The organism is Halochromatium sp. NSM3, from assembly GCF_059621085.1.
The window spans coordinates 1-48,839 of the sequence record NZ_JCAQIA010000026.1 but is presented as its reverse complement, the minus strand read 5'-3'; the positions used below and the strand labels follow the sequence as shown (position 1 = coordinate 48,839).

The 48,839-nt window shown below is 63.8% G+C and carries 44 protein-coding genes and 2 rRNA genes; 23 read left to right on the top strand and 23 right to left on the bottom strand.

The window, feature by feature from the left end; translation table 11 throughout:
- Positions 1-156: 156 nt before the first annotated feature.
- From AC54T3_RS11915 to AC54T3_RS11895, 5 genes are all read right to left on the bottom strand, one after another.
- On the bottom strand, positions 157-1,428 hold the full coding sequence (locus AC54T3_RS11915; RefSeq protein ID WP_496624988.1) for a glucose-6-phosphate dehydrogenase: 1,272 nt from the start codon (positions 1,426-1,428) through the stop codon (positions 157-159).
- 102 nt (positions 1,429-1,530) lie between these two features.
- Complete coding sequence (locus AC54T3_RS11910) at positions 1,531-2,985, bottom strand: hypothetical protein (RefSeq protein ID WP_496624986.1); 1,455 nt, start codon at positions 2,983-2,985, stop codon at positions 1,531-1,533.
- Positions 2,986-3,116: 131 nt separating this feature from the next.
- Entirely contained in the window at positions 3,117-3,476 is a 360-nt protein-coding gene (locus AC54T3_RS11905) for a hypothetical protein (protein ID WP_496624985.1), read from the bottom strand.
- A 193-nt stretch (positions 3,477-3,669) separates the two neighbouring features.
- On the bottom strand, positions 3,670-4,005 hold the full coding sequence (locus tag AC54T3_RS11900) for a YceI family protein (protein WP_496624983.1): 336 nt from the start codon (positions 4,003-4,005) through the stop codon (positions 3,670-3,672).
- A 48-nt stretch (positions 4,006-4,053) separates the two neighbouring features.
- Complete coding sequence (locus AC54T3_RS11895; protein WP_496624982.1) at positions 4,054-4,242, bottom strand: cytochrome b; 189 nt, start codon at positions 4,240-4,242, stop codon at positions 4,054-4,056.
- A gap of 374 nt (positions 4,243-4,616) precedes the next feature.
- On the opposite strand from AC54T3_RS11895, the gene AC54T3_RS11890 reads away from it, so the two are divergent.
- On the top strand, positions 4,617-5,561 hold the full coding sequence (locus AC54T3_RS11890) for an MBL fold metallo-hydrolase (protein WP_496624980.1): 945 nt from the start codon (positions 4,617-4,619) through the stop codon (positions 5,559-5,561).
- A 39-nt stretch (positions 5,562-5,600) separates the two neighbouring features.
- Here the strand turns inward: AC54T3_RS11890 and AC54T3_RS11885 are convergent, their stop codons facing one another.
- On the bottom strand, positions 5,601-6,356 hold the full coding sequence (locus AC54T3_RS11885) for a hypothetical protein (protein ID WP_496624979.1): 756 nt from the start codon (positions 6,354-6,356) through the stop codon (positions 5,601-5,603).
- Between the two features lie 317 nt (positions 6,357-6,673).
- Between AC54T3_RS11885 and AC54T3_RS11880 the strand changes: the two genes are divergently transcribed.
- A complete protein-coding gene (locus AC54T3_RS11880) occupies positions 6,674-7,459 on the top strand; it encodes a peroxiredoxin-like family protein (protein WP_496624977.1) in 786 nt (261 codons plus the stop codon).
- A 27-nt stretch (positions 7,460-7,486) separates the two neighbouring features.
- On the opposite strand, the gene AC54T3_RS11875 is transcribed toward AC54T3_RS11880, so the two are convergent.
- The 3 genes from AC54T3_RS11875 to lldD all read right to left on the bottom strand — a co-directional run bounded on the left by AC54T3_RS11875 (position 7,487) and on the right by lldD (position 9,914).
- A complete protein-coding gene (locus tag AC54T3_RS11875) occupies positions 7,487-7,795 on the bottom strand; it encodes a hypothetical protein (protein ID WP_496624975.1) in 309 nt (102 codons plus the stop codon).
- A 303-nt stretch (positions 7,796-8,098) separates the two neighbouring features.
- Positions 8,099-8,236 (bottom strand): type II toxin-antitoxin system RelE/ParE family toxin, encoded by a 138-nt coding sequence (locus AC54T3_RS11870; RefSeq protein WP_496624973.1) that lies wholly within the window; start codon positions 8,234-8,236, stop codon positions 8,099-8,101.
- A 514-nt stretch (positions 8,237-8,750) separates the two neighbouring features.
- A complete protein-coding gene (lldD, locus tag AC54T3_RS11865) occupies positions 8,751-9,914 on the bottom strand; it encodes an FMN-dependent L-lactate dehydrogenase LldD (protein WP_496624971.1) in 1,164 nt (387 codons plus the stop codon).
- A 420-nt stretch (positions 9,915-10,334) separates the two neighbouring features.
- Between lldD and rfbB the strand changes: the two genes are divergently transcribed.
- Genes rfbB through rfbC form a run of 3 tightly spaced genes read left to right on the top strand, consistent with a single transcriptional unit; the run spans position 10,335 to position 12,858 of the window.
- On the top strand, positions 10,335-11,411 hold the full coding sequence (gene rfbB, locus AC54T3_RS11860; RefSeq protein WP_496624969.1) for a dTDP-glucose 4,6-dehydratase: 1,077 nt from the start codon (positions 10,335-10,337) through the stop codon (positions 11,409-11,411).
- Between the two features lie 8 nt (positions 11,412-11,419).
- On the top strand, positions 11,420-12,304 hold the full coding sequence (gene rfbA, locus AC54T3_RS11855) for a glucose-1-phosphate thymidylyltransferase RfbA (protein ID WP_496624989.1): 885 nt from the start codon (positions 11,420-11,422) through the stop codon (positions 12,302-12,304).
- Complete coding sequence (rfbC, locus tag AC54T3_RS11850) at positions 12,301-12,858, top strand: dTDP-4-dehydrorhamnose 3,5-epimerase (protein WP_496624967.1); 558 nt, start codon at positions 12,301-12,303, stop codon at positions 12,856-12,858. Before rfbA ends, rfbC begins: the two co-directional genes overlap by 4 nt.
- Positions 12,859-12,934: 76 nt before the next feature.
- On the opposite strand, the gene AC54T3_RS11845 is transcribed toward rfbC, so the two are convergent.
- A complete protein-coding gene (locus tag AC54T3_RS11845; RefSeq protein ID WP_496624965.1) occupies positions 12,935-13,342 on the bottom strand; it encodes a globin domain-containing protein in 408 nt (135 codons plus the stop codon).
- 112 nt (positions 13,343-13,454) lie between these two features.
- Here AC54T3_RS11845 and AC54T3_RS11840 point away from each other — a divergent pair, with 112 nt between their 5' ends.
- Positions 13,455-15,413 (top strand): SLC13 family permease, encoded by a 1,959-nt coding sequence (locus tag AC54T3_RS11840; RefSeq protein WP_496624963.1) that lies wholly within the window; start codon positions 13,455-13,457, stop codon positions 15,411-15,413.
- 18 nt (positions 15,414-15,431) lie between these two features.
- On the opposite strand, the gene AC54T3_RS11835 is transcribed toward AC54T3_RS11840, so the two are convergent.
- The 6 genes from AC54T3_RS11835 to AC54T3_RS11810 all read right to left on the bottom strand — a co-directional run bounded on the left by AC54T3_RS11835 (position 15,432) and on the right by AC54T3_RS11810 (position 22,586).
- Positions 15,432-16,484 carry a cyclopropane-fatty-acyl-phospholipid synthase family protein gene (locus AC54T3_RS11835; protein WP_496624962.1) on the bottom strand — a complete coding sequence of 351 codons (1,053 nt, stop codon included), beginning with the start codon at positions 16,482-16,484 and terminating at the stop codon, positions 15,432-15,434.
- A 149-nt stretch (positions 16,485-16,633) separates the two neighbouring features.
- The gene (tsaC, locus tag AC54T3_RS11830; protein WP_496624960.1) at positions 16,634-17,221 is read right to left on the bottom strand and encodes an L-threonylcarbamoyladenylate synthase type 1 TsaC; all 588 of its coding nucleotides are present in this window, start codon (positions 17,219-17,221) and stop codon (positions 16,634-16,636) included.
- 19 nt (positions 17,222-17,240) lie between these two features.
- The gene (gene topA, locus AC54T3_RS11825) at positions 17,241-19,592 is read right to left on the bottom strand and encodes a type I DNA topoisomerase (RefSeq protein ID WP_496624958.1); all 2,352 of its coding nucleotides are present in this window, start codon (positions 19,590-19,592) and stop codon (positions 17,241-17,243) included.
- A gap of 158 nt (positions 19,593-19,750) precedes the next feature.
- The gene (locus AC54T3_RS11820; protein WP_496624956.1) at positions 19,751-20,227 is read right to left on the bottom strand and encodes a Smg family protein; all 477 of its coding nucleotides are present in this window, start codon (positions 20,225-20,227) and stop codon (positions 19,751-19,753) included.
- Between the two features lie 79 nt (positions 20,228-20,306).
- Entirely contained in the window at positions 20,307-21,503 is a 1,197-nt protein-coding gene (dprA, locus tag AC54T3_RS11815) for a DNA-processing protein DprA (protein ID WP_496624954.1), read from the bottom strand.
- A 27-nt stretch (positions 21,504-21,530) separates the two neighbouring features.
- Positions 21,531-22,586 (bottom strand): LysM peptidoglycan-binding domain-containing protein, encoded by a 1,056-nt coding sequence (locus tag AC54T3_RS11810; protein WP_496624952.1) that lies wholly within the window; start codon positions 22,584-22,586, stop codon positions 21,531-21,533.
- A gap of 382 nt (positions 22,587-22,968) precedes the next feature.
- Here AC54T3_RS11810 and def point away from each other — a divergent pair, with 382 nt between their 5' ends.
- The 10 genes from def to AC54T3_RS11760 all read left to right on the top strand — a co-directional run bounded on the left by def (position 22,969) and on the right by AC54T3_RS11760 (position 34,886).
- Positions 22,969-23,505 (top strand): peptide deformylase, encoded by a 537-nt coding sequence (gene def, locus AC54T3_RS11805; RefSeq protein ID WP_496624950.1) that lies wholly within the window; start codon positions 22,969-22,971, stop codon positions 23,503-23,505.
- 34 nt (positions 23,506-23,539) lie between these two features.
- Positions 23,540-24,511, top strand: a complete 972-nt coding sequence (fmt, locus tag AC54T3_RS11800) for a methionyl-tRNA formyltransferase (RefSeq protein ID WP_496624949.1) — start codon at positions 23,540-23,542, stop codon at positions 24,509-24,511.
- The gene (rsmB, locus tag AC54T3_RS11795) at positions 24,504-25,835 is read left to right on the top strand and encodes a 16S rRNA (cytosine(967)-C(5))-methyltransferase RsmB (protein ID WP_496624947.1); all 1,332 of its coding nucleotides are present in this window, start codon (positions 24,504-24,506) and stop codon (positions 25,833-25,835) included. Before fmt ends, rsmB begins: the two co-directional genes overlap by 8 nt.
- Positions 25,832-26,428 (top strand): DUF4390 domain-containing protein, encoded by a 597-nt coding sequence (locus AC54T3_RS11790; RefSeq protein ID WP_496624945.1) that lies wholly within the window; start codon positions 25,832-25,834, stop codon positions 26,426-26,428. The genes rsmB and AC54T3_RS11790 overlap by 4 nt, the downstream gene beginning before the upstream one ends.
- Positions 26,429-26,430: 2 nt before the next feature.
- Entirely contained in the window at positions 26,431-28,635 is a 2,205-nt protein-coding gene (locus AC54T3_RS11785) for a sensor histidine kinase (protein WP_496624944.1), read from the top strand.
- Positions 28,632-29,999 (top strand): sigma-54-dependent transcriptional regulator, encoded by a 1,368-nt coding sequence (locus AC54T3_RS11780; protein ID WP_496624942.1) that lies wholly within the window; start codon positions 28,632-28,634, stop codon positions 29,997-29,999. The genes AC54T3_RS11785 and AC54T3_RS11780 overlap by 4 nt, the downstream gene beginning before the upstream one ends.
- A gap of 10 nt (positions 30,000-30,009) precedes the next feature.
- Positions 30,010-31,386: a Trk system potassium transporter TrkA gene (trkA, locus tag AC54T3_RS11775; protein ID WP_323683852.1), complete on the top strand. Its 1,377-nt coding sequence runs from the start codon at positions 30,010-30,012 to the stop codon at positions 31,384-31,386.
- A 71-nt stretch (positions 31,387-31,457) separates the two neighbouring features.
- Positions 31,458-32,903, top strand: coding sequence for a TrkH family potassium uptake protein (locus AC54T3_RS11770; RefSeq protein WP_323683851.1), 1,446 nt, complete (start codon positions 31,458-31,460; stop codon positions 32,901-32,903).
- A 63-nt stretch (positions 32,904-32,966) separates the two neighbouring features.
- On the top strand, positions 32,967-34,424 hold the full coding sequence (locus tag AC54T3_RS11765) for a TrkH family potassium uptake protein (RefSeq protein ID WP_496624940.1): 1,458 nt from the start codon (positions 32,967-32,969) through the stop codon (positions 34,422-34,424).
- Positions 34,425-34,547: 123 nt separating this feature from the next.
- Positions 34,548-34,886: a tetratricopeptide repeat protein gene (locus tag AC54T3_RS11760; RefSeq protein WP_496624938.1), complete on the top strand. Its 339-nt coding sequence runs from the start codon at positions 34,548-34,550 to the stop codon at positions 34,884-34,886.
- Between the two features lie 48 nt (positions 34,887-34,934).
- On the opposite strand, the gene xseA is transcribed toward AC54T3_RS11760, so the two are convergent.
- Positions 34,935-36,323: an exodeoxyribonuclease VII large subunit gene (gene xseA, locus AC54T3_RS11755; RefSeq protein ID WP_496624936.1), complete on the bottom strand. Its 1,389-nt coding sequence runs from the start codon at positions 36,321-36,323 to the stop codon at positions 34,935-34,937.
- 72 nt (positions 36,324-36,395) lie between these two features.
- Here xseA and guaB point away from each other — a divergent pair, with 72 nt between their 5' ends.
- From guaB to AC54T3_RS11730, 5 genes are all read left to right on the top strand, one after another.
- On the top strand, positions 36,396-37,862 hold the full coding sequence (gene guaB, locus AC54T3_RS11750) for an IMP dehydrogenase (protein WP_496624934.1): 1,467 nt from the start codon (positions 36,396-36,398) through the stop codon (positions 37,860-37,862).
- Positions 37,863-37,867: 5 nt separating this feature from the next.
- Entirely contained in the window at positions 37,868-39,442 is a 1,575-nt protein-coding gene (gene guaA, locus AC54T3_RS11745) for a glutamine-hydrolyzing GMP synthase (RefSeq protein ID WP_496624932.1), read from the top strand.
- A 17-nt stretch (positions 39,443-39,459) separates the two neighbouring features.
- Positions 39,460-39,954, top strand: coding sequence for a tRNA adenosine(34) deaminase TadA (gene tadA / locus AC54T3_RS11740; protein ID WP_496624930.1), 495 nt, complete (start codon positions 39,460-39,462; stop codon positions 39,952-39,954).
- Between the two features lie 128 nt (positions 39,955-40,082).
- A complete protein-coding gene (locus tag AC54T3_RS11735; RefSeq protein ID WP_496624929.1) occupies positions 40,083-40,724 on the top strand; it encodes a BMC domain-containing protein in 642 nt (213 codons plus the stop codon).
- 45 nt (positions 40,725-40,769) lie between these two features.
- Entirely contained in the window at positions 40,770-41,372 is a 603-nt protein-coding gene (locus AC54T3_RS11730; protein ID WP_496624927.1) for a hypothetical protein, read from the top strand.
- A gap of 43 nt (positions 41,373-41,415) precedes the next feature.
- On the opposite strand, the gene AC54T3_RS11725 is transcribed toward AC54T3_RS11730, so the two are convergent.
- The 4 genes from AC54T3_RS11725 to AC54T3_RS11710 all read right to left on the bottom strand — a co-directional run bounded on the left by AC54T3_RS11725 (position 41,416) and on the right by AC54T3_RS11710 (position 44,457).
- Complete coding sequence (locus AC54T3_RS11725) at positions 41,416-42,201, bottom strand: endonuclease/exonuclease/phosphatase family protein (protein WP_496624925.1); 786 nt, start codon at positions 42,199-42,201, stop codon at positions 41,416-41,418.
- Positions 42,202-42,344: 143 nt separating this feature from the next.
- Positions 42,345-42,995, bottom strand: a complete 651-nt coding sequence (locus tag AC54T3_RS11720; protein WP_496624923.1) for a c-type cytochrome — start codon at positions 42,993-42,995, stop codon at positions 42,345-42,347.
- 135 nt (positions 42,996-43,130) lie between these two features.
- Positions 43,131-43,754, bottom strand: coding sequence for an SCO family protein (locus tag AC54T3_RS11715; protein ID WP_496624921.1), 624 nt, complete (start codon positions 43,752-43,754; stop codon positions 43,131-43,133).
- A gap of 163 nt (positions 43,755-43,917) precedes the next feature.
- Positions 43,918-44,457 (bottom strand): gamma carbonic anhydrase family protein, encoded by a 540-nt coding sequence (locus AC54T3_RS11710; protein WP_496624919.1) that lies wholly within the window; start codon positions 44,455-44,457, stop codon positions 43,918-43,920.
- Positions 44,458-44,624: 167 nt separating this feature from the next.
- Between AC54T3_RS11710 and AC54T3_RS11705 the strand changes: the two genes are divergently transcribed.
- Both AC54T3_RS11705 and AC54T3_RS11700 read left to right on the top strand, forming a co-directional pair.
- Positions 44,625-45,197: a CNP1-like family protein gene (locus tag AC54T3_RS11705; RefSeq protein WP_496624918.1), complete on the top strand. Its 573-nt coding sequence runs from the start codon at positions 44,625-44,627 to the stop codon at positions 45,195-45,197.
- A gap of 85 nt (positions 45,198-45,282) precedes the next feature.
- A complete protein-coding gene (locus AC54T3_RS11700; protein ID WP_496624917.1) occupies positions 45,283-47,349 on the top strand; it encodes a M3 family metallopeptidase in 2,067 nt (688 codons plus the stop codon).
- Positions 47,350-47,660: 311 nt separating this feature from the next.
- On the opposite strand, the gene rrf is transcribed toward AC54T3_RS11700, so the two are convergent.
- Both rrf and AC54T3_RS11690 read right to left on the bottom strand, forming a co-directional pair.
- Positions 47,661-47,776: ribosomal RNA gene (gene rrf, locus AC54T3_RS11695) — 5S ribosomal RNA — on the bottom strand.
- 104 nt (positions 47,777-47,880) lie between these two features.
- Positions 47,881-48,839, bottom strand: a 23S ribosomal RNA gene (locus tag AC54T3_RS11690); the annotation flags it as partial.

Here is a 48,839-nt window from a genome sequence, read left to right as displayed (position 1 = left end):
TTGAGCGCCTCGGTCTCGGGATCATGGGCGGCGACAGTCCCGACCGGCTCGCCGCAGTAGGTGACCACGGATTCCTCCAGCAGGCGCCAGGCGCGCTGTCTGGCCTCTTGGTGCATCGGTGCTCCTGTGGCCCGGTTGAGCGGTCTCTCTGGGAAATCAGCGCGCGCAGGCACCGACGTTGTCGGCGATCGCGCGCCAGTGGTGGCCATTGCGGGCCAGCAGCGCATCGGCCTCGGCCGGCCCATCGCTGCCGGCGCGATAGCCTGGCAACGGGGCGGCGGTCTCCGCCGCCCAGGCCTGCTCGATCGGGCTGATCAGGCGCCACTGCGCCTCGACGCCATCACGCCGGGTGAACAAGGTCGGATCACCGCGCAGGGCGTCGAGCAACAACACCGCGTAGGCCGAGGGCGGGTTGTCGCCGAACGCGGCGCGATAGCAGAAGTCCATCGATACCGGCACCGCGCGGCGCTCGCCGCCGGGCTGTTTCACACCAAATGCCAGACTGATGCCCTCGTCGGGCTGGATGCGCATCACGATGACGTTGGCCGTGAGCGCTTCCTCGTGCGGGAACAGCTGCATCGGCGGATGGCGGAAATGCACGGCGATCTCGGTGACCTGATGCGCGAGGCGCTTGCCGGTGCGCAGATAGAAGGGCACGCCGGCCCAACGCCAGTTGTCGATGCGCAGGTCGAGCGCGGCGAAGGTCTCGGTGCGCGAGTCCGCCGGCACCTTCGGCTCCTCAAGCCAGCCGGCGACCGAGGCGCCCTCGCTCTCGCCGGCGCTGTACTGGGCGCGCACCGTGCGCTCGGCGACGGTGATCTCGACGTAGTCGACGTGGTTGCGGTTCCACAGCGGCTCGAACAGCGCGTTGCTGAAGCGGAAGAAGAGGATGTTCTGGACCGTCTCCTTGCCCAGATAGTGATCGATGCGATAGACCTGCGATTCGTCGAAGCCCTCAGCGACGACGGCGTTGAGCGCCTGCGCCGAGTCGAGATCATGACCGAAGGGCTTCTCGATGATCACGCGCGCGAAGCCGTCTTGCTCGCGGTTCAGGTCGGCTGCGGCCAACTGACGGAGGATCGTCGGCGCCACCGAGGGCGGCGTGGCCAGATAGAACAGCCGGTTGGCCGTGGGCTGCTGGCTTAGGATCTCGCTCAGCTGCTGGTAGGTGCCCGCCTCGGTGAAGTCGCCGGGCAGATAGTGCAGGCGCTCGGCAAAGGCGTTCCAGGCCGCCTCGTCGAGGTGAGGGATTTCGGCGGAGGCGGCGGTGGCGTCTTTGGGCATGGCTCGGAATTCACCGTCGTCGATCGGATCGCGGCTGATGCCGATGATCTGCAGGTCCGGTGCCAAGCAGCCCTTGCCGGCGAGATGAAACAGCGCCGGGATCAGCTTGCGTCGGGTCAGGTCGCCACTGGCGCCGAAGATCACCGGGACGCTGGGCTCGGCCTGGGTGGATGTGATCAGTGGATCTGATCCGTTTGCCTCTTGGACCCGAACGGCGCGCCTTTTCTTGCAGTCCTCGCGCCCACCTCAGCGCCTAGCCCCGGCATCAGCGAGCAGCAGGCGCGCGTTGGCAACCGCCGGATCTTCGCTGTCGTCGGGACCGTTCATGTAGAGCACTGACGCGGCCAGGTAGCGCCGACGCCAGTGCTCGGGCATGGCCCCGGCATTGCGGAACGCCGCCTCAGTGAACTTGTAGTCGTGGGCGCCCTGATTGCGCTCGACCGTGTAGTGCCGAGCACGGCGCATGAGCGCCTGCTCGGAGCCGCCGGCCTCGAGATAGCCCAGCGCCTTGGGCACGGCCTCGCGGCGCGATACCGAGAGCGTGGCAAAGACCGCCTTGAGCGCCTCGTCGGAATCGGCGGCGACGCCGGCCGCAGGTGACGCCGGCTCTAAGCGGCTGAGCTGCGGCGCATCGCCATCACCACCGATCAGATCACGGAATAGCGGCAGGAAGCTGACCGCCTGCAGGAGCAGCAGCGTTCGGGTGTCGCTATCACCTGCGTGTCTGGCGCCCAAGAAGAGCGCATCACTGGTGGTATTGGCATGCACCGCGAGGATTCCCGGCTCGCGCAGCATCAGCTCGCCGGCGGCCGCGAACACGACAGTCCAGAGCCTGGTCTCGGGGACGCCCCAGGCAAGTGCCGCCGCGAGCGCGGCGCCGGCGTCATCGACCGAGCCTTCGCGCAGCACTGCGAGCAGGTCTTGCGATAGCGCCGCGTTGTTGGCGTCGGTCGCCTCGGCGTCAGGCGTCGTTGGCCGCTCAAGCTGCTTGATCCGCTCCAGGTTGTTGCGCCAGGGTGCGTCAGCCGCGAGCGCCGTGGTCGCCGGATTGGGCTCGCCCCGGTGATTCTGCAGCGCCAGTACCAGCGAGCGCAGCATTGGCTCGGCCCGCGCGCGCGACACCGCTGGCAGCAGCCGCGCGCAGTTCGCCACCGTGATCGCCTTGTGACCAATCGAGCGAAAATCGCGCGCCCCGTAGCGCCAAAGCCCCTGCAGGATCTGCTCCGGCACATGTTGCTGCAGCAAGACCACCAGGGCGTCGTCAGCGGCCTCGGCGTCCCATTGGTCGAGCGCCTGGTACAACGCCCGTTCCGGATGCTGTCGCACCGAGCGGCCGATCCGGCTCGCCGTGAGCGCTGTAGAGGCGTCGGACAACACCCAGCCGCCTCGGGACTGTTCCTGGGCTTGCGCGCCCTTGAAGGCGTCAGCCGCCCAGAGGATCGGTAGCCAGGCATCCTCGGAGGGGCCGTGCCTGGTCGTTCTGTCGACCGCATGCAGGACCATGAAGGCGTGATACTTGAAGCCAACGTGCGGATAGGGTCGGACCTGGCGCGCTGCGGCTTCGGCAAGGGCGCCCAGCAGCTCGGGATAGGTCAGGCCGGCCGCGATCCGTGTCACTAGCGCTTCGAGTAAGGTCTCGCGCTCAGTCTCGATCAGCAGGTCGAGCAGCTCTGGCGGGTTTCCCTCGGGACGCGCGGCCATGATCGCGCGGGGTGAGCAAGGAACCGCCGCGGCGGCCGCGAGCAAAAAGCGGCGGCGCGTAATGGCCAGCCCTCGCGCGCTGGCATCCGCATCATTCGGTGCCGCCCGGCGTGTGACAGGACGACCAGACTTCACCACAGCGGCTCTCCGCGTGCCTGCCAGGCCACAACCTGCTCGCGGAAGGCCGGCGGACCATGGACGAAGACCTGCTGCTGAGCTGCGTAGCCACCGTCCTCGCTCAAGGGTTGCTCGGTGTAGAGCAACGGGCGTTGTTGGCGCTCGGCAAAGGCCTTGAGCCAAGCCAGGGCGCGCGGCGGAATGCTGCGGCCAACCGGGACCGCGATGTCGACCGGCCGCTCGAGCCAGCGGCGTTTGGCGAACAGCACGATGACCCCGGCCTGGTCAGGCCGCATCCACTCCGGCAAGGGGCTGTCGTCGATGACCCAACCGCAGTTGAAGCTCCCGCAGCGCCGTTTGTGCTGTTTGCTCACCCAATCGCCCTCTTGCGGTCATCGGCATCGCGAGCCCTTCGCCACCTGCACCGGCGACCATTCGACGGCTTTCGCATAGCTTGCGTGACCGGGCTCGTTGTTTTCTATTCAATGATGACATTTTGATGACAGCCTGTTTTGCAAGGGCTTGCTCTCATCCAATGCGGCTCTCGCCTGCATCGTCACGTCGCCGCTAGCCATCCTGGCGCACGCCTTCGATCGACAGAATGATCTCGACCACCTGCGAGGCGGGACCCAGGTCATAGTCGATGCCGAAATCCTTCAACGCAAAGCGGGTCGCGCCCTGAAAACCGCGACGGAAGCCACCCCAGGGGTCGGGTCCAGCACCGATCTGCTCCACCTCGAGGGTGACCGGCTGGGTAACACCATGGAAGCTGAAGTCGCCCGTGACCGTGCCGTGGCGGCGGCGATTGCGGGCAGCAACAGCGCAGCGGTCAGGCTCAGGGCGGTCAGGGTCTTTGGCATGAGCATGGTCATTCTCCGGTTGGTCATGGGTTCGGTGAATCATCGGTTGGCGAGGACAGGCCTGGTCGCACCGGATCGGTTTGTCGGTGCATCAGCGCGCCTTGGAAGCTGATCGTCGTCCCAGCATGCGCAGCAGGGTGCGATCCCGATCGATCAGGTGATGCTTGAGCGCCGCCAGCGCATGGACACCAGCCAGCGAGACCAGCGAGAGGGCCAGGATCAGGTGGATCTCGCCGGCGATGTCGGCCTGATTCGGCAGGTCGGTGATCAGGGCTGGCACGCTGAACAGACCAAAAACGTCGATCGGACGTCCATCAATGCAAGATCACGGCAACGAGGCCGTAGGTGTCGTGACTATTGCCTAGCATGCTCAGGTCACTGTGCTCTCGGGGCAAGCAGGCGGTGTGGATGGCGAAAGAAGGTCGCTGCGGGGGCGGTCCTGGGAAATGATGTGCAGCGAACCCGCGCTGCCTTATCGGCCGCAATAACTCCACTCCAAAGCGACGCCCTCACAATGCAAGAGACCCCCGATATTGCCGTTTTTTTTCGGGGCCGACTCCTCGCTCGTTTCAGCGCCACGCTGCGCTGGAATGGCCACTTTATGCAAACCTGGCCGGGGCGCTTACTCGGCTCGAGCCTCAACAGGTGATACCGATGCAACAACCAAGACGGTGGCGACTCGCCGCACTCCTACTGGTAATGTCCAGCACAGGCGCTGGGAGCAGCGCCGCGTTCAGCGCCTGTGAGGCGACGGTTGCCGTGCAGGTGCTTGGCTCCGGCGGCCCGGAGGCGCAGCAGGAGCGCGCCAGCGCGGGCTATCTACTCTGGCTGGAGGGCAAGGCGCGGGTGCTGGTCGACCTCGGTGGCGGCAGCTTCGCGCGCTACGGCGCCAGCGGTGCGCGCTTTGCCGACCTCGATCTGATCGCGCTCACGCATCTGCACGCTGACCATGCGACCGATCTGCCAGCGTTGCTGAAGAGTGGCTATTTCAGCCCGCGCAGCCGGGCGTTGCCGATTGCCGGACCGACCGGTGGCGGGGACTATCCCGATCTCGAGGGCTATCTGCAGGGGCTGTTCGCTGCGCAGACCGGGGCGTTTGGTTACCTCTCGGGCTATCTCGATGGCGGCGATGGCCTGGTCAGGCTGGAGCGCCGCACGCTGGAGGCCGACAGCCGCGAGCCGATCCTGGTGCTCGAGACCGATGACTATCGGGTCAGTGCCATCGGCGTCACCCATGGCCCGGTCCCGGCGCTGGCCTACCGCATGGATGTGGGCGATCAGCGCATCGTCTTCAGCGGGGATCTCAATGGCGATGATCCCTGGTTCGTCGACTTTGCGCGCGATGCCGATCTGTTGATCATGGACCATGCCGTGCCCGAACAGGCGGGTCCGGTCGCCGCACGGCTGCATACCCTGCCCTCGGAGATCGCCGAGATCGCCAAGGCGGCCGAGGTCAAGCATCTGGTGCTCAGCCATCTGATGCGCCGCTCCGAGCGGGCACTGGATGACAGTCTGGCGCGGATTCGCGCTGTCTATCAGGGCAAGTTGAGCGTCGCCTCGGATTTGGACTGCTTCGGGCTCGAGCCGCCGGGCCGGTAGCACGGTGAGGCAATGACGCGGTGACGTGAATGAGGCGGCTCAGACCTCCAAGCGCTGTCCCTGCTCGGTGACAAAGGCACAGCCGCCCTGCCCGATGCGGATCTCGCCGGCCGTTTCGGTCAATCCCTCGGCATCGACCCAGGCGTCCATCTGCTCGAGCAGGCGCTGCAGGCGCAGTCCAAGCTCGGTGCGGCGGGCGTACGAAAAGCCGGTGACGCGCCAACTGAGGAGCGCATGCGGCCGCCCAGCGCGGCCGAGTCCAGCCATGCGCTGGACCAACTGCTCAACCAGCGCCTCGTCACCGAGCTGCTCGCGTAGAGCGTTGATCACCCTGCGATCATCCCAGTCGGCCGCCGTCGTCGGGAGCTGATGACGGAGTTCTGCGCCGATGAATCGGTACAGCGGTTCGCCAACCACCTGGCCCGTGAGCAGATCCTCGCGGGCCATCTGCCGATAATCCGGGGTTGGGTCGGAGCCGGTGCGTCGCGCCAGCTGCTCAAGGGCCATCGCTTCGGCACGATGACCACTGGGGGCGAAGCCGCAGAGCAGGTGATCCAGTGCATCATGGACCAAGACCGAGGTGGGGATGGCACCGCTGGCGTCGCTGGTCGCGGCGATGATCTCGGGATCATCGCGGTTGGCATCGAGCTTCCAACCGCGCGCGCCGAGGCCATCGAGCCAAGTCGCGCGATAGCTTACCGGGATGCTGACGACACTGCTCCCAATCCGCAGCCAGGCGGACGGTAGCAGGCGCAGGTCGCGTAAGGGATAGTTGCAGGCATTCGCGTTCATCATAGGGATTAGACCTGCCGCGACATCGCATCATTTCAAGCAATCGGTGTCGAATCGACGCCATGGGCTCGAATCGCCACCCGTGAGTCTGCTGCATCGCAAGCAGGAGCATGCGCAGACTCAGCAGCGAGAGGACTGACTGGATTGAAAGCCCGGTTGAAAGATTGACCAACTCGGTTGAAAGAACTCAGCCATCACACCGGTCTTAAGGGGTCAGCTCGTAGCAACCAACCTTGACCTGCGTGTGCAATCATCAACCAGGCTCGATCCGCTTGCGCAACCATCGCCCTCTGGCTGTCACCCCTTCTCGAGAGACCATCATGCAGAAGCAATCCTTCCCCCTGATCGCACTGATCTCCTCCTCACTGCTCTTGGCGTCAGCCGCGCAAGCGGAGACCGCGAGCGACGCGCCGCTGCCGAGCTATCAACAGGCACTGGACGCCTTTCAGGCGGAACGCGCCAAGACGAGCGGACCGAAGCTCGATGCGGCAGATCGGGCCGTCATGCAGCAGGCCGCTGAGGATCTCGCCGCTGCGATGCCAGACCCAGGCTTGGCGGTCGGCACTCAGGCGCCCGACTTCAGCCTGCCGAACGCGGTCGGCGAGCGCGTGCGGCTCGCCGATCTGCTCGCCGAAGGACCGGTGGTGCTGACTTTCTACCGCGGTGCCTGGTGCCCCTACTGCAACCTGCAGCTGCGCGGGCTGCAGCAATCCCTGCCCGAGATCGAGGCCCGAGGTGCGCGGCTCGTCGCGGTCACGCCTCAATTGCCGGATAAATCCCGTGAGCAGGTCGAGGACGACGGCTATGCGTTCGAGGTGTTGAGCGATCTGGATGATCGTGTGATGCAAGCCTATGACCTCTATTTCGAGGTCCCTGCCGATCTGGATGCCGTCTACCGTGAGCGTCTCGGATTGGACCTGGCCGAGTACAACGGCCCCGACCGGCGGGTCTTGCCCGTGCCGGCGACCTTTGTGATCGATGGTGACGGCGTGATTCGCGCTGCGTTTGCCGACATCGATTATCGCAAGCGTATGGAACCGGCCGCGATCATTGCGGCGTTGGATCAGGTCGGCGAGAGTGCTGGGGCCGACAAGGCCCCAGACTGAGCGCTGACGTCAACGGCTCAGACCCTCTCAGAATGACAGATCCGGATTGCCCTGGGCGCCACCGTAGATGGTCGGCGCATCACCGCTGTCGGACGGACCCTGGAGGCGGACATTGAACAGGTCAGCGTTGCCATCGGCGATGCCGTGATAACGATCGATCTGACTGCCGACGCCGGGTTGTGTGGCACTGACGCCAAAGCCGTCTTCGATGCCAGCCGGCTGGCTGGAGAGGTCCGGATGACCGGCGCTCAAGCCCTGATAGACGTCGGCGGCACTGACACTAGCGGCCGCCAGGCTGAACAGGGTCGCGGTCAGGGTGGTGGTAATGGTTTTCATGTAGTGTTCCTCGTTGGACAGTGGGTTTTATGTACTGCTATCGGCGAGCGGGGTGTAAGCATGACAGGCAACCCCGTGACCTCGGGACTTCTGGAAGCTGCCGACGGCGCGTCGGGGATGCCGTCGCGTGAATGGCTCGGTGGCTTATGGGGCCGCCATCAATCTGGGGACATCGCAGGCACCGTGAACTACGCGGACAATCTCGACGCTGTACAGGATTTGACGGTACAGGATGAGATACCACCGAACCGGGAAATAGCGAAGATCGGGCGCAACGTCGGACCTTTCCGGGCCAAGACCAGGCTAATCCCCGAGAAGAACGAACGTCTCTTCGATGTCATCAAGCACGCGGTCCGCAGCGCGCACATCGTCATGGGCGATGTGCAGCCAGATGTCGATCAGGTCTTCTTCGGCCTGTGCCATCCGCTTGATGGTCCGCATGATCCCTCACGCGCCCGTTGTTTCCCTGTCTTGCGCTGCAACCAGTCGCCGCCGGGCCTCGGCCTTGATTGCTGCCATATCGGCGTGGCGCCCCCGGCCTACTCGCGAGCCCCTCTGCCCACAGATGACGAAGCTCCTCGACGTCTTTTTGCTCCAAGGCGTAGCGGCGTTTCCAGTCCCGCAGCGCTTCGCGGACAACAGCCAACATTTCAGGCGTCAGCGCAATACTCACCTTTTCGATGTTCGCCATGTGACCGTTCCTCCTGACTCGAGGGTAGTACGGGATACTACCATGGAGTAAGAAACGTCCTCGGGGGTGCATCCAAGTACCAAAACACTGCACTCCTTCTACGACGTGGAGCCTTAGCATGACGACCGCGCTGGTCGGACGAAAAGCCGGGTTTTGGAGAATGCAACGGGGGTGCAGCAAGAACGGATCGGCAGCCAGTCCGTTCTCTTCCCATGATGAGGATGGCGTTTGCATGTGACCAAAAAGGGTCGGAGTAGAACGCACTCAGGCAGCCGGAGTCGACGCTGCGTCCGTGAAGCTCACTAGCGAATCACGATTGATCTCGGAGATCGTCTTCGCGCCCGTCAGCGTCATGGCGACCTGCATCTCCTTGGCAAACAGATCCAGCAGGTTCTCGACCCCCGCCTGACCGGCGGCACCCAAGGCATAGACGAAGGCGCGACCCAGCAGCACGGTATCGGCGCCCAGCGCGATCATGCGCAGCACGTCCAGACCATTGCGCACACCGGAGTCGGCCAGGACCTTCAGCTCCCCCTGCACCGCATCCACGATGGGCGGCAGCGCGCGCGCCGTGGACGGCACTCCATCCAGCTGACGCCCGCCGTGGTTGGACACGATGATGCCATCGGCGCCGAACTTGACCGAATCCTTGGCGTCTTGCGGATCAAGGATGCCCTTGATCACCATCGGCCCTTGCCAAAAGTCGCGAATCCATTCCAGATCCTTCCACGAGATCGACGGATCGAAGTTCGCCGCTAGCCAACCGATGTAGTCCTCCAGCGTGGTCGTCTTGCCGCGATACCTCGAGAGATTGCCCAGATCATGCGGGCGACCCCAGACGCCGACATCCCAGGACCAGCGCGGATGGGTCATCGCCTGCTGATACCGTCGCATGGCGGCCATCGGTCCACTCATGCCGGAGTGCGCATCGCGGTAGCGAGCGCCTGGCGTTGGCATGTCGACGGTGAACACCAGCACGGAGCAACCCGCAGCCTGGGCACGTTCCAGCGCGTTCTTCATGAAGCCGCGATCGCGCAGCACATAGAGCTGGAACCAGAGCGGACGATCGATGGCGGGGGCGACCTCCTCGATCGGACAGATCGACACGGTGGACAGGGTAAAGGGTAGGCCCTTGTTCGCCGCCGCCTTCGCCGCCTGGACCTCGCCACGACGAGCATACATGCCGGTCAAACCCACCGGCCCCAGCGCCACAGGCATCGACAAGGTCTCGCCGAACAACTCCGTGTCCAGCCTGAGATCCGACATGTTGCGCAGGATGCGCTGCCGCAGCGCGATGCCGGAAAGATCCGTTACATTGTGCCGCAACGTCTCCTCTGCATAAGCGCCGCCATCGATGTAATGGAAGAGGAAAGGGGGCAGACGACGCTTGGCTGCGGCGCGGTAGTCAGTGGGTGCGGAAATGATCATACGGATAGGACATCCAACTCACCCCGAGGGTCTAGGAAGGGCGCCGGGGCTAGAGAGTAACGGGGGGCTCGATCTGAGGTCAACGCACAAGAACGCCGGTGACGGCCGCCGCCTAAGGGCTGGACGTGACCCGAAAAACCCTCTCTGAGCTGTTGTTGCGTTATCCTCATGGCGACCAGCCCTTTTAAGGTGCATAAAAACAACATTTAAGATCAGCCGGTTACGATATCAGAGTGGATCTTACAGCCATCGAATCCAGCGATCTCCTACAAGCACTTCGAAGAAAAATCAGGGGCTTGCAGCTGGACACATTTCGCCACCTTAAAAGGGCTGCTCATGGCGACCTGAAGCCTCGGAGCTAAACCTCAAGACCGAGGTGGTATCATCCGCCACTGGTTCAGGAAAGCCCCCTATCAGACCATGCGCACCCTCCTTGTCACCGGCGGCGCCGGCTTTATCGGCGGCAACTTCGTGCATCTGAAGATGCACCAAGGCGTCGAGCGGGTGATCAACCTCGACAAGCTCACCTATGCCGGTAACCCAGACACCTTGGCCGCGTTTCGCGATGATCCGCAGCATGTCTTCATGGAAGGCGATATCGGTAATCAGGCCTTGGTCGGGCACCTGCTGCGTGAGTACCAGGTCGATGCGGTGGTCAACTTCGCCGCCGAGAGCCACGTCGATCGCTCGATTGACGGCCCCGCCGCCTTCATCGAGACCAATGTGCTCGGCACCTTCAGCCTGCTCGACAGCGCCAAGGCGTATTGGAGCGGGCTTGAGGCCGGGCGGCGCGAGGCCTTCCGCTTCCTGCATGTCTCGACCGACGAGGTCTATGGCTCGCTCGGGTCGAGCGGCAAGTTCACCGAAACGACGGCCTATGCGCCGAACTCCCCCTATTCGGCCTCGAAGGCGGCCTCGGATCATCTGGTGCGCGCCTGGCATCACACCTACGGGCTGCCGGTGCTGACCACGAATTGCTCGAACAATTACGGCCCCTACCAGTTTCCAGAAAAGCTGATCCCGCTGATGATCGCCAAGGCCCTCGCCGGCGAGCCGCTGCCGATCTATGGCGACGGCGGCAACATCCGCGATTGGCTCTATGTCGAGGATCACTGCCGCGCGATCGATCGGGTGCTCGAGGCCGGACGCCCCGGCGAGGTCTACAACATCGGTGGCGACAGCGAGCGCACCAATCTCGAGGTGGTCGACACCCTCTGCCGGCTGCTCGACGAGGCACTGCCCGACTCACCCCATCGCCCTCACAGCCAGCTCAAGCAGTTCGTCACCGACCGTCCCGGCCATGATCGCCGCTACGCGATCGATGCGACCAAGATCCAGACCGAACTCGGCTGGCAACCCGCCGAGACCTTCGAGAGCGGACTCGCGCGCACCTTGGCCTGGTATCTCGACAACCAGGAGTGGACGCGCCGGGTCACCGATGGCAGCTATCGTGGCGAGCGCCTCGGCGGCCAAGCCCTGGGAGGCGTGCTGGCATGAAGGCTGGAATGAACCGCAAGGGCATTATCCTCGCCGGCGGCTCCGGCACCCGGCTGCATCCGCTGACCCTGAGCATCAGCAAGCAGTTGCTTCCGGTCTACGACAAACCGATGATCTACTACCCGCTCGCGGTGCTGATGATGGCCGGCATCCGTGAGGTGCTGGTGATCACCACGCCGCACGATGCGCCGGCCTTTCACAAGCTGCTTGGCGACGGCAGCCAGTGGGGCGTGCAGCTCGAGTACGCGGTGCAGCCGGAGCCGGGCGGACTCGCGCAGGCATACATCATCGGTCGCGACTTCCTTGCTGGCGCCCCGTCCTGCCTGATTCTCGGCGACAACATCTTTTATGGCGGCGGCCTGCGCACGCATCTTCGCGCGGCGGCCGAGCGCGACCAGGGCGCCAGCGTGTTCGGCTATTGGGTGCGCGATCCGGAGCGCTATGGCGTCGCCGAACTCGATGCCGAGGGTCGGGTCATCGGGCTCGAGGAGAAACCGGTCAAGCCGCGCTCCAACTATGCCATCACCGGCCTCTATTTCTATGACGAGCGGGCCAGTGACTTCGCGGCCGAACTCACCCCCTCGGCGCGCGGCGAACTCGAGATCACCGACCTGAACCGTCGCTATCTTGAGCAAGGCGCCTTGCATGTCGAGCGTCTGAGCCGCGGTATCGCCTGGCTGGATACCGGCACCCATGAATCGCTGATCGAGGCCGGCAACTTCATCGAGACGATCGAGAAGCGGCAAGGGCTGAAGGTCTGCGCGCCGGAGGAGATCGCCTACAGCAACGGTTGGATCGATGACCAGGCCCTGCGCGCGGTTGCCGAGCCGCTGCGCAAGAGCGGTTACGGCGACTATCTGCTCGGTCTGATCACGCGAGGCCCTGTCCTATGAAGGTCACCGCGACCGCCATCCCCGAGGTGCTGCTGATCGAGCCACAGGTGTTCGGCGATCACCGCGGCTATTTCGTCGAGACGTGGCAGCAGCAGCGCTATGCCGAGCATGGCATCGGGCCGGCCTTCGTGCAGGATAATCAGGCCTCATCGGGCCACGGCATCCTGCGTGGACTGCATATCCAGAATCCCCATGGTCAGGGCAAGCTCGTGCAGGTGATCAGCGGTGCCGTGTTCGATGTGGCAGTGGATGTGCGGCGCGGATCACCCAGCTTCGGGCGTTGGGTGGGCGCCGAGCTAAACGAAACCAACAAGCATCAGCTCTGGGTGCCGCCCGGTTTCCTGCATGGTTATCTGGTCACCAGCGAACAGGCGATCTTCGGCTACAAATGCACCGAAGCCTATCATCCCGAGGCCCAGTTCGCGGTGCGCTGGGATGATCCAGATATCGGCATCGACTGGCCGGCCGGGATTCAGCCCGTGCTGTCGGAGAAGGATCGGGACGCGCCCCTGCTGCGCGAGATCCCCGCTGAGCGGCTGCCTAGCGCTCGCTGAAGGTTGCCAGCTCACCAACCGCAGCCAAGGGAGAGGCGCTTTATGGCTGCCACGGCGCCGATCAGGCTTAATGCCCTCAATGCCCGGCGCCGGCCTGCATGGTTGCCGAGAGCCGCTCGAAGACCTCGCGCCACGCCGATCGTGCATCGGCATCGAACGCATCGCCGAGCGCTTCGCCCAGGGTCTCAAGCAGGACCTCCTCGAACTTCGCGTAGTCGGCGGCTTGCACGCCGTATTCGGCATGACGCACCCCTAGGGTCTCGACCAGGGGTTGGACCCGTTGCGGATGCTCGAGCGCGCTGATCACGGTATTGATCATGGTGACGAAGAGATCGGCCTGTTGACCCATATCCGCCTTAAACAGGGGACGCAGTTCGGGATAGCGGGCGAGCAAGCGCTGATAGAAATCGCGGCAAACCGTTTTTCGTTGCGGCAGGATCAAATCCCAGGTTTGCCGAACACGCGAGGCCGTATCAGGATGCATGGCTGTTCTACCGACGCTAGTGGACGCGCATCATGCGCGCTCTTGCTCAATACTAGGCCAGAGCGCGCAGGGCTTCAACGCGATCCCAGAGTCGCATTCGGAGAGTTTTCGTATGAGTAGACTGCTGAAGGCGATCACCATCACCGAAATCGCCGGCGCCGTTCTTGCCATCTTCGCGATCTGGCTCGCCGGGCAGGTGCCCTCGATCGAGATGGCCTGGGTGATGGCGGTACTGGTCCTCACCGTCTTCCTGTTCGCATTCGAGGTGGTTCCGGTTGACGTCGCGGCCGTGAGCATCATGGTGCTGCTCGGGCTCACGTCCCTAGCTGCGCCCTGGATGGGCCTGGAAACGGGGCTGGTGCCCTTGGAAAACCTATTCGATGGCTTCGCCTCGAACGCGGTGATCTCGATCATCGCGGTGATGATCATCGGCGCCGCGCTGGATAAGACCGGCCTCATGACGCGGGTCGCGAACTTCATCATGCGCATCGGCGGCAGCACCGAGGCGCGCATCATCCCGCTGATCTCGAGCACCGTTGGCGTGATCTCCTCCTTCATGCAGAACGTCGGCGCGGCGGCGCTATTCCTGCCGGTGGTTAGCCGCATCTCGGCCCGCACCGGCCTGCCGATGTCGCGGCTGCTGATGCCGATGGGCTTCTGCGCCATCCTCGGCGGCACCATCACCATGGTCGGCTCGAGCCCGTTGATCCTGCTCAACGATTTGATCAAGACCACCAACCAAGGCCTGCCGTCTGATCAGCAGATGGAGACTTTTGGCCTGTTCTCGGTGACGCCGATCGGCCTGGCGCTGGTCGCGACCGGCATCCTCTACTTCGTGGTTGCGGGCCGCTTCGTGTTGCCCGCGCGCTCTAAAGATAAGCTGCTGCAGGCCGGCGATCCGATGGCCTACTACGCCGAGACCTATGGCGTCAGCGACTTCAGTGTGCACGAGGTTCGGATTCCCGCTGAAAGTCCGCTCGCCGGCCTCAGCGTGGACGAGATCGAGCGGCGTTGGAACCTGCGCATCATCGCCGTCGAGAAGGGCGATGGGGTGCGCTTCGGCGCCTCGGGGGTCGATCGCAGCCTAGGCATCGAACAGGGTACGCTGCTTGGCATCCTGGGGACCGAGGAGCGCATCAAGACCTTCGTCGCCGAGACCGAGATTGAGACCCGGCCCGAACTCGAGACCTTCGCCGAGGCCCTGTCCGCGAACAGGGCCGGTATCGCCGAGATTGTGATCCCACCGGGCTCTGGGCTGGTCGGCAAGTCCGCGCGCGATATCTTTATGCGCAAGGTCTACGGCCTCTCGTTGCTCGCCATCCGGCGCGGCGATGAGACCCTGACCTATGCCACGGGTGGTGTGCGTAACCTGCCGTTCAAGCCCGGCGATACGCTGGTGGTGCATACCGCCTGGACAGACCTGGTCCGGCTCGAGAGCAATCGCGATTTCGTCATCGTCACCACCGAGTATCCGCACGAAGAGCTGCGCCCGCACAAGCTCCCGGTTGCCCTGCTGTTCTTCGCGCTGACCTTGGGGCTGGTGCTGTTGACCGACCTAATGCTCTCGGTGGCGCTACTGACCGGCGCGATCGGCATGATCTTGAGCGGGGTGCTCTCGATCGACGAGGCCTACGAGGCGGTGAGTTGGAAGACCGTGTTCCTGCTGGCCTCGCTGATTCCGCTCGGCCTCGCGGTCGAGACCTCGGGTACTGCGGCCTGGATCGCGCAGGAGACGCTGGCGGCTCTAGGCGACGTACCGCTCTGGGTGATCCAGGCCGCGCTGGCGGTCCTCGCGACCTTCTTCACGCTGGTGATGTCGAATGTGGGCGCGACCGTGCTGCTGGTGCCGCTGGCGGTGAATATGGCACTCGGCGCGGGCGCCAATCCGGCCGTATTCGCGCTCACGGTCGGCATTGCGACCTCGAACTCGTTCCTGATCCCGACCCATCAGGTCAATGCCCTGATCATGGGCCCGGGCGGTTATCGCGTGCCCGACTACCTGCGCGCCGGCGGCATCATGACGGTGCTGTTCTTGGTGGTCTCGCTGCTGATGCTGAACCTGATGTTTTGACGAGGAGTGAGCAGACCCTCAGGCCGCCTCAGGGCACTCGAAGAGATAGTGCCCGACGTACCACTCCTGGCCCTGATGCAGCCCGAACAGCTCGGCACAGGCCATGAAGAACAATCGCCAGCGCATCCACCAGGTGCCGACCTGATCCTTGCCGTAGGTATTTTCCAGGATCGGCCAGACCTGATCCCGAGTGGCGTCCATCTGCGCCAGCCAGGCGTTTAGGGTCTTTTCGTAATGACACCCGTCCCAGCGCCAGCGATCGACCAGCTTGAGCCGCTGTTGAAAATGCAGCGGCAGATCATCGCTCGGCATGATGCCGCCAGCGAAGAAATAGTGGCTCATCCAGTCGTCCGGCCCAGTATCCTCGTAGGGATAAGGATGATCTCCATGGCAGAACACATGCATGAAGAAGCGCCCGCCAGGCTTGAGCCAATCGTGCAAGCGGCTGAACAGAGTCCGCCAGTTGCGCATGTGCTCGAACATCTCTAGCGAGACGATGCGGTCAAATCTCTGATCGATCGCGAAGGCGTTCATGTCGGCGGTGATGACGGTGAGATTCTCGATCCCGCGCCGCTTGGCCTCGCCCTCGATGTAGGCGCGCTGCGAGCTGGAGTTAGAGACCGCCGTGAAGCGGCTCGATGGGAACTGCTCGGCGGCCCAGAGGCTGAACGAGCCCCAGCCGCAACCGAGTTCGAGCACGTCCATACCGGCATCGATCCCGGCGCGGCGCGCGGTCTCCGCCAGTGACGCCTCCTCGGCCTGGTCTAGGTTGGTGACTCCCGTCGGCCACCAACAGCAACTGTATTTGCGGCGCGGGCCGAGGACGGTCGCGAAGAACTCGGCCGGCACCTCGTAGTGCTGCTCGTTGGCGCGCTCCGGCACCGCAGCCACCGGCGAGTCGTCCAGCATCGCGATGAAGGCCTTCTTGTGCTCCGCCGCAGCCTCGCAGTCGTTCATCGGCAGCTCGGCCAAGGTCTTGCGCAACCGTTGGCGGATACCCGCGCGGATGATCGGATCGGGCACGATGCCGCGCTCCACCAGCGAGATGATCATGGCCTCGGAAATCGGCATTCAATACTCCAGCATTCGTGATTCCAGGATAATCCGTCAGGTATTGGCAGCAACGGCTGGATACAATTTCGATCCGCAAGAGAAGGTATGAGGTTGCTGATCAATGCTGCCAATCGGAGCAGCAGACCTCAGCAGCGCATCGCGTCCATTCAGGGGCGCAATACGCGACCGGTGCGGGCATCGCGGATGAGGGAGGGTCGCGGATTGTCACCGCAGCGCGCGTTGAGGATGAGGTCCGGGCCTTTGGGCAGGCGGTGGCGGACTTCAAGCGCGGTGCGCGCCGGCGGCCGAGCGGCGATGTTGGCGCTGGTCGAGACCAGTGCCCCGCCGCCGTAGCCGGCCCAAGCCGCGCACAGCGCACGGGCGACGGGATGGCCAGGGATGCGCACGGCGATGGTCTCATGCGCGCCGGTGAGCCAGCTTGGCGTATCGGGGCGCGCCGGCAGCAGCCAAGTATTCGGTCCAGGCCAAGATGCCTCGATCTCAGCCATTCGCGCGGGCTCCAGCGGCAGAATGAACGGCCATAAGGCGTCGAGATCGGCGGCGATCAGGATCAGGCCCTTGTGCTCGGGGCGGCGCTTGATCGCGAGGATTCGCCGCACCGCTCGGGCGTCCAACGGATCGCAGCCGAGTCCAAAGATGGCCTCGGTGGGATAGGCGAGGATCTCGCCGGCGGCGATCGCCTGCGCCGCGAGCCGCAGGCCGAACGGTGAGGGACCGATGGTTCTGGTTCTCATGCCGCTTCGCCGCCAGCCATCAGGCGACCGGCTCAGGCGCCGGCTTGCTGCGGGCGCTATTCGCATCGGTATCCGGCCCGTCCGATCCGCCTTCGTCGTCGGCCGGCGCGCTATAACCGCACTCCTTCTGCGGACAGACCTTCTGCGCGCCCTTGGACTTGGTGACCTTGAGGGTCAGCACCGGCCAGCTGCAGTTCGGGCAGGGCTCGGCGAGCGGCTCGTTCCAGACTGCGTAGTCGCACTTAGGGTAGGTCGAGCAGGAATAGAAGATCTTGCCGCGTCGCGATTTCTTCTTTTGCAACGAGCCCTTATTGCACTTTGGACATTCAACGCCGGTGTCCTCGGGTTTCTCGAGCGGCTCGATGTAACGGCACTTTGGATAGCCGGTGCAGCCGATGAACTTGCCATAGCGTCCGCGTTTCACGGCAAGCGGTGAGTCGCACTCCGGGCAGGACTTGCCTTCGACGATCTCGGGCTCATCGCTGGCGCCCTTCTCGGCATTCAGGTCGCGAGTGTAGTCGCACTCTGGATACTTGGAGCAGCCGATGAAGAAACCATTTCGCCCAAGGCGTTTGGCAAGCTGTCCGCCACACTTGGGGCATTCTTCATCGATGGCCTCTTGGGTGACATCGCTGCGCTGCACATGCTCCTGGGTGTAGTCGACCTGCTCCTTGAATGGTTTCCAAAACTGCTCCAGCAGCGGAATCCACTCCTCCTCACCACGCGAGACGGCATCGAGGGTGTCTTCGAGCCGGGCGGTGAAGTCGTAGTCGACATAGGAGGTGAAGTGCTCGGTGAGGAACTTGTTGACGATGCGTCCGACATCGGTCGGGGTGAAGCGCTTCTTCTCAAGTTCGACGTACTCACGCTCCTGCAGGGTCGAGATGATCGAGGCATAGGTCGAAGGCCGACCGATGCCGAGTTCTTCCAGCATCTTCACCAGCGAGGCCTCCGAATAGCGCGGCGGCGGCTCAGTGAAGTGCTGCTCGGGGCGGACCGCAACCAAATCGACCTGACTGCCCTCCTTGAGATCGGGCAGCATCCGCTCTTCATCGTCATCGGCCCCGGCCACATCATCGCGGCCTTCCAGGTAGACGCGCATGAAGCCTGGCTCGGCGATGGTCGAGCCGGTCGCCCGAAAGCGATTGCCTTCCCCGCAGCCGAGATCGATCGAGACCAGGTTCAGCAGCGCGTGCGCCATCTGGCAAGCGAGGGTCCGTTTCCAGACCAGCTCGTAGAGCCGGGCCTGGTCCTTGGTCAGATGGGCCTTGATCTGCTCCGGCTGATAGCCAATCGACGTGGGTCGAATCGCCTCGTGCGCCTCCTGCGCGTTCTTCGACTTGGTCTTGAATAGTCTGGCCTGTGGGGGCAAGTGATCGGCGCCGTAGCGCTCGGCGATGAAGGCCCGTAGCTCGCCGATTGCCTCCTGCGAGAGATTGACCGAGTCGGTTCGCATGTAGGTGATAAGACCCACCGCCCCGCTGCCGATATCGACGCCTTCATAGAGCTGTTGAGCAGTGCGCATGGTGCGTTGCGCGGTGAAGCCAAGCTTGCGCGCCGCCTCCTGCTGCAGGGTCGAGGTAATGAACGGCGGCGCCGGATGCCGCTTGCGTTGCTTGCGCTCGACCTTGTCGACGCTGAGCTTGCCGTTGGCCGCCGCGAGCAGCCCTTGTTCAACCTCGCGCGCCCGGGTCTCATCAGTGATCGTGAACTGCTCGACCTTCTCTCCCCCATACTCGGCGAGCTTGGCGCTGAAGGTCTTGCCCTGATCGGCCGCATCGGCCTCGACGGTCCAATACTCGCGGCTCTGGAAGGCCTCGATCTCCTGCTCGCGCTCGACGATCAGGCGCAGTGCCGGACTCTGCACCCGCCCAGCGGAGAGCCCGCGGCGCACCTTCTTCCATAGCAGCGGCGAGAGGTTGAAACCGACGAGATAATCGAGTGCGCGTCGTGCCTGCTGCGCATTGACGAGATCGTATGAAAGCGTGCGCGGATGGGCCACGGCCTCGTTGACGGCACGCTTGGTGATCTCGTTGAAGACGACCCGATAGACCGGGCGTTCCCCGATTTGACGGCGCTTGAGCAGCAGCTCATAGAGATGCCAGGAAATGGCCTCGCCCTCGCGGTCGGGGTCGGTCGCGAGATAGAGCGCCGTGGCGGTCTTGAGCTTCTTCGAGATGGCCTGGACGTGCTTCTCGTTGCGCTCGATGATTTGGTACTTCATCTCGAAGCCGTGCTCTGGATCGACCGCGCCCTCCTTGGGGACCAGATCGCGCACGTGTCCGTAGGAGGCCACGACTTCAAAGTCCGGCCCCAGATACTTCTTGATGGTCTTCGCCTTGGCCGGCGACTCGACGACGACGAGATTCATAGTCTTGCCAATGCGCTGAAATGGAGCGCTAGGAGATACGATCGGCGGCCCCTACGTCAAGGTCGACGCTCCAGACTTCTCGTGCCGTCGTGACGAGATGGCCACCGCAAAGCGGCCTCGGCCCGCACGCCTGCGGAGGCTTGCTCGCCGTCGGTGCGCTAATGCAGGTAGGCAGGCTCGTCCCCGTAGATGAGTTCTTCCATTTGGGTAAACGCGTCTTCCTGCCCAGGGCGATTCATCAGCACCAGCAGCACGACCCACTTGAGTTCATCCATCGAGACGGCGGCCTGCTCGATGGCGATGGCGCGATCGATCACCAGCTCGCGGCTGAGCGGGTCGAGGATGCCGTTCTGCTCCAAGAACAGCAGCAGCCCACGCGCTTCGAGGTCTAACTTGGTCTCCTCGGCGGTGGTGTAGATGCGCATCGCACCGTGATCACACGGGCGGTAATCGCTGTGCTCCATGCGCCGCGCCAAATCGTCGAGCCAGGTCAGCGCCTGCGCCACCTCGTTGCTGGTGAAGCCGGCGCTGGTCAGTTCATCTTCCAGTTCGCCATGATCTTCCGGTGGCATGGCCTCACCGCTCATGTAGTTCTCGAAGAGATAGATCAGGACATCGACCATGTTGTCGTACATTCAGAGTCCTCTGATGGAGTCACAAGCCTCGGCGTGCTTGGCGGCGGTTTACAACAACCGCCACTCGCCGAGGTGACGGCTAAGTGCCGAGGTGACGGCAGTACCGTCCGCCCGCTAAGCATGATACATGGCCCTGCAACTCAAGGAGCAATAACATCGAAGAGACCGCCTGCGCGGAGAAGCCGGTACGCACCACCAGCTCATCGGGCGCGACCGGGTCTTGGCCCATGCTCTCGAGGAGGCGGCCATAGTCCGGGTCGAGGCCTGCCGTTGTCTCCGAATCAACGCCTTTCGTCGTCGGCATCACGGATGATCGATGCGATGACTGTCCGGCGTTGGCCGGCTGCTTCGAGGGCTTGGACTCGGGGGATTCGGCGAGCTGGGTGGACTGGGCCAGATAGGTTTGTAGCTGGGGCGCCAGTTCCTCGAGCAACTGATCAACGCTGTCGATCAGCTTGGCGCCCTCGCGGATCAGCGCATGACAGCCGCGCGCCAAGGGACTGTGGATCGAGCCGGGAATCGCAAACACCTCGCGTCCCTGCTCCGCCGCATAGCGGGCGGTGATCAGGGAGCCGCTACGCGGTGCCGCCTCGGTCACCAGCGTGCCCAGGCTGAGGCCGCTGATGGTCCGATTGCGGCGCGGAAAATGACTCGCCTGCGGTCCAACGCCGGGCGGGAATTCACTGACCAGCGCGCCCTCGGTGCTGATCCGATGGGCCAGCTCGCGATGGGCGGCTGGGTAGACCCGATCCGGCCCGGTGCCGAGCACGGCGATGGTGCGGCCCGTCTCCAATGCGCCCAGATGCGCCGCCGCATCTACGCCTAGGGCCATGCCGCTGGTGATCACCAATCCAAGTCCGGCCAGATGCGCGGCAAAGGCGCGCGTGGTTTGCACCCCGCCTGCGGTGGGGTTGCGGCTGCCAACGATGGCGAGCTGCGGCTCCCGCAGCAGCGCCAGATCACCGCGCACGAACAGCAGCGGCGGCGCCGACGAGAGCTGGGCCAGGCGCGGCGGATACGCTGGATCGACCAGTGTCAGGATGTGCGCCTCGGCCTGCTCGGCCCAGCGCAGGGACGCCGAGATGGCGGCCGTATCCGGCGCGCGCAGCGCCGCGAGCATCGGCTCGCTCAGCCCGAGCGAGCGCAAGGCCGAGGTCGGCGCGGCGCAGGCCGCCTCGGCGCTGCCGAACGCGGCCAACAGCTTGTCGATACGGCGCGGACCCAGCCCCGGCGTCAACACCAGGGTCAGCCATGCGGTGAGATCAGTCTCATCCATATCGCTCAAACCATATCGCTCATGGGCTCAATGTCCGCGCGGTGCCGCGACCCTCTCGCCGATGTGCAGCGCCTGATTGGCCCGCATCACCAGCGCAACGCTGGCGCGCTCGAAGACCCGGAACACCATGACGATCCCGGTTTGGGATTCGGGCACGATGTAGGCGCCACCATCGCGCGCCTCGCCACCGTCATAGACAGCGAACACCTGCCCGACCTCCACCCCGTCGCGCGTGCCGCGATCGAGCACCACGCTATCGTACTGGCCGATCCGCGAGACGTCATCGAGCACCGAGATGATATGCCCCTTCAGCCCAGCCGGTGCCGGCTGCGGCAAGAAGCGGCGAAGCGCGATTTCGTCGCGCGCCGGACGCACGCGATCGCCCATCCGCACCGGCATGATGGCGTTGGTCACCAACAAGACTGCCGGGTCGCCTGTCCGCTCCAATCGCGCCTCGGCCACGAAGCGCGCCGGGTAACCGAGCACGTCTTGAGTGACCGGATCGCGCAAGGCCTCAACTGGGCGCAGGATCTCGTATCTGGCCTCCCGCATCTCCAGGATCTGGCGCACGAAGATGCGATCACCGGTCGCGGCCAGGAGGCGCTCGTGCAGGAAACCGACGACAGAGGGCGCCTCCTCGAGCGCGCGCGAATCGGCGACCCAGGACCGCGATAGGAACGGCCCGATGGCATCGATCGGGATGATTGGCACCGCCGCGTCCAGCTTGGTGACCTGCACGCGTGGCGACAGCTTCACCACGCGCATTCCACCCGAGGCCCCAGCCGTTGCTTGGCGCACACGCGGCCTGCCAGGGCGGCTGGTATCGAGCAAGAGTCGATCCCCCGGATAGATGAGATTCGGGTCCGCAACCTCGGGATTTTCCTCCCAGACCTCGGGCCAGCGCCAGGGATCACGCAGGAAACGCCCAGCGATCCCCCACAGACTATCGCCAGGGCGAACGTGGTAGACCTCGGGGGCATTCGGCTGCAGCGCCACCGGTGCCGCCACCGGTGCCGCCGCCGTTGCCGCCGCTGGTGCCGCGAGCAACAGCGACCAGGCCGCCACGACCAGCGGCGCGACCACCACAGGTCCAACGTGGGAACCAGCACGCGAAAGGAACCGGAGTGCGCACAGCACCTTCGACATCATCGTTTCTATTTATGCTCCCGTCCGCTTGCCTTGAGCGCGCTGAGACGCCCGGCCTCGAGCCTGCGAGATTCGGCGCTGCCGATCGAGCGCAGTGGCATAACGTTCGTTGCCCCCGGTGATCTTGGCTCGCACCGGTGGCGCACTGACATGCTCTGACAGCACTCTTGCACAATAGGGTATCATCGCAATGTAATCCCGACGTTTTTTGTTCGGCCCCCGTGCGTGCCTCAAGCGGCGTGCCCCAAGCTCAAGCGCCCCATGCTCGCCCCATCCCCTTGGCCCGGCCCGGGAGCCGACCGACGCCCCTGATAGTATTATGGCCTTACTTGATATCCTCACCTTCCCCGACGCGCGCCTGCGACGCACTGCGGAGCCAGTCGCGCAAGTCGACGACAGCACGCGCCAACTGGTCAGCGACATGCTCGAGACCATGTATGCCGCGCCCGGCATCGGTCTCGCCGCGATCCAGGTCAATGTCCCCAAACGGGTGATCGTGATCGACATTTCCGAGGAACACTCGGACCCGCTCTGTCTCATCAACCCCGAGATCCTCGAGCGCGAGGGCGAAGAGGAAATGGACGAGGGCTGTCTCTCGGTGCCCGGTTTCTTCGAGACCGTGAAACGTGCCGAGCGTGTGCGCCTCCGTGCGTTGAATCCAGAGGGCGAGCCATTCGAACTCGAGGCCGATGGTCTGCTCGCGGTCTGTATCCAACACGAGATCGACCATCTCGATGGCCGGTTGTTTGTCGATCACATCTCCTCACTGAAGCGCCAGCGCATCCGCAAGAAGCTGGAAAAGGATCAACGCGCATCCCAGCCAGCCACCACCGTCCCCGAACGGAAAGCCATCTGATGACCGCAGGCCGGCAGCCGCACCGGAGCCACTGATGGAAACCCCTCTGGAACCCCCTCGCATCCTTTTCGCTGGCACACCGACCTTCGCGGTGCCAGCCTTAAGCGCCTTGATCGCCGCCGACTGGACGGTGGTCGCGGTCTATACCCAGCCCGATCGCCCGGCGGGCCGCGGCCGCAAGACCGCCAGCGGTCCCGTGAAGCAGGTCGCGCTCGATGCTGGGATTCCGGTGTTGCAACCGCCGACCCTAAAGAACGCTGCGGCCCTCGAGGAGATGCAAGCCTTGTCGCCAGACCTGATGGTGGTCGCCGCCTATGGGCTCATCCTGCCGGCGACGATCCTCGCCTGCCCGCGACTTGGCTGTATCAACATCCATGCCTCGCTGTTACCGCGCTGGCGGGGCGCGGCGCCGATTCAGCGCGCGATCGCTGCGGGTGACGAGTACACCGGCATCAGCCTGATGCACATGGAGCAAGGGCTCGACACAGGCCCGGTCTATGCGACGCAGCGCACCCGGATCGGCCCGCGCGAGACCGGCGGTAGCCTGCATGATCGGCTCGCCGCCATCGGCGCCAAGTTGTTGCTCGATAGCCTGCCGGCGATTTGCGACCAATCCGTGACGCCGCAGCCGCAGGACCATGATGCGGCCACCTATGCGAGCAAGCTGGACAAGCGCGAGGCGATGATCGACTGGCGACATTCCGCGCTGGAGATCGATCGCCAGATCCGCGCCTTCGAGCCCTGGCCCGTCGCGCAGACCCACTGCAAAGGCGAGACCCTGCGCATCTGGGAAGCGAGTCCACTCGAGGCCGACGCGCGGGCCGTCTCCGACGAGACAGACGAGACACTCCCCGGCACCGTGCTCGGTAGCAGCAGTGACGGCATCGAGGTCGCCACCGGCGATGGCGTGCTGCGCATCGAGTGCCTCCAGGCTCCGGGCAAACGCCCGGTCAGCGCCGCCGACTATGCGCGCGCGCATGCTGTCGATGGCATCCTACTTGGCTAGAGCACACACGCAGCCCGAGCCCAGCGGGGCTGCGGTTCGCGCGCAGGCAGCCAGGGTGCTGCATGCGGTTTGCGCCGAGGGCCGCTCTCTGACCGACGCCCTCGCGACGAGCGCAACGCCAGCGGACGCGCGCGACGAGGCCCTGTTGAGCGAGCTGACCTTCGGCGCCTTGCGGCTGTTACCGCGCCTAGAGGCCCTCACCAACCAACTGCTGCAACGCCCGCTGAAGCCGAACGATCGCATCATCGGCTCCCTGCTGATGATCGGACTCTATCAGCTGATCGCCTTGCGCATCCCGGATCATGCTGCGGTCTCGGCCACCGTTGCCGCGACGCGGCTGTTGCAGCGCCCCCGCGCGGTGGGTCTGGTCAACGCGAGCCTGCGCCGCTTTCAACGCGAGGGCCCTGCCTTGCTCGCCCTGGCCGAGCGCGATGAAGCTGCGCGCTGGCTGATGCCGACCTGGCTGTTGCGCCGACTGCGCGCGGCCTGGCCCGAGGACTGGGAAGCGATCGTCACCGCGAGCCAGGCGCGCGCGCCGATGTTCCTGCGCGTCAACACCTTGCGCGCGAACCCAGCGGAGTACGCGGCACGGCTGAGCGCGGCCGATATCGACGCCCAAGCGCTCGCGGACCAGCCACAAGCCTTGCGCTTAGCACGGCCACTCGCCGCCCAAGCACTCCCCGGCTTCAGCGAGGGCCTGGTCTCGGTGCAGGATGCCGGGGCGCAATGGGCGGCACCGCTGCTCTCACCACAGCCTGGCGAGCGCGTCCTCGATGCCTGCGCGGCACCCGGCGGCAAGAGCGCCCATCTGCTCGAGCAGGCGCAAGGCCGGCTCGCGCTGACCGCGATCGACGCCAGCGCCGAGCGGCTAGACGCCGTGCGCACCCATTTGGCGCGTCTAGGTCTGCGGGCCCGGATCATGGTGGGCGATGCCACGCAACCGCACCCAGCGTGGGTCGACGCCCCTTACCAACGCATCCTACTCGATGCACCTTGCTCGGCCACGGGCGTGATCCGCCGGCATCCCGACATCAAGCGGCTGCGACGCGATGCCGACATCGGTCCCTTGGTCGACACCCAGGCTCGCATGCTGGATGCGCTCTGGCCCCTGCTGCAGCCAGGCGGATGCCTGCTCTACCTGACCTGCTCGCTCCTGCCCGACGAGAACGAAGCCCAGATCGCCGGTTTCCTCGCCCGCCAGCGCGATGCCGTCGAGTCACCGCTGCCCACGAGCCTGGGCATCGCGCGTGCCCATGGACGACAACTGCTGCCAACTGACGCGGGCGCGGACGGCTTCTATTTCGCCCGCTTGCTGAAGCAATGACCCGAGCCCGACCCTGGCGCTGGCTGCCGACGCTCCTCGCCTGCGTCACCCTGACCTTGTTACTGGTCTTGAGCCTATTTCCGAGCCCGGTGGTACGCGCGGCGGACGGCTTCCATGTCATCGACGCCAAGACCCGCCGGGTCGACGGCAAGCATATCCTCTCGGCCGAGATCGACTATCGCTTCAGCGAGCGCGCGCTGGAGGCGCTGGAGAACGGCGTGCCCTTGACCATCCAGGTGCATCTGCAAGTGCGCGAGCAAGGCGCCTGGATCTGGGACGAAAGCCTGGTCGATCGGCGCCTCAGGTACCGTATCCGCTATAAGCCACTGTCCGAACGGTACCTGGTCTCACGGCTCCCTAGTGAGGACGGACGCATCTTCGTCACGCGCCAGGCCGCCATCGCCGCCTTGGGCGAGCTGAACGACCTCCGTCTGATCAGCGAGCACCATCTCGACCCGCACCAGGCCTATGAGGTGCATCTGCGCGCCTCGCTCGATATCGAGGAACTCCCCCTGCCGCTGCGCCCCATGGCCTATCTGCGCTCGGGCTGGAAGCAGAGCACCGGCTGGACCCGGTGGCCGTTGACGCCTTGAGCATGCTGAAACGACAGCTGCTGCAGCCCAGCACGATCGCCGTCGGCATGCTCTTGGCGATCCTCATGGTCGCCCTGCATCTGATGACCAGCGCGGTGCAGAACTCCGAGGTGCTGAGCCGCCTATTCGTGCCCCTGCTGGCGCTGGTGCTGATCGGCCTGCTGGCTCTGGCGCTGTTGGTGGGCGCCAATTCCGTGCGCCTGGTGCGGGCCCTGCGCCATCAGGCTGCCGGCTCGCGCCTCGCCGCGCGGCTGCTGGCGATGTTCGCGCTGATCTCGCTGTTGCCGGTGGGCGTGGTCTACTACTATTCGTTGAGCTTTATGATGCGCGGCATCGATAGCTGGTTCGATGTCGAGATCGATAGCGCAATGGAAGATGCGTTGACGCTCAACCAAGCCTCGCTCGACCTCAACCAACGCGTCTTGATGAAGTACAGCGCCCAGCTACTGAGCGGCATCCAGGACCGCTCCGCCACCGCGCTGACCCTGACCCTGGGCACCTTGCGCCGTCAGGCCGGCGCGCTCGAGCTGACCCTCTTCGATCGCGGCGGCCAGGTCCTGGCCACCGCCAGCGATGACCCCTTGCAGCTGGTCCCCGATCAGCCCGAGCGCGAACTCATGCAGCAGGTGCGCCGTGGCGTCGACCACGTCGGCCTGGAGCCGGGGCCCGGCGGCGAGCTGGTGGTGCGGGTGCTGGTGCGCGATCTGGGCGCGCGCCCCCTGCTGCTCCAGGCCATCTTCCCAACCTCAGCGCGCATCACCGAGCTGGCCACGCGCCTGGAAAACGCCTACAACCGCTACACCGAACTCTCGTTTTTGCGCCAATCGCTCAAGTTCAGCTTCTCGATCACGCTGTCGCTGGTCCTGGTCTTCGGTTTCATGGCCGCCTTGCTGATCGCCTTCCGCACGGCCAAGGCCTTGACCGACCCGATCGCCGATATCGCCCATGGCACGCGCGCCATCGCCGCTGGCGACTACGAGCAGCAGTTGCCGCTACCACGTCATGACGACGAACTCACCTTCCTGGTCGCCTCCTTCAATGCCATGACCCGGCGCATCGCGCAGGCGCGCGACGAGGCTGAGCAGAGCCAGCAGGCGGTGGAAACGCAGCGGGCCTATCTGCAGACGCTGCTCAGCCGCCTCTCATCCGGTGTCATCGCCTTTGACGAGGACAATGCGCTGCGGACCAGCAACGCTGCGGCGCGTCTGATTCTCGGCATCGAACTCGACGACGCCGCGCCGATGCCCCTCGCCGCCTTGGCGACCCTCTATCCCCGACTCGCGCATTGGTGCGAACTCGTCGGTCGCCGCATCGGCAGTGGTCGCGATTGGCGCGAGGAGATCACCCTGTTCGGCGCCGACGGCCGCCAGGTGCTCATGTGTCGCGGCAGCCCGCTGCCGGTCATGGTCTCCGGCGGTGCCGAGGAGGCACAGCCGAACGCGGATCATGTCCTCGTGTTCGATGACATCACCACCCTGATCCACGCGCAACGCGACGCCGCTTGGGGCGAGGTGGCGCGGCGGCTCGCCCACGAGATCAAGAATCCGCTCACACCGATCCAGCTCTCGGCCGAGCGCCTCCGCCACAAGCTGTTGCGCAAGTTGCCGGAAGCGGATGCCAAGATCGTCGATCGTTCGACCCACACCATCGTCCAGCAGGTCGAGGCGATGAAGGCGATGGTCAACGACTTCTCCAGTTATGCGCGCATCCCCGAGATGCAGCAGGAGCCCTTCGTGCTCGACGGGCTCGTCAACGAGGTCTTGGAGCTGTATCGCGCCGGACCGGTCAAGATCAATAAGGATCTCAACGCCGGTGGGGCGATGATCCGCGGTGACTCCAAACGGCTGCGTCAGGTGCTCCACAACCTGGTCAAGAATGCCTCCGAAGCGCTCGAGGAGCACGCAGACCCGCGTATCCACATCGCGACCCGCCGGGTTGATGACAATGACACCGAGAGCGTCGAGCTGCGGGTCGAGGACAACGGCAACGGCATCGATCCGCAGCTGATCGGACGGCTGTTCGAGCCTTATGTCACCTCCAAGGTCAAGGGCACCGGACTCGGCCTGGCGATCGTGAAGAAGATAATCGAAGAGCATGGCGGTATCATTCGGGCGGATAATGCCGAGTCGGGCGCCCGTTTCACCGCACGGTTACCCGTCAGTACCGCGCCCGAAACGCCCAGCAGGCCGCAAGCAGGAGAATCATGAGCGCAACCCACATCCTGGTCGTCGACGACGAGCCGGACATCCGCGAGACGGTTCGCGACATCCTCGAGGACGAAGGCTACGAGATCACCAGCGCCGAGCATGGGGAGGCCGCGCGGCACGCCCTGCGTGACCGGCGCCCCGATCTGATGCTGCTCGACATCTGGATGCCGGATCTCGATGGCATCACGCTGCTGAAGGAATGGTCGGAGAATCAGGGGCTCCCTTGTCCGGTGATCATGATGTCCGGCCATGGCAACGTCGAAACTGCGGTCGAGGCCACCCGGCTCGGCGCCTACGACTTCCTCGAAAAGCCGCTCTCGATGGCGAAGCTACTGCTGACCGTCGAACGCGCGCTCGAGGCCGACAAGCTGGTGCGCGAGAACGTCGGCCTGCGCCGCCGGCCAGCGCTGGTGCTCGAGCCCGCTGGCCGCTCGGCGGCCATGCAGCGCCTGCGCGAGCAGGTCAAGCGCATCGCCCAGCACGATACCTGGGTGCTGATCACCGGCGAAGCCGGCACCGGGCGCGAGACCTTCGCGCACTATTTGCACACCCAGAGCGCGCGCAAGGAACGCCCGTTCGTCGATCTCGGGGTCTCGGCGATGGCGCGCGGCAATGCCGCAAGAGAGTTGTTCGGCAGCGAGGAGCACAATCAGGTGCACTACGGCAGCCTGGAGCAAGCCGCCGGCGGCACCTTGTTGCTCGACGAGGTCGCCGACATGGACCTCGAGGCCCAGGGCCAGCTCCTCGGCGCCTTGGATACCGGCTCCTTCCTGCGCGTTGGCGGCAGCGAACCGGTGGCGATCGATGTCCGCATCATCGCCGCCACCCAGCGCGATCTCAAGGAAGAGGTGCGCGCCGGCCACTTTCGCGAGGATCTGTTCTATCACCTGAACGTGGTGCCGCTGCACATCCCGCCGCTGCGCGAGCATGCCGAGGACATCCCGGACCTGCTCAACTACTACGTCGACTACTTCGCAACCCATGAAAAGCTGCCGTATCGGCGCTTCAGCGTCGGCGCGCAGAACTTCCTACGCAACTATGGCTGGCCGGGCAATGTGCGCGAGCTGAAGAACCTGGTGCAACGGGTGCTGATCCTGGGCGCCGGTGACGAGATCACCCAGAACGAGGTCGAGACCGCGCTCGGTTCCAATCCGCCGGTCCCGAGTCAGCCGCTCGAGGGGCTGGTGTCGTTCGACCAGCCGCTGCGCCAGGCGCGTGAGCAGTTCGAGAAGGCCTATCTCGAGTATCAACTCGGCAAGCATGCCGGCAACGTCAGCAAGATGGCCAAGGAGGCGGGCATGGAGCGCACCCATCTCTATCGCAAGCTGCGCTCGCTCGGTATCGAGATCAAGGAGCGGCGGTGACCCGCGCCCAATGAAGATCATCATCCTCGGCGCCGGCCAGGTCGGCACCTCGGTGGCCGCCAACCTGGTCAACGAAGCCAACGACATTACCGTGGTCGACACCGACGCGCGGCGCCTGCGCGAGCTGGCCGACCGCTTCGACCTACGCACCCTGCAAGGCCACGGCGCCCAGCCCGATGTGCTCATGCGCGCCGGTGGCGAGGACGCTGAGATGATCATCGCGGTGACCAACAGCGACGAGACCAACATGGTCGCCTGCCAGGTCGCCTACACGCTGTTTCACACGCCGACCAAGATCGCCCGGGTGCGCGCGCAGGGCTTCCTCGATCACCGCGAGGCACTGTTCGGCGGCGATGCCTTCCATGTCGACGTCACCATCAGCCCCGAGCAGTTGGTGACCGACTACATCCTGCGCCTCATCGAGACGCCAGGCGCGCTGCAGGTCACCGATTTCGCCAACGGGCGGGTGCGCTTGGTCGCGGTGCGCGCCTATTACGGCGGCCCGCTGGTCGGCCACGAGCTGCGTGCCCTCTACGAGCACATGCCGCATATCGACGCGCGCGTCGCAGCCATCTACCGCCAGGATCGCGCCCTCCAGCCCGAGGGCGACACCGTCATCGAGGCCGATGACGAGGTCTTCTTCATCGCCGCGCCCAAGCACATCCGCTCGGTCATGGGCGAGCTGCGGCGACTCGATCAGCCTTATAAGCGGCTGATCTTCGCCGGCGGCGGCAACATCGGCACCCGCCTCGCCGGAGTCACCGAACGCGATTATCGGGTCAAGGTCATCGAGAGCAATCTCGAGCGCTGCAAGCAGATCGCCGAGTCGCTCGAGCGCACCATCGTGCTGCACGGCGACGCCGCCGACGAGGAGCTGCTGCTGGAGGAGAACATCGAGGACACCGATGTCTTCTGCGCGGTGACCGATGACGATGAAGTCAATATCCTCTCGGCCATGCTCGCGAAACGCCTCGGCGCGCGCAAGGTCATGGCGCTGATCAACCGCACGGCCTACGTGGACCTGGTGCAAAGCGGCCCGATCGATGTCGCGATCTCACCGCAGCAGGCCACCATCGGCACCCTGCTCAAGCATGTGCGCCGCGGCGATGTGGTGATGGTGCACTCGCTGCGCCGCGGCGCCTCCGAGGCCATCGAGGCCATCGCCCATGGGGACCAGAACTCCTCGAAGGTGGTCGGGCGCACGATTGGGGCAATCCACCTGCCCAAGGGCGCCAGCATCGGCGCCATCGTGCGCGGTGATCGGGTGTTGATCGCCCACCACGACACCGTCATCGAACCCGACGACCACGTGGTCCTGTTCCTGCAGGACCGCTTGCGGGTGCCCGAGGTGGAAAAACTGTTCCAGGTCGGCGTGACCTTTTTCTAGCGGCGCGCCCAGAGCGCCCCATGCTCGAACCGCGTTGCCGTTGATTCACGGTTCTAGGAGGCGATCCCCACATGCACTGGCGAGCCATTGTTCGCTTGTTCGGTATCCTGTTGCTGCTCTACAGCGTCAGCTTCCTACCGTCCATCCTGGTCTCTCTCTGGTACGCCGACGAAGAATGGCAAGCCTTTGCGCTGTCTTTGTTATTCACCGCCAGCGCGGGCCTGATCCTCTGGCTGCCGAACCTGCGTGAGCGCGACCAGCTCTCGGTGCGCGACGGCTTCCTGATCGTCACCCTGTTTTGGGCGGTGCTTGGGATGATCGGTGCGCTCCCGTTCATCCTCGGCCTGGAGTGGGGCGTCACCGATGCGGTGTTCGAATCCATCTCCGGGTTCACCACCACGGGAGCGACGGTGATCGAGCATATTGACAGCTTGCCGCCGTCGATCCTCTACCATCGCCAGCAGATCCAATGGCTCGGTGGCATGGGCGTGATCGTGCTTGCGGTGGCGATCCTGCCGCTGCTCGGCGTCGGCGGCATGCAGCTCTATCGGGCCGAGACCTCCGGCGTCGCCAAGCACGAGAAGCCAACCCCGCGCATCGCCGAGACCGCGCGCGTGCTCTGGACCCTCTACTTCGCGCTCACTGCCGCCTGTGCACTGAGCTACTGGCTGGCCGGCATGAGCCCCTTCGATGCCATTGGCCATGCCTTCACCACGGTGGCGACGGGCGGTTTCTCGACCCATGATGCGAGCATCGGCTATTTTGACAGTGTTGCGATCGAGCTGATCGCGATCGGCTTCATGGTCGCCGGCGGGGTCAACTTCGCCGTCCACTTCCTGGCTTGGCACAAACGCAACCTCAGTGCCTATCTGAGAGATACTGAGGTCTTGGCCTACCTGCTGATCTTCCTCGGTGGTGTGCTGCTAATCAGTGCCAGCCTATTCCTGACCACGGCCTACGACACGATCTGGGAGGCGCTGCGTTACGGCTCCTTTCAGGTCGCCTCCATCCTCACCAGCACTGGCTTTGGGACCGCTACCTTCGGTCTTTGGCCGCTGCATATCCCGCTGCTTTTGGTGGTGCTGTCCTTCACCGGCGGCTGTGGCGGCTCCACCGCAGGGGGCATCAAGGTGTTGCGCGTGCTGATCCTGGCCAAGCTGGGCATTCGCCAGCTCAAACAGCTGGCCCATCCGCATGCGCTGATTAACGTCAAGGTCGGCAATCGGCCGATCATGGAGGACGTGCTGTTCTCGATTTGGGGCTTCTATGTGCTCTACGTGCTGGTCTGTCTCGCCTTGACCATCGCGATGATGGCTGCCGGGCTGGACCTGGAATCGGCATTCGGCGCCGTCGTCGCGACCGTCAACCTGCTCGGCCCAGGTCTCGGTGAGGTTGCAACGAGCTTCGCGACTGTCGATGCAACCGTCAAATGGCTCGGCGTCTTCGGTATGCTGGCCGGGCGGCTCGAGATCTTCACGCTGCTAATCCTCTTTCTTCCCGCATACTGGCGCCATTGAGGCTCATCCTCTCGGCGCCGATGCGCCCGATGCGTCACCGATGCCCGCGAGACCAGATCCTTCATGCTGAAACGCTTGCTCACTGTACAGAAGGTTCTGGGCCTACTGCTGATCCTGTTCAGCGTCTCGATGCTGCCGCCGGCGATCGTCGCGCTCATCTACCGGGATGGCGCGCTGCTGCCCTTTCTCTATGCGTTTGCGCTGATCTTGGGCATCGGCATCAGCAACTGGCTGATCGCGATTCGCGCCAGTCATGAGCTGCGGGTGCGTGATGGGTTTTTGGTCGTCGTGCTGTTCTGGGTGGTGCTCGGACTCTCGGGCGCGATCCCGTTCTGGCTGTCGGCGGAGCCCAAGCTCTCTCTCACCGATTCGGTGTTCGAGTCGATCTCGGGGCTAACGACCACCGGAGCAACGGTGATCCTGGGCATTGATGACCTGCCGCACTCGATGCTTTGGTATCGCCAACAACTGCAATGGCTCGGCGGCATGGGGATCATCGTGCTGGCTGTGGCGGTGCTGCCGATGTTGGGCATCGGCGGCATGCAGCTCTACCGCGCGGAGATGCCGGGACCGATGAAGGAGACCAAGCTCACGCCCCGCATCACCGAGACCGCGAAGGCGCTCTGGTACATCTATCTTGGGCTGACGATCGCTTGCGCGCTCGCCTATTGGCTGGCCGGCATGGACGGTTTCGACGCCATCGGCCATGCCTTCTCGACCGTCGCCATCGGCGGTTTCTCGACCCATGACGACAGCATGGGCTACTTCGACAGCACCTTGATCGAGATGATTGCGGTGCTCTTCATGCTGCTCGCCGGCATGAATTTCGCGTTGCACTTCATCGCCTTTCGACGCCGCTCGTTGCTCGCCTACAGTCATGACAGCGAACTGCGGTTCTATCTGTTCTTGATGGTCACGGTGACCACCATCGTCACCCTCGCGCTGTTCTATACCGACACCTACATCGACTGGGAAGAGTCTTTTACCCAGGCATTGTTTCAGACCGTCTCGATCGGCACGACCACCGGATTCACCACCGATGCCTTTTACTATTGGCCGCCATTCATCCAGATCCTACTGATCTTTCTCGCCTTCGTCGGTGGCTGCGCCGGCTCGACCGGGGGCGGCATCAAGGTCATTCGGTTACTCCTACTGATCAAGCAGGGGCTGCGCGAGATCGGCCGCCTGATCCATCCGAACGCGCAGTTGCCGGTGCGGGTTGGCGGCAAGGTCATCAACCATCGCGTGGTGGATGCGGTCTGGGGCTTTTTCTCGCTCTATGTGGCGACCTTTACGCTGATGTATCTGGCGCTCGCCGCAACCGGACTGGATCTGCTGACCGCCTTCTCGGCCGTGGCCGCTTGTATGAGTAACCTGGGTCCTGGACTCGGCACCGTTGGCGCCCATTATTCCGACATGCATGACACGGGCATCTGGATACTCTGCGTGGCGATGCTGCTCGGTCGGCTCGAGATCTTTACGCTGCTGGTGCTTTTCAGTCCGGCCTTTTGGCGTCGCTGATCCTTGTCGATCCGCAACCCGTTGACGGACAGCCACCTGGGTTGATGACGGCCCGGACGCTTGCCTCCACGCTTGGTCGAGACCATCGTCTTACCTCTCAAACCACCGACAACGGACCAACCGATGGGCATCATCGATAATCTCGAGGCGATGCGAGCCAAGGGCCAAGACTCGGCGCTGTTGCGTTACAGCCTTGGCAACGAATATCTGAAGCAAGAGCAGACCGACCAGGCCATCGAGCATCTGGCAGAGGCGACACGACAAGACCCGGACTATTCAGCGGCCTGGAAGCTGTACGGCAAGGCGCTCACCCAGGCCAGGCGCCATGCCGAGGCGGTCGAGGCATTGAACTGCGGCATCGAGGTCGCCGAGGCGAAAGGCGATGCTCAGGCGGCGAAGGAGATGCGGGTCTTTCTCAAGCGCGCCCAGAAAACCCTCGATGCACATGATGCGCATGGCTGATTGTGGGCGAGCTGCCAGCGCTAGAAGATGGCACAGGATGCGCCCGCGCTAGCTTTCGGAACCAGAAGCAGGAGCCGAAGCTGGTTCAGTGACCCTGGCTTCGAAGCCGCCTTCCGCGACTCGAACCCGAATGCGGGCGCCCGGCGGCACCTGTTGGGGGCGATGCACTAAACCACCCTCGGCATCGGTGACGATCGCGTAGCCACGCGCCAAGGTTGCCAGTGGGCTGCGCGCCTGCAGCCCGCCAGCCAAGGCCGCGAGTCGCTCGCGGCGCTTTTCCACGGCACGCATGCCAGCCTGCGCGAGCCGCTCGGAGACGCGAGCGACTCGCGCGACCTCCAAGGGCAGGCGCTGGCCCGGCGAGACCCGCCGCAGTCGCTGCCGCAACCGCTCCAGTTGCGCTCCCGCCTCGGCGATACGCGAACCCAGGGCCTGCTCGAGCCGCCGCTGGAGGTCGTCGACACGCTGCAACTGCTGCTCCAGGCGCGCGCGCGGATGCAGCAGCTGCTGTTGGCGTGTGAGTGCCGTCAAGCGTTGTCTTGCGTTCACCAGCACCCGTCGCGACGCCGTCCTGAGGCGCGCTTCGAGCCCGCGCAGGTGGCGTCGTGCCTGCTCGGCATCGGGGGCCACCAGCTCGGCCGCTGCCGAAGGCGTCGCACCGCGCTGATCGGCCACGAGATCGGCGATACTGAGATCGATCTCATGGCCGATGCCGGTCACGATCGGCAGCGCGGAGGCGCGGATCGCTCGCGCCAGCGCTTCATCGTTGAAGGCCATCAGATCCTCGAGCGAGCCACCGCCGCGCGCCAGGATCAGCAGATCGCAATCGCCGCGCCGGTTGGCCAGCTCGATCGCCGCGATCAATGCCTCCACGGCCGCCGCGCCCTGTACCGCGCTTGGATAGATCAGCACCGGCAGGAGCGGGAAACGGCGCCCGAGCACCGTGAGCAGGTCATGCAGCGCCGCGCCACTAGCCGAGGTGATCAGGCCCAACTGTTTCGGATAGGCAGGCAGCGGACGCTTGTGCGCCTCGGCGAACAGCCCTTCGGCGGCGAGGCGCTGTTTGAGCTGCTCGAGCGCGAGCCGCAGCGCGCCATCGCCAGCGGGCTCCATCTGTTCGACGATGAGCTGAAAATCTCCACGCGGTTCATAGAGCCCCACCCGCGCCCGCACCAGCAGCTGTTGACCATTGGCGGGCTGGAAGCCAAGCAGCCGGCGCTTGCTGCGGAACAGGGCGCCACGCACCTGCGAGGCGCCGTCCTTGAGGCTGAAGTAGAGGTGCCCAGAGGCGGGCTGGGACAGGTTGGACAGTTCACCCCGCACCCAGAGCAGCGGGAAGCTGCCGTCGAGCACGGCGCGCACCTCGGCGTTGAGGCGCGAGACGCTGTAGATGTCGCGCGAAAAATCGGTGATCGGAGGAGATTTGCGTGCTGTCATTGCCTAGACTGGATTGAATTCCTATGATAGGGGGTTAACTTCCGTTCACGCCACTCTGTACGAGGTTCCGCCATGCGCTTGCTCGAGGAAGCCCTTACCTTCGACGACGTGCTGCTCGTCCCAGCGCATTCCTCGGTGACCCCGAATGCGGTGGATCTCAGCACTCAACTGACGCGCGAGATCGCGCTCAAGATCCCCTTGGTCTCGGCGGCCATGGACACGGTGACCGAATCGCGCCTGGCCATCGCGATGGCCCTGGAGGGCGGTATCGGCATCGTACACAAGAATATGTCGGCCGAGCGGCAGGCGCGCGAGGTCTTGGCGGTAAAGAAATACGAAAGCGGCATCATCCGCGATCCCATCACGGTCGGCCCCGACATCAGCATCGGCGAGGTGCTGGCGCTGACGCGGGCGCACAATATCTCCGGCGTGCCAGTGACCGAGGGCAGACGGCTGGCCGGGATCGTCACCGGCCGCGATCTGCGCTTCGAGCGGCGCATGGATGCCCCGGTCTCGGCCATCATGACCCCGCGCGAGCGTCTGGTCACGGTCAAGGAAGGCGCGAGCCGCGACGAAGTGGTGGCGTTGCTGCATCAGCATCGCATCGAGAAGCTGCTGGTGGTCAACGACGATTTCGAGCTGCGTGGGCTGATCACCGTCAAGGACATCCAGAAGGCGACCGATTTCCCGAAGGCCTCGCGCGATGCGCATGAGCGCCTGCGCGTCGGCGCTGCGGTGGCTGTTGGTCAGGGCACCGACGAGCGGGTCGCCGCGTTGGTCGAGGCCGGCGTCGATGTGCTGGTGGTGGACACCGCACATGGCCACTCGCAGGGCGTGCTCGATCGTGTCGCCTGGATCAAGCGTCACTTTCCGGAGGTGCAGGTGATCGGTGGCAACATCGCCACCGCCGAGGCGGCGACGGCGTTGGTCGAGGCCGGGGCTGACGCGGTCAAGGTCGGGATCGGCCCTGGCTCAATCTGCACCACGCGCATCGTCGCTGGCGTCGGCGTGCCGCAGATCACCGCAGTGAGCAACGTGAACCGTGCCCTCGAAGGGACCGGGGTGCCGCTGATCGCCGATGGCGGGCTGCGCTTCTCGGGCGATGTCGCCAAGGTCATTGCCGCAGGCGCTTACAGCGTGATGGTCGGCGGACTTTTCGCCGGCACCGATGAGGCGCCCGGCGAGGTCGAGATCTATCAAGGTCGTTCGTACAAGTCGTATCGCGGTATGGGCTCGCTCGGTGCCATGGGCCAGAAGGACGGCTCCAGCGACCGTTACTTCCAGGAGCAGACCGATAAGGAGAAGCTGGTGCCCGAAGGCATCGAAGGGCGGGTGCCCTACAAGGGCAGCGTGCTCAACGTCACCACGCAACTGGTCGGCGGGCTCGCCTCGAGCATGGGCTATACCGGTTGCCGAACGATCGAGGAAATGCGCACCAAACCGATGTTCGTGCGCGTGAGCGCGGCCGGGATGCGTGAATCCCACGTGCACGATGTGCAGATCACCAAGGAAGCGCCGAATTACCGCATCGACAACTAAGCGCCATGCCCAATATCCATGCCGATCGCATCCTGATCCTTGATTTCGGTTCGCAGTACACGCAGCTGATCGCGCGTCGGGTGCGCGAGGCCGGGGTCTACTCTGAGGTTCATTCCTGGGATATGCCGTCCGAGGCGGTGCGCGCGTTCGCGCCCTCGGGGGTGATTCTCTCCGGCGGTCCACAATCGGCGCATGCGTTGGAGACACCGCGCGTGGCGCCGCTGATCTTCGAGCTTGGCGTGCCAGTGCTTGGTATCTGTTATGGGATGCAGACCATGGCCGCCCAGCTCGGTGGCCGGGTTGCTGCGGCAGAACACCGCGAGTACGGCTATGCCCAGGTACGCGCACGCGGCCATTCGCAGCTACTGCGCGATATCGAAGACCACACCAGCCCAGAGGGCTACGGCCTGCTGGATGTCTGGATGAGCCATGGTGATCGCGTCGAGGCCCTCCCCGACGGCTTCTCGGCGATTGCCGAGACCGACAATGCTCCGCTCGCCGGGATTGCCGATGAGACACGCCGGTTCTATGGTGTGCAGTTCCACCCCGAGGTGACCCATACCCACCAGGGTCAGCGCATCATCGAGCGCTTCTGCCATGCCATCTGCGGTTGTCGCCGACTCTGGACCCCATCCAACATCATCGACGACGCGATCACCGCCATCGAGGCTCAAACCGGGGACGACGAGGTGCTGCTCGGCCTCTCGGGAGGGGTGGATTCCTCGGTGGTCGCCGCGCTGCTGCATCGCGCCATCGGCGATCGGTTGACCTGCGTCTTCGTCGATAATGGGCTGCTGCGCCATGGCGAGAGCGATCAGGTGATGGCGACCTTTGCCCGCCACATGGGCGTGCGCGTGCTGCGCGTCGACGCCGAGGCCCAGTTCCTGGATCGGCTCACTGGCGTCAGCGATCCGGAGGAAAAACGCAAGCGCATCGGCAATACCTTCATCGAGGTCTTCGAGGCCGAGGCGGCCAAGCTGCCGGGCGTCCAATGGCTGGCGCAGGGCACCATCTATCCGGATGTGATCGAATCCGCAGGTGCCAAGACCGGCAAGGCCAAGGTGATCAAGTCGCATCACAACGTCGGCGGGCTGCCGGAACGGATGCGCCTGGGCCTAGTCGAGCCACTGCGCGAGCTGTTCAAGGACGAGGTCCGGCGAATCGGCATCGAGCTTGGACTGCCGGCCGAGATGGTCTATCGGCATCCCTTCCCCGGCCCCGGCCTCGGCGTACGCATCCTCGGCGAGGTCAAGAAAGGCTATGCTGATACGCTGCGGTTGGCCGATCATCTCTTCATCGAGGAACTGCGCGGCGCCGAACTCTACGATCAGGTCTCGCAGGCGTTCGCGGTCTTTCTGCCGGTGCGCTCGGTCGGCGTAGTCGGGGACAACCGCTGCTACGAGCATGTGATTGCCTTGCGCGCGGTCGAGACCATCGATTTCATGACCGCGCGCTGGGCCCATCTCCCCTACCCGTTCCTGGATCGAGTGAGCACCCGCATCGTCAATGAGGTGCCGGGGGTCTCGCGCGTGGTCTACGACATCACCGGTAAGCCGCCGGGCACCATCGAGTGGGAGTAGACCAAGCATCCTCCTTAATGGAGGCAAGCACCCCTGCCCCAAACCTGGATGCTGATGAGCAGCGGCTGGATCAACGCTGGATGCGGCGCGCGCTTGAGCTTGCCGCCCGGGCCGCTGAAGACGGCGAGGTTCCGGTCGGAGCGCTGGTCCTGCGTGACGGCGAGATCATCGGCGAGGGCTGGAACCAACCGATCGCAAGCCATGACCCAACCGCCCATGCCGAGATCCAGGCCCTGCGTGCGGCAGCCCAGCATGTCGCCAACTATCGGCTACCGGGCGCCGACCTCTATGTCACCCTGGAGCCCTGCCCGATGTGCGCGGCGGCGATCGTCCATGCGCGTATTCGGCGCGTCATCTATGGCGCCAGCGATCCCAAGGGCGGCGCTTGCGGCTCGGTGTTCGATCTACTGCCATCGGATAGCCGCTTCAATCATCGCACCACGTGCCAGGGTGCGGTGCTCGCCGATGACTGCGCCACGCTGCTGCGCGCGTTCTTTCGCGCCCGCCGCTGAGCCTGCGTGTCGAGCCTGTGGCGATGCGCTGCGATGCCCGGCCAGGGTCCGTGGTTGGGATTTGCGGTATTATTCAGGGTTGATTCCGATGCGCTGGAACGACTGACCCCATCTCGGGAAGGGACCGCATGATCAAGCTTCGCACCTACGTCTATATCGATTCGCTCCAGCCTCAGCTTGCCGAGTACATGGGGACCGTCGCCCAAGGCTTCCTCCCCGTGCCCGGCGATGCCTGCATGTGGATCGAGGTCTCGCCGGGCATGGCCGTGCACCGGCTGACAGACGTTGCGTTGAAGGCGACCCGCGTCCACCTCGGGCAGCAGGTCGTTGAGCGCGCGTTCGGCTCCATGGTCATCCATCAGCGCGATCAAAGCGATGTGCTGGAGGCCGGGCATGCGGTCCTGCGCACCTTGCGCGCGCGCGAGGACGACCGCCAGAAATGCCGCATCGCCTGGAATGAGGTGATTCGTGCCATGACCCCGGATCACACGGTCTTGATCAATCGCCAGAATCGGCGTGGCTCGATGATTCTGCCCGGGCAGAGCATGTTCATCTTGGAGACCGAGCCGGCCGGTTACATCGTCTATGCCGCCAATGAGGCCGAGAAGGCGGCGAATATCACCCTGATCGATGTGCGTGCGGTCGGTGCCTTCGGTCGCTTGACACTCTCCGGCAAGGAATCGGATATCGACACCGCTGGCCATGCGGCAGTGGCTGCCGTGCGCGCGCTCTCCGGGATTGAGCGCGCGGCGACCTCAGCGCATTCTTAAGGCAGAAGCGCACATGCACGCATCGCTCAGGAGCCATCGCGCTCGATGAGCAGTCAACCCACGTTGTTGATGAATCCACGGCTCCATAACGGCCGCCTGCTGCTGACACCAGAGAACCCGATGGCCACAGCAGGCCTGTCACGCCTATCGGCGGTCCTGCATGAGGGCGGGCTCATCGAGGCCGCGAAGCCGATGCGCTTTGGGCCCGGTGAGCGCCTTTTCGAATACATCGGCTTCACAGGTTGCGCCGTGCAACTCGACCAGGCGCCAGGAAGCCCGCACGCGTTCGCGATTGGTCTTGAAGGGCCTTTCGAGGTTCCACGGCTTCGCAGCGGCCGCAATAGCCGTCCACCTCGCTGTCCAGAATGTCGGAACGCCGTCTCGAGCTGGCGCCAGCAGCTTGATACGGGAGCGGGTACGAGTACCGGCGCGAACATCGATGACGCATGCTGCACATTGAGCTGCATGAGCTGCGGAGCCCGCTCACCTGGTTGGCATTGGAACTGGGGACGCCACGCCGGTTTTGGACGCCTGTTCATCAGTGTCGAGCCCGTCTTCCCCGGCGAGGGGCGGCCTTTACCCGTACTCTTCAATTTGCTAGAGCGCGTGGAGATTGGCCCCTGGCGTTACTTTTATATCCAGGACTGAAGTCGCGCATGGCCCCACCCGAGGGCCTCTCATCCGATCGTGATCAGGCAGGGACGACAAATCGTGTATCGGCGCTCATCAGACACACCCCTGTGGGAAGCGCCACCTCCATGCTGATCGGGAGATGATCGGAAAGCGCGTAATCGAGCACCTGTGCGCCCCGGATGCGCAGCTCCGGGGAGACCAGGATATGATCAAGGTTGCGCTCGGGACGCCAGCTCGGAAAGGTCTTCAACTCGCAGTCGAGGCCACGCAGCCCGGCCGTGGCAATCGCAGCCCGGAGCATCCGCGAGCCGCAGCCACAATTGAAGTCGCCCATGAAGACGATCATCCGGTAGTGACGCGCAACCTCGACCAGATAATCGAGCTGCCGGCGCTGTGCGCGCCATCCCAAGGCAAGGTGCAGCACACAGACGGCGAAGGGCTCGCCGGCACTGGTCGGAAACTCGACGACCATGGCGCCACGGCCAGGCAGCCCGGGTAGCTTGTGCTCGATGACCGATCCGGGCTTGAACCGGCTCAGGAGTCCATTACTGTGGCGAGCCAGCAGGCCAAGCTCGCGGTTGACCTGTGAGAGCCAGTAGGGGTATCCAGCTTGCTGGGCGAGGTATTGGCTTTGATCGATATAGGCGCTGCGCAAGCTACCGGCATCGACCTCTTGCAGACCAACAATATCGAAGCCCCGCAGCAGCGCACCAATACTTGCCAGGTTACGCTGGCGCCCGCCGTGGGGAATCAGATGCTTCCAACTGTTGGCCACATAGTCGCGGTAGCGGTGCGACTCGATGCCGGCTTGGATATTAAAGCTTAGCAGCCGCAGCCTATTCACGGCAGCTCCTCGATGCCTCACCTACCTCGCGATGTCGAGGCGCCCTGCCTGCGCAAGGGAGGCGGGCCAGCCTTGCACAACGGCTGGCTTTGCAGCGGAAAAAGCGACCGAGCCGCTGCCTCGCCTGCCGCATTTGGGCCAGGCTAGAGGTTAAGACCCTCGATATAGGCGGCAACGGCCTCGATCTCATCGTCCTTGAGGTTGGCCGCGACGCCACGCATCATCCCGTTGGGATCGTTTGCCCGCTCGGTGCTGCGAAAATGCCCGAGGGTTTGGGTCGTATATTCCGAGAACTGCCCGGCAATCCGTGGAAACTTTGCCAGGTTGCTACCAACACCCGCCGGACCATGGCAACCGGAGCACGCCGGAACGCCAGTATCTGGGTTACCGGCCCGGTAGATCCGCTCGCCCTTGGCAATCAAGGCTTCCTCGGCGGTACCGCCGGCTTGCTCGAGGCTGGAATAATAGGCCGCCAGGTTGCGCATCTCTTCATCGCTGAGCGGCATCGCCATCGGCGACATCTGCGCATTCCAACGCTCGTTATTCTTAAAGTTCTGCAGCTGCTTGTAGATGTAGCGCGGATGCTGGCCGGCTAGCTTTGGCCAGACCGGCTGACCGGGGATGCCGTTGCCGTCAAGACCATGACAAGCTTGGCAGATCTGTCCGGCCTTCTCTTTACCTTTGGCTGCGTCACCGCCGACGTCGGTCGATAGCCCGGAGGCCGACACGGCACCGGTGCCGGCGAGGGTGAGCATGGCGGAGGAAAAGATTCCGGCGATCAGCGATGTCTTCATAGTCACTACCGTTGCGTCGATATTCGTGGATAGCGGGCCACCGGCTTAAGCCTTGACCATGCAAATCCGGCTATATATATCAGAGATTAACGATTTAGGTCAACGCGCTGGCGCCCGCGCGACCCTGAATCGAAGCTAGAGCGGATCAGGCTCATTCAGCGCGCGGCGCAGGGCGGCGACGATCTCTTCGGCGGGTGTCGCGTGATCGAGCACTTGCACCAGCGAGCCGGTCTCATCGATCACATAGCTGTGGGCCGAGTGGTCGATCACATAGCCCATTGCCGAGTCGCTCGCCTCCGTGCGCTGGTAGGCGGCCCCGTACTGTTTGGCGACGGCGGCCAGCGCTTGGTCCGTTCCCGTGACGCCGATGATGTTGGGATGAAAATACCCCACATACTCGGCCAAACGCTCGGGGGTGTCCCGTTGTGGGTCGACGCTCACGAAGATGGCCTGAACCCGCTCTCGCTCCGTCGGCGTCAACTCGCGTAACGCGAGCGCGATGATGGCAAGATTGGTCGGACAGATATCCGGGCAGCTAGCATAACCGAAATACAGTAACACCACCTTGCCTCGTAGATCCGAGAGCGCCAGCGCGCCCTGCGCTGATGTCAGCTGAAAATCCCCCCCCGCTGGTTCGTCAGCCAGGCCAAGCGGTTCATGGCTGCTGGACTGGGTCGACACGGGGTTCCACGCCAACAGGAGCCAGAGCAGCAAAGCGCTCAACAGCAAGATCGTAATGATAGGGATGGACTTCGACATCAGGCGATCGATTAGCGGCGAACAGAGGCAGGCCATGCGCTATGGGGAAAGTCGCCAGAGCCCTTGGCACTCGATACGGGCTAGTGTCCGTGCATTCGACCATTGGCACCATGAGGATGCGCAAGTCAAGGCGACGGCCACCTCATCGCCGACACGCATGGGCTCAAACCGCAGTTGCCCGATGGCTGATCGCGAGTTCGATATAATGCTGCGCGGCGTAGTCTAGGTATTCGAGTTCGAGGTCGGTCAACGTTCGTGCCGGCTTGGCGGGCGCCCCGATGTACATGAAACCACTTTGCAGGATCTTACCCGGCGGCACCACGGCTCCGGCCGCCAACATCAGGCGCGGACGCAGCACCGCCCGGTCCAGAACCCTGGCACCGATGCCAATCAGGCAATGATCATGCACCTCGCAGCCGTGGAGGGTGGCGTGGTGGCCAATGGTGACGCGCTCGTGGACGATGGTTGGGGCGCCGCCCGGCAGGAAGCGGCTGTCATGGGACACATGAAGCACCGAGCCATCCTGCACATTGCTTCCGGCGCCGATGTAGATGCGGTGGATATCCCCGCGCAGCACCGCATTCGGCCAGACAGAGGCTTGCCCTCGGATCTGAACATCACCAATGACGACAGCCGTCTCATCGATCCAGGCATCGGCCGCTACCCGCGGCTCGAGCCCTTGATAACTCCTTACATTGGTCATCGCGCTATCCTGGTTCCCCTAGGTTGTGGTGCATTCACTAAATGCTACCATGACCCTGGACAGGCGCCGTGGTTCCCGACCTCTTTGTGATGCCGCGCCCTGACCCCGCCCTCTGACCTCGACCGATGTGTCCGCCCCTAGCCCAAGCGATCGCTCCCTTTCCAAACATGCGCTTACTGAAACTCGTTGTTGTCTTGGCCCTGCTGACCACGGTTGGTTCAGCCAGCGCCGAATCGCCTTTTGTCTTCGGCCCCGAGGAGATCGTGCCCAAGAGCGTCAAGCCGGGCGCCAAGTGGCAGGAAGGCCCCGTGAATCTCCCAACGTGGCCCCAAGCGAGCAACCTGATCGAGATCCCGCTGGATCGTCCCGACGAGCGCTTCACCTACTTTCTCGATCCGGCCAGTCTGGCGACAGGGAGCGATGGCGTCGTGCGTTACACCCTCATCGCCGAATCGCGCACCGGTGCGCGTAACCTGACCTTCGAAGGCATTCGCTGTACCCCAAACGGCGTCTTTCGGATCTATGCCTTCGGCCAGGACCAAACCTTCCAGACAGCCCACGCCGGCGACGACTGGCAAGCGATCGGCATAGCCGGGACCGAGACGGTTCGCCATGAACTCTGGCGCCACTATCTGTGCGTGCCCAGACTGTTCAAGCCGCGTCCAAAAACCGATCAGCTGCGGATGCTGCGCAGCGGCCGGGTGCCCGATATTGAGAATAGCGGCTTTCTTTCCAATTGAGCGGATTTGAAACCGCCGTCCTGAACCGGCATCTGCATCAACACCGAGGACGCCACACAGCGCCCAGCAACCCGTTTTCTGACCTATGGACAATCCGCTTCTCGACGATCAGCCCCACCCGGCGTTCACCCGCATCCGACCCGAGCATGTCGAACCCGCGATCGAGACCTTGATCGCCGATGGCCGGCGCCTGATCGACCGGCTCACCGAGAGCCCTGATACCGCAACCTGGGACTCATTCGTGCAACCGATCGAGGAGGAAGACGATCGACTAGCGCGCGCTTGGTCGCCCGTGAGCCATCTCAACGCGGTCATGAGTTCGGACGCGCTGCGGGCGGCCTATAATGCCTGCCTTGCGAAGCTCAGCGAGTATGGCAGCGAGGTGGGCCATAACGAGTTGCTGTATCGCGGCTATAAACAGGTCTATGACTTTGATGCGCTCGACCCCGCACAACGCATGATGCTTGCTCATGCCTTGCGCGACATGCACCTCGCCGGGGTTGATCTACCACCCGATGCCAAGGCCCGCTTCAAAGCGATCAACGCCGAACTCTCACGACTCGCAAGCCGCTTCGAGGAGAACCTGCTCGATGCCACCAATGGCTGGCATAAGCAGTTGCGCGATGAGGCCGATCTCGCAGGACTGCCGGAGTCGGCGCGTCAGCTTGCCCGGCACCTGGCCGTCGAACGCGATCTCGAGGGCTGGGTGCTGACCCTAGACTCACCGTCCTATCTGCCGGTGATGAAGTACGCCCATTGCCGCGAACTCCGACGCGAGCTGTATGAGGCCTATACGACCCGCGCCTCCGATCAGGGCCCGCATGCCAGCCGCTGGGATAACACGCCCATCATCGAAGACCTGCTGGCATTGCGCCACGAACAGGCCAACCTGCTCGGCTTCAGCAACTTCGCTCAAGTCTCGCTGGAGCCAAAAATGGCCCGCTCGAGCGATGAGGTCATGGGTTTTCTGGAGGATCTCGCCCGCCGTTGCGCACCACAAGCGCGGCGCGAACTCGAACAGCTACAGGCCTTCGCCGGCGCCAATGACGGCCCTGCGCTTGAGGCCTGGGATATCCCCTACTGGTCGGAACGTCTGCGCCAATCGCAGCACGCCATCAGCGATGAGGAACTCAAACCCTACTTTTCGCTCGATCGCATCCTCGATGGGATGTTCCAAGTGGCCGAACGACTGTTCGGGGTGCGCATCACCTCGGCGGTTGGCGAAGCTGACACCTGGCACCCTGATGTCCGGTTCTATCAGATCGCCGATGATCATGGCGAACGCATCGCCCAGTTCTACCTGGACCCGTTCTCGAGGCAGAAAAAACGCGGTGGTGCCTGGATGGACGTTTGCACCAATCGGCTGATCAGTGCACGCCGCCGCCAACTGCCAACAGCCTACCTCGTGTGTAACTTCACACCACCGGTGAAGGATCAGCCAACGCTGCTGACCCATGATGAGGTGCAAACCTTGTTCCACGAGTTCGGGCATGGACTCCACCACATGCTCACTCGGGTTGACTATCCTGCGGTTGCCGGCATCAACGGCGTTCCCTGGGATGCCGTTGAACTCCCTAGTCAATTTCTTGAAAACTGGTGTTGGGAGCGTGAGGCACTTGACCTCTTTGCCTATCATTGGGAAACAAATGAACCGCTGCCTGAATCGCTCTATCAGCGGATGCGTGCGGCGCGCAATTTCCAGTCAGCCATGCACACCGTGCGGCAGCTCGAATTCGCTCTCTTCGACTTTCGGCTTCACCTCGAGTACGACCCTGCTCAAGGCAGTCGCCTGCAGCAGATTCTCGACGAGGTCAGAGGCCAACTCTCTCCCATTCAGTCACCGGCATTCAACCGCTTCGCTCATGGCTTTTCACACATCTTCGCCGGTGGTTACGCAGCCGGCTACTACAGCTACAAATGGGCTGAATTGCTCGCCGCCGATGCGTTTTCATTGTTCGAGGAACGTGGGATTCTCGATGCGGCTAGCGGACGCGCTTTCCGAGAACAGATCCTCGAGCGAGGAGGTTCAGCCGAGCCTATGGAACTCTATGTCGCTTTTCGCGGACGCGAGCCAAGCATCGATGCGCTCTTAAGACAGACCGGCATCATCGCTCTCCCCGAACAGGCATCGGATTCGATCAACGCAGCATGATCGAAGTCTTTCAATCCGACCCCGCATGACGCGAGGAAACTCCCTTGACCAGGTGTTACTACTCAGGCTACCTGTGGATAACTTAATTTCATATTTAACATATGCTTGCGTGGATTCTACCGCTTGTAGAGTGCGGTCTTATTTCCAAAAGCACCTACAGATACCCACGCTGGAGAGACTTCCAGCACAACATGCAGCATTCCTGAAACCAAAGACATCAATATCTAGTGGCTGAGTAGTTACCATCAGACAATAAAAAAGCCCACCTGCAAGGATGCAGATGGGCTTTTTAGGCACTTAGGCCAAATAAACCCTGGCGATGACCTACTTTCGCATGGGGAGGCCCCACACTATCATCGGCGATACACCGTTTCACTGCTGAGTTCGGTATGGGATCAGGTGGTTCCAGTGCTCTTTGGCCGCCAGGAAAAGCGGAGGCACATTGGCTGGAGGGCCGATGGCCTGTTGTTCGGTGAGATCGTGGAGGAGCGAGCGGTGTGCGCTCAGCAGTCCAAAATGTTTGGGTGTTATATGGTCAAGCCGCACGGTCAATTAGTACGGGTTAGCTTCACCGGTTACCCGGCTTCCACATCCCGCCTATCAACGTCGTGGTCTACGACGGACCTTCAGGGGCATCGAGTGCCCAGGGAGATCTCATCTTGGGAGGGGCTTCCCGCTTAGATGCTTTCAGCGGTTATCCCGTCCGTACGTAGCTACCCGGCAATGCCACTGGCGTGACAACCGGAACACCAGGGGTACGTCCACTCCGGTCCTCTCGTACTAGGAGCAGCTTCCCTCAAATCTCCAACGCCCACGGCAGATAGGGACCGAACTGTCTCACGACGTTCTAAACCCAGCTCGCGTACCACTTTAAATGGCGAACAGCCATACCCTTGGGACCGACTTCAGCCCCAGGATGTGATGAGCCGACATCGAGGTGCCAAACACCGCCGTCGATGTGAACTCTTGGGCGGTATCAGCCTGTTATCCCCGGAGTACCTTTTATCCGTTGAGCGATGGCCCTTCCATACAGAACCACCGGATCACTAAGACCTGCTTTCGCACCTGCTCGACGTGTCTGTCTCGCAGTCAAGCACCCTTACGCCTTTGCACGCACTGCGCGATGTCCGACCGCGCTGAGGGTACCTTCGCGCTCCTCCGTTACTCTTTGGGAGGAGACCGCCCCAGTCAAACTACCCACCATGCACTGTCCCTGGCCCGGATCACGGGCCTAGGTTAGAACTTCAAACATACCAGGGTGGTATTTCAAGGTTGGCTCCACAGCAACTGGCGTCGCCGCTTCAAAGCCTCCCACCTATCCTACACAAGTAGGTTCAAAGTCCAGTGCAAAGCTGTAGTAAAGGTTCACGGGGTCTTTCCGTCTAGCCGCGGGTACTCGGCATCTTGACCGAGATTTCAATTTCACTGAGTCTCTGGTGGAGACAGTGCCGCCATCGTTACGCCATTCGTGCAGGTCGGAACTTACCCGA

What these genes read in the sequence shown, in the direction of transcription:
- AC54T3_RS11910 (WP_496624986.1), bottom strand. Translation starts at nt 2,985, where the DNA reads ATGGCCGCGCGTCCCGAGGGAAACCCGCCAGAGCTGCTCGACCTGCTG.
- AC54T3_RS11900 (WP_496624983.1), bottom strand. Translation starts at nt 4,005, where the DNA reads ATGATTCACCGAACCCATGACCAACCGGAGAATGACCATGCTCATGCC.
- AC54T3_RS11890 (WP_496624980.1), top strand. Translation starts at nt 4,617, where the DNA reads ATGCAACAACCAAGACGGTGGCGACTCGCCGCACTCCTACTGGTAATG.
- AC54T3_RS11885 (WP_496624979.1), bottom strand. Translation starts at nt 6,356, where the DNA reads ATGATGAACGCGAATGCCTGCAACTATCCCTTACGCGACCTGCGCCTG.
- AC54T3_RS11880 (WP_496624977.1), top strand. Translation starts at nt 6,674, where the DNA reads ATGCAGAAGCAATCCTTCCCCCTGATCGCACTGATCTCCTCCTCACTG.
- AC54T3_RS11875 (WP_496624975.1), bottom strand. Translation starts at nt 7,795, where the DNA reads ATGAAAACCATTACCACCACCCTGACCGCGACCCTGTTCAGCCTGGCG.
- AC54T3_RS11870 (WP_496624973.1), bottom strand. Translation starts at nt 8,236, where the DNA reads ATGCGGACCATCAAGCGGATGGCACAGGCCGAAGAAGACCTGATCGAC.
- lldD (WP_496624971.1), bottom strand. Translation starts at nt 9,914, where the DNA reads ATGATCATTTCCGCACCCACTGACTACCGCGCCGCAGCCAAGCGTCGT.
- rfbB (WP_496624969.1), top strand. Translation starts at nt 10,335, where the DNA reads ATGCGCACCCTCCTTGTCACCGGCGGCGCCGGCTTTATCGGCGGCAAC.
- rfbA (WP_496624989.1), top strand. Translation starts at nt 11,420, where the DNA reads ATGAACCGCAAGGGCATTATCCTCGCCGGCGGCTCCGGCACCCGGCTG.
- rfbC (WP_496624967.1), top strand. Translation starts at nt 12,301, where the DNA reads ATGAAGGTCACCGCGACCGCCATCCCCGAGGTGCTGCTGATCGAGCCA.
- AC54T3_RS11845 (WP_496624965.1), bottom strand. Translation starts at nt 13,342, where the DNA reads ATGCATCCTGATACGGCCTCGCGTGTTCGGCAAACCTGGGATTTGATC.
- AC54T3_RS11840 (WP_496624963.1), top strand. Translation starts at nt 13,455, where the DNA reads ATGAGTAGACTGCTGAAGGCGATCACCATCACCGAAATCGCCGGCGCC.
- AC54T3_RS11835 (WP_496624962.1), bottom strand. Translation starts at nt 16,484, where the DNA reads ATGCCGATTTCCGAGGCCATGATCATCTCGCTGGTGGAGCGCGGCATC.
- tsaC (WP_496624960.1), bottom strand. Translation starts at nt 17,221, where the DNA reads ATGAGAACCAGAACCATCGGTCCCTCACCGTTCGGCCTGCGGCTCGCG.
- topA (WP_496624958.1), bottom strand. Translation starts at nt 19,592, where the DNA reads ATGAATCTCGTCGTCGTCGAGTCGCCGGCCAAGGCGAAGACCATCAAG.
- AC54T3_RS11820 (WP_496624956.1), bottom strand. Translation starts at nt 20,227, where the DNA reads ATGTACGACAACATGGTCGATGTCCTGATCTATCTCTTCGAGAACTAC.
- dprA (WP_496624954.1), bottom strand. Translation starts at nt 21,503, where the DNA reads ATGGATGAGACTGATCTCACCGCATGGCTGACCCTGGTGTTGACGCCG.
- def (WP_496624950.1), top strand. Translation starts at nt 22,969, where the DNA reads ATGGCCTTACTTGATATCCTCACCTTCCCCGACGCGCGCCTGCGACGC.
- fmt (WP_496624949.1), top strand. Translation starts at nt 23,540, where the DNA reads ATGGAAACCCCTCTGGAACCCCCTCGCATCCTTTTCGCTGGCACACCG.
- AC54T3_RS11790 (WP_496624945.1), top strand. Translation starts at nt 25,832, where the DNA reads ATGACCCGAGCCCGACCCTGGCGCTGGCTGCCGACGCTCCTCGCCTGC.
- AC54T3_RS11785 (WP_496624944.1), top strand. Translation starts at nt 26,431, where the DNA reads ATGCTGAAACGACAGCTGCTGCAGCCCAGCACGATCGCCGTCGGCATG.
- AC54T3_RS11780 (WP_496624942.1), top strand. Translation starts at nt 28,632, where the DNA reads ATGAGCGCAACCCACATCCTGGTCGTCGACGACGAGCCGGACATCCGC.
- trkA (WP_323683852.1), top strand. Translation starts at nt 30,010, where the DNA reads ATGAAGATCATCATCCTCGGCGCCGGCCAGGTCGGCACCTCGGTGGCC.
- AC54T3_RS11770 (WP_323683851.1), top strand. Translation starts at nt 31,458, where the DNA reads ATGCACTGGCGAGCCATTGTTCGCTTGTTCGGTATCCTGTTGCTGCTC.
- AC54T3_RS11765 (WP_496624940.1), top strand. Translation starts at nt 32,967, where the DNA reads ATGCTGAAACGCTTGCTCACTGTACAGAAGGTTCTGGGCCTACTGCTG.
- AC54T3_RS11760 (WP_496624938.1), top strand. Translation starts at nt 34,548, where the DNA reads ATGGGCATCATCGATAATCTCGAGGCGATGCGAGCCAAGGGCCAAGAC.
- xseA (WP_496624936.1), bottom strand. Translation starts at nt 36,323, where the DNA reads ATGACAGCACGCAAATCTCCTCCGATCACCGATTTTTCGCGCGACATC.
- guaB (WP_496624934.1), top strand. Translation starts at nt 36,396, where the DNA reads ATGCGCTTGCTCGAGGAAGCCCTTACCTTCGACGACGTGCTGCTCGTC.
- guaA (WP_496624932.1), top strand. Translation starts at nt 37,868, where the DNA reads ATGCCCAATATCCATGCCGATCGCATCCTGATCCTTGATTTCGGTTCG.
- tadA (WP_496624930.1), top strand. Translation starts at nt 39,460, where the DNA reads ATGGAGGCAAGCACCCCTGCCCCAAACCTGGATGCTGATGAGCAGCGG.
- AC54T3_RS11735 (WP_496624929.1), top strand. Translation starts at nt 40,083, where the DNA reads ATGATCAAGCTTCGCACCTACGTCTATATCGATTCGCTCCAGCCTCAG.
- AC54T3_RS11730 (WP_496624927.1), top strand. Translation starts at nt 40,770, where the DNA reads ATGAGCAGTCAACCCACGTTGTTGATGAATCCACGGCTCCATAACGGC.
- AC54T3_RS11720 (WP_496624923.1), bottom strand. Translation starts at nt 42,995, where the DNA reads ATGAAGACATCGCTGATCGCCGGAATCTTTTCCTCCGCCATGCTCACC.
- AC54T3_RS11715 (WP_496624921.1), bottom strand. Translation starts at nt 43,754, where the DNA reads ATGTCGAAGTCCATCCCTATCATTACGATCTTGCTGTTGAGCGCTTTG.
- AC54T3_RS11710 (WP_496624919.1), bottom strand. Translation starts at nt 44,457, where the DNA reads ATGACCAATGTAAGGAGTTATCAAGGGCTCGAGCCGCGGGTAGCGGCC.
- AC54T3_RS11705 (WP_496624918.1), top strand. Translation starts at nt 44,625, where the DNA reads ATGCGCTTACTGAAACTCGTTGTTGTCTTGGCCCTGCTGACCACGGTT.
- AC54T3_RS11700 (WP_496624917.1), top strand. Translation starts at nt 45,283, where the DNA reads ATGGACAATCCGCTTCTCGACGATCAGCCCCACCCGGCGTTCACCCGC.